Source organism: Hallerella porci (assembly GCF_003148885.1).
Taxonomy (GTDB): Bacteria; Fibrobacterota; Fibrobacteria; order Fibrobacterales; family Fibrobacteraceae; genus Hallerella; species Hallerella porci.
The window spans coordinates 1-57,671 of record NZ_QGHD01000012.1 but is presented as its reverse complement, the minus strand read 5'-3'; the positions used below and the strand labels follow the sequence as shown (position 1 = coordinate 57,671).

The window sequence follows — 57,671 nt, the reverse complement described above, 5'->3', positions numbered from 1 at the left end:
GTTCGGATTGTGGCAAAGAAGAAGTAATCCTTCTGGAGTAAGGCGAAAACTATGATTCAAGAAGAAACAAGACTGGTCGTGGCCGATAACAGCGGTGCGAAGGAAGTCGCCTGCATCCGAGTTTTGGGTGGATCTAACCGGCGCTATGCTAGCATCGGCGATGTCATCAAGGTAGCGGTCAAAGACGCTATCCCCCAGAGCAAGGTGAAGAAAGGCTCTGTCGCAGATGCTGTCGTGGTCCGCACTCGTAAGGAAATCGGTCGTAAGGACGGAACATTTATCCGCTTCTCCGACAACGCAGTCGTCCTCATCACGAAAGATGGCGAACCCCGTGGAACCCGTATCTTTGGACCTGTGGCGCGCGAACTTCGCGACCATAATTTCACAAAGATCATCTCTCTCGCACCCGAGGTGCTCTAATGTCAAACATCAAGAAGAACGATAACGTTAAGGTTATCTCCGGTGCCCACAAGGGCAAGACCGGTGCCGTGCTGAGCGTTGATCCGAAAGCGGGTCGCGTGATTGTTGCTGGCGTGAACGTTCACAAACGTCATGAAAAGCCGAGCCGCACCAATCAGGCTGGTGGTATCGTTGAAAAGGAACTCCCGATTGACATCTCCAACGTGATGCTTCTCGAAGGTTCCACCCCTGTTCGTACTCGTCGCGTCCGTGAAGCCGGCAAGAAGAGCGTTCGCGTGAGCGTCAAGTCCGGAAAGGCTCTGTGAGGTCGTAACTATGAGCACAATGAAGAAAGATGTTTATGAAAAGACCGTAGTTCCGGCTCTCAAGGAAAAGTTCGGTTACAAGAACGTGATGCAGATTCCGCGTCTGCAGAAAATCGTTATCAATATGGGTGTTGGCGAAGCTGCTTCCAACCGTAAGGTTTTGGACGAAGCAACTGATACTCTCGCTGCAATCACTGGTCAGAAGCCGGTGGTGACGAAGGCTCGCAAAGCAATTTCCAACTTTAAGCTCCGCGAAGGTCTTGGAATTGGTGCTAAGGTGACCCTCCACGGCGAAAATATGTGGGATTTCCTCTATCGCTTTATCAACATTTCCCTTCCGCGTGTGCGTGACTTCCGTGGTCTCCCGCGTCGCGGTTTTGATGGCAGCGGCAACTATACGCTCGGCATCAAGGAACAGTCGATCTTTGTGGAAATCGACATCGATAAAATCTCTCAGACTCTCGGTATGGACATTTCCTTTGTCACTTCCGCTACTACGGATGAAGAAGGACGTGCTCTGCTCGAAGGTCTTGGTCTCCCCTTCAGGAAGTAAGGTATACCATGGCAAGCAGAAGAATGATCGAAAAGTGCAAGCGCACCCCGAAATACACCGTTCGTGGTTATCATCGCTGCAAGCGTTGCGGTAGACCGCACGCTTATATGCGTCGCTTCGGTTTGTGCCGTATTTGCTTCCGCGAAATGGCACTCGCCGGTGAAATCCCGGGCATCACCAAATCTTCCTGGTAAGGAGCATTTAAAAATGGCAACAGATACTATCGCCGATATGCTCACCCGCATCCGCAATGCCGTTTCGGCAAAAGCGCCTGTGGTGGACATTCCAGCTAGCAACGAAAAGCGTGAAATCGCTCGCGTGCTGCAGGAAAAAGGTTTTATTAAAAAGTTCGTCGTCGTTGAAGATGGCAAGCAAGGAATTCTCAAAATCCTTCTCCGCTACACTAACGGCGTTCCGGCTATCCAAGGCATCCAGCGAGTTAGCCGCTCGGGTCTTCGTATGTACAGCGATGTAGCGAAGCTTCCGCGCGTTCGTAACGGTCTCGGCTATGCTATTATCTCCACTTCCAAAGGTGTGATGACCGACCACGAAGCCCGCAAGGAAAATGTGGGTGGCGAAGTCATCGCAAAGGTCTGGTGAGGTAAAGATGTCTCGTATCGGAAAAGCTATCATTCATATCCCTGCTGATGTGAAAGTCGCAGTGGATGGTCAGAACATTCAGGTCGAAGGCAAGCTCGGCAAGCTTTCTACCAAGGTTCACGACCTCATCAAGATCAAGCTGGACGGCAATCAACTTTCGTTCGAACGTCCGGATGATTTGAAGTTCTCTCGCTCGATCCACGGCACAACTCGTGCTCTCGTTGCTAATATGGTCGAAGGTGTTTCGAAGGGTTTTGAAAAGAATCTCGAAATCGTCGGCGTTGGCTACCGTGTGGAACAAAAGGGCAAGGATCTGAACCTCGTGCTCGGATTCTCTCACCCGGTCATCTACAAGGCACCGGAAGGCGTTGAACTGAAGGCTGTCGATCCGCTGAAGATTTCCATTAAGGGCATCGATAAGCAGAAAGTCGGTCAAGCTGCAGCAGAAATTCGCAAGTACCGTCGTCCTGAACCGTATAAGGGCAAGGGCGTTAAGTACGCTGGTGAAATCATCCGCCGCAAGCAAGGCAAGAAGACAGGTAAATAAGGTAACGTTATGGCTGTTATTGCAAAGAAAAGACTTGAGTCCAGAATTGCGCGTCATGCACGTGTTCGCAAGACCGTCAACGGTACCGCTGAACGTCCGCGTCTCGCAGTTCGTCGTACGCTCTCTAATATGATCGCTCAGATCATTGACGATGTTTCTAACAAGTCCTTGGTGCAAGTTTCGACTTCTTCCAAGGATTTCCAAGCAAAGTTTGGTGAACTCACTAAGACCGAACAGAGCAAGAAACTCGGAAATCTCATTGCCGACGCTGCGAAGGCCAAGGGCATTTCTGCCGTAGTCTTCGATCGCGGTGGTTACATTTATCACGGTCGCGTTCAGGCTCTCGCTGAGGGAGCTCGTGAAGGCGGACTCCAATTCTAAGAGGTACACTTTGGAACGCGAAGCTCAAGTTTCTGAATTTGAAGACAGAGTTGTGCACATCAATCGCTGCGCCAAGACTGTGAAGGGCGGCCGTCGCATGTCCTTCAGTGCTCTTGTTGTCGTTGGCAACAAGAAAGGCAAGATTGGTGTTGGCCTCGGCAAGGCTAAGGAAGTTTCCGAAGCTATCCGTAAGGGTACCGAAGCGGCTCAGCGCAACCTTATCGAAGTGAACGTTCAAGACGGAACCATTCCGCACGATGTTGAAATCAAGTACGGTGCAACTCGCATCCGCTTGATTCCGGCTGCTCCTGGTACTGGCGTTATCGCTGGTGCTGCTGCTCGTGCAGTTTTGGAACTCGCTGGCGTCCACAACATTCTTACCAAGATCTATGGTTCTTCCAATCCGAGCACCGTGGTGCAAGCTTGCATCGAAGGTCTCACGACTCAGAAGAACAAAAATGACTACGCTGTATTGCGCGGTCAGAACGCCTGAGGTCTCAAATGAAAAAAGTGAGAATTACCCAAGTTAAGGGACTCATCCACTCCCTCCCGAAGCACAGAGCTAACATTGCTGCTCTCGGTCTTCATGGAATCGGAACCTCTAACGAACTGACATTGACGCCGGCGATTCAGGGCATCATCAACGTTGTCCGTCACATGGTCAAGGTCGAGGAGATTTAATCATGGAACTCAATAGTATCAATCCTGCCAAGAGTGCTCTTACGAAAGGTCGTAAGCGCATTGGTCGCGGTCCGGGCTCCGGCTGGGGCACGACTGGCGGTCGTGGTCAGAAAGGTGCTGGTGCTCGTAAGAGTGCTAAGGCCGGACGCGTAGCTTTTGAAGGCGGTCAGATGCCGATGCATCGTCGCATTCCGAAGCGCGGTTTTAAGACCCAGTTCCCGCGCGATACTCAAATCGTGAATCTCAAGGCTATCGAAAAGTCTGGCGTTGTTGAATTCGACGCTAAGGTTCTTTTTGATCAGGGCCTCGTTCGCAGCGTCAAGCAGCCGATTAAGGTTCTTGGCTACGGCACGATTTCTAAGGCAGTTACTCTCAAAGTTAACGCGATCAGCGAAAAGGCCAAGGCGGCTGTTGAAGCTGCTGGCGGCAAAGTAGAGATCGTCTAATAATGGAAGCTCTGAAGAAAGCTATTGACGGTTTCGTCAACGCCTTCAAGATGGAAGACCTAAGGAAAAGAATTCTCTTTACCTTGGGGATTCTTATCGTTTATCGCATCGGTTCGCATATCACCATTCCGGGTGTCGACGCTACAGTACTCGCTGAATACTTCCGCAACAGCAACAATATGTTCGGATTGTATGACTCCTTTACTGGCGGTGCTTTTGCGAAAGCGACGGTTTTTGCCTTGGGCATTATGCCGTACATTAGCGCAAGCATTATCATCCAGTTGATGGGTTCCGTGATCCCTGCGATTCAAATGCTTCAAAAAGAAGGCCAAGAAGGACGCGCAAAACTGAATCAGTACACGCGTTACTTCACGGTGCTCCTCGGCGCTCTTCAGGGCTGGGGTGTGGCCGTTTGGCTTTCGAGCTTGAAAGTTTCCACCGCGACCGGTACAGGTATTTCTGTGCTTACGGACGGTTTTCAGTCCGGGCTTGGGAATGTCGGATTCCGGTTACTTGCTACGCTTACCTTCACCACGGGAACTATCTTTGTAATGTATCTCGGTGAGAGAATCACTGCAAAGGGTGTTGGTAACGGAATCTCCCTGATAATCTTCGCCGGTATTGTAGGCGGACTTCCGAGAGCATTCATTCGCGAATTCGAAATGTTTACCGAAGGCATTCAGCCGCTCGCTATTGAGATTTTCATCTTGGCGATCGTTGTTGCTATCATCGGTTTCATCGTTTTCGTAGAACAAGCTACTCGTCGTATTCCGCTTCAGAGTCCGCGCAGGGTGGTTGGACGCCAAGTTATGGGTGGTCAGGCTAGTTATTTGCCTTTTAAGGTGAATACCGCTGGCGTGATTCCTGTGATCTTTGCTTCTTCCATCATGTTCGTGCCCGCGATTATCGCTTCGTGGATGCCTAATGTGAGCTGGGCGCAATCTTTTGCGAGTGCGTTCGTTCCGGGACATATCACTTATAGCGTGATTTTCGCAGCGCTGATTATCTTTTTTACTTACTTCTACACGGCTATCCAATACAATCCTACAGACATTGCGGATAACCTCAAGAAGTCGGGTGGTTTTATTCCTGGAATTCGTCCGGGCAAAAAGACCGCTGAGTATATTGATCACATTTTGACTCGCATTTCACTTCCGGGATCCATTTTCCTGGCTGTAATTAGCGTTGGTCCGCTCCATTTGAAAGACGCTTTGAATATGTCTTTCTATATTGGGGGAACCTCGGTCTTAATCGTGGTCGGTGTGGCGCTGGATACACTTCGTCAACTCGAAGCCCACCTCCATACTAACAACTACGCAGGTTTCCTCAAACACGGCCGCATTCGCGGCAGGATGGCGTCCTAGTGGCTAAAGAAGAAGGCATTCAAGTAGAAGGCGTTGTGCTGGAAGCACTTCCGAACGCGTTCTTCCGCGTCGGCCTTGAAAATGGTCACGAGATTCTCGCCCATGTTTCTGGAAAAATGCGCCGGCATTTTATCCGCATCTTGCCGGATGACAAAGTGTTGGTCGAAATTTCCCCGTACGATTTAACGCGGGGAAGAATCACCTACCGTTACAAGTAATAGGGAAAAAGGTTAGAACCTATGAAAATCAAAGCCTCCATCAAACCTAGATGTGAAAACTGCAAGATTGTCCGTCGTAAGGGCATTCTTCGCGTCATCTGTTCTAAGAACCCCCGTCACAAGCAGAGACAGGGTTAGGAGATTTTATGGCACGTATTGCTGGTGTCGATTTGCCGAAAAACAAGACTGTTGAATACGGTCTGACGGCTATCTACGGAGTCGGTCTTTTCACCTCTCGTAAGATCTGCGCTCAGTTGGGCATTGATCTAAAGAAGAAGTGCGATGACTTGACTGAAGAAGAACAAGGTAAAATTCGTCACGTTCTTGAAGACGAATATTCTGTGGAAGGTCAACTTCGTGCAGAAACAACCTTGAACATCAAGCGTCTTCAAGATATCGGATGCTATCGCGGTTCCCGCCACTTGAAAAAGTTGCCGGTTCGTGGTCAACGCACCCGTACGAACGCTCGCACTCGCAAGGGTCCGAAGAAGACCGTTGCTAACAAGAAGAAGTAAGGAGACGATCCGTGGCAGACGAAGAAGTTAAAGAAACCGTCCCGGCCGCTGCAGAAGCTGCTGCTCCCGCTGAGGAAAAGGTCAAGAAAGGTAAGAAGCGTGTTGATGTGCAGGGCATTGCCTGCGTAAACGCATCTTTCAACAATACAATCGTGTCGTTCACTGATGCTCATGGTAACGTTGTTGCTTGGGGCTCTCCAGGAAACTCCGGTTTTAAGGGCTCTCGCAAGAGCACTCCGTTCGCAGCTCAGCTTGCCGCCGAAGCCGCAGCCCGCAAGGCTTACGATCTCGGCATTCGCAAGGTCGATGTGCGCGTGAAGGGCGCTGGTGGTGGACGTGAATCCGCTGTTCGCGCTATCAAGAACGCTGGCATCGAAGTGCTGACGATTCGCGATGTGACTGGTGTTCCGCACAACGGATGCCGTCCTAAGAAGAAGAGAAGAGTTTAATCTCAACAGGGGAAAACGCCAATGATGTGGAAATCTCTCCAAATGCCGCGCAGTTTCCAGAAAGTGGAAACCGGCGAAGATGGACGCTACGCAAAGTTTGTCGTAGAAGCCCTGGAACGCGGATGGGGTATTACTATCGGTAATGCTCTGCGCCGTACGCTGCTTTCCTCGCTGCAAGGTGCTGCGATCGTCTCTGTAAAAATCGCTGGAGTCGAAAAGGAATTCTCTTCGATTCCGGGAGTGAAGGAAGATGTCACCGATATCATCCTGAACTTGAAGAGCATCCGTGTAAAGTTGCTCTCCGACCACGACGAAACGCTCCGCTTGGATATGTCTGGCAATGGTGAAATCACTGCTGCGAACATCGAGGAGAATCCCAACGTGGTGATCCTTACCCCGGACGTTCATATCGCAACGCTTGGTGGAGATGCTTCTTTGAGCATGGAGCTCAAGGTATCTTCCGGACGCGGTTATGTGGTTGCGGACGAATTGAAGGATCCGAATGCCCCGATCGGTGAAATTGCCATGGACGCAAACTTCAACCCGGTGTTGAAAGTTGCGATGCACGTGAGCGATACTCGTGTGGGTCAAAAAACGGACTACAACCGTCTAGAATTGGAAATTACGACTGATGGTTCTATTGATCCTGAAGATGCTCTTGCTTATTCGGCAAAGCTTTTGGTGGATCATTTGGAAGCTTTCATCAACTTCGAAGGAGATCTCGAATCTCCGGAAGAAATGGTGCAAGACGAAGAACGTCAGCGTATTGCCTCCCGTCTCCGTATGCGTGTGGACGAACTCGAACTTTCCGTTCGTTCCAGCAACTGCCTCCGTATGGCGAATATTCATACGATTGCAGAACTTGTTCGCAACAAGGAAGCGGATATGCTGAAATACAAGAACTTCGGTCGGAAGTCCTTGGTTGAACTTAACGAGGTATTGACGTCGATGGGCCTTACTTTTGGCATGAACGTCGATGAATACTTGAAGGATTAAGAAAAATGAGACACGGTGTAAAAAACAAAAAACTCGGTGCGAATGCGCAGCATAAGCGTGCCATTCTCCGTAGCCTCGCGACTTCCATCCTCGGAAAAGGCCTGGAAGAGGAACAGATCAACCGCTCTGTGCGTACGACTCTCCTCAAGGCTCGCCTTGTTCGTAGCGTTGTGGATCGCTTGGTGACTTATGCGAAGAAGGGTGACCTTTCTGCTCGCCGCGAAGCTGCACGAATCGTTCGTGATCCGAAGGTTTTGCAGGGACTTTTCGACGTGATTGGTCCGCGTTACAAGAGCCGCAACGGTGGTTACACCCGCGTGCTGAAACTCGGCCCGAACCGTCCTGGCGACGCAGCTGAAATGGCTTTGATCTCTCTCGTTGAAGACGAAATCAAGGCTAAGGAAGCTCCGAAGGCAGAAGCTCCGGCTGCTGATACGAAGCCTGTTGACATGGTCAAGGGTGCTTCTAAGGAAGCGGAAAAGTAATCTGCTAAGATTCTAGAAAAAGCCCAGCTTTCCCAGCTGGGTTTTTTCTATTTTATACCAACTAGCAGATTTTTGTTTGGATAAATTATGCATTTTTTGAAAATTTTGATGCTGAGTCTTTTTCTCTGCGTGCCGACGATTTTGGCTTCGGAAGAAATGGGCGGCGCCTATCCGGCGATGACGGGATTACAGACGACGAATCCTGCGTTTCAGCGGAATTCTGTGACAATGCAGCCGAGTTATAGCGAAGGCGTTGTCGATTCGAATTATCTTTTGGGACCGGGCGATTATCTGGATATTATGCTTGAAAATTCATACCTTTCGGCGAAGGTTTATCCGGATGGAAGCATTATTATTGAAGAATGCGGAATTGTCAATGTCGCAGGAAAAACGATTGCGCAAGCGCGCGAAGAAATTTTAAAAGCGGTTGCAAAGCGTTACGATCCGAAGTATTGTTTTGTGCAGCTCGCGCAAATGAAAAAGATGATTGTAAATGTGATGGGAGCGGTGCCGCATGTGGGGCAGGTTTTTGTTGAACCGCAGACTCGTTTGACTCGGCTTTTGAAATTAGTGGGAGATATTTTACCGCAAGGTCGCGATGATGATGTGCGCATAATTCGTGGAAATGATACGATTCATGTGAATTGCTTTAAGATTTATAATGAAGGCGATTTTGCAAGTGACATTATTATGGAACCGGGCGATCAGATTTTTGTGCCGTTCGCCGATATGAACAATGCGATTACGATTATTTTGCCGAATTATCGCTCGGCGGTTTCGTATGTCGAAGGAAAAACGGTTTCGGATTATTTCGAAAGAGCTGGCGGAAATCGGATTCCTAATTTAGGCTATCAATCAGTTACGATTCGGAAAAAGGATAATTCTTCGGAGTCGATTCCGGTTAGTCTTGCGGATAAAGTGGTGCCGCCTTTAGGTGCAGAAATTGAATATACGATGAAGCCTTTGCTCGTTTATGTCGGCGGGGCAGTCGCGGGAGTTGGAAGACAGCAATATGATCCGTCATGGCATGCGCTCGATTATATTTCGGCAGCTGGTGTGCTAACGACAACAGGTTCCTTTGACCAAGTGAAAGTGATTCGCGGCGACCGAGAAACGATTTATGTGAATGCCACTCGGGATCCGATTCTTCCGGGAGATTACATTGAAATTCCGAAGAGCACTTATGAACGATTCAAAGATTTTACTTTGTTCGTCGCATCTCTTTTAACCGTTGTTTCGTCGGCGTTTATCATCTATGTCAACTACAAATAATATTCCAGAAGCTCCTGGCTTAGTTGAAACTTTTTTGCGGATTCTCAATAACGATTTGAAGCATTTCAAATTGTGTTGTGCGATGGTTTTTATTCCGACTTTAATTGTTTTCGTTTTGGTGATGTGGGTGATTAAGCCGACTTATGCGGCCAAGGCTGTGGTGACTCCGCCTGCGGAATCGTCGGGAATGAGTGCGCTTTCGGGAATGCTCGGTGGAGAATTTTCTTCGTATGCGTCGCTTCTCGGATTTACTTCGGGCTCGGCGGATGCGGATGCGATTTGGACGATTTTCGATTCCAAAGAATTGCAAGATATGGTCATCGATCATTTTGATTTGGCGAAGCGTTATGAGTTTAAAGGAAATTTCCGCGCGGACTTGTTAAAATTATTCCGCAAAAATTTTAAGCTGTCTTTGACGGACGAAAATATGTTAGAGGTTGCGATTGAAGATGAAGATTATCGTGTAGCATCGGAAATGGCGACGTTTATGCTCGAAAAAGCAGACTCGATGTTTAATGCATTTAAAACGAAACAAGCTCGTCAAAGCCGAGAATATTTTGATAAGCGTATGGCGCTTTGCTTGAAAACTTTGGATTCGTTGAAAGATGATTTTGTAAAATTCCAAACGGAAAATAATTTCTACGAACCGGGAATTCAAATGGAAGCGACGATTAAATATTTGAGTTCGCTTCAGACGGAACGTCAGAGTGTCGCCGTGGAAATGAATTACGAAAGCCAGCTTCGCGGAACGGATTCCAAGCGTTACAGCGAACTTTCCAAACGCTACAGCTCGCTGAATACGGCAATCAATCAGACTCTCAACGGCAAGCAACAGTCGATGGGCTTAATCACTTTGAAGAAAAGTCCGCAGCTTGGCGCGGAATATATGCGTAAGCAGGAAGAAATCAAGGTGCAGGCCGCTCTGTACAAGCTGCTCCGTCAGCAGAGCGAACAGATGCAACTTGAAGAAGCGAAAAAGCTCACGAACTTGCACGTGCTTGAAGCTCCTTGGCCGAATGACAAAAAAGTTTCGCCGTTGCGCGGTGTTTCGCTCATGTTCACGGTAATGGTTTGCATGTTATTCGCAACTCTTCTCAGCAATTTCATTGAACTTGTGAAATCGCAGAAAGGAACGGGCTCAAATTTGGAAAAAGAATGGAGCACGTTTACCGGATTTTTTAGAAGGAAACGCAACGCCTAATGTTCGCACAAGTCTGCGAATATCCCGAAACGACAGTCTTGCTTTTCATTGTGGCGGGGCTGTTATTTTATGTGTGGAAAAAAAAGTTAGACTTTTTTTCGCCGGCGACGGTTTACATTTTCTTTCAATGTTTGACTCTCGCTTTTGCGTATTTGCGATTAGATCATGCGATGACGCCGTTTCATGCAAAAACATGGTTTGTTTGGGGTGGCGCTTTATTTTCTTTTGCGTCGGGGTGTTTACTTTTTCAATGGAATCATTCGCCTTGCAAAACGCAGCCGACTGAAAATTTTGCGTATAATTGGAAGTTGCATTTTATTCTTTCGTGTTTCATTTTAGCGCTGTATTTTGTGGGAATTTTTGGGATTATTCAAGTGGCGGGAAATTTGATTTTATTTACGGGAAATGCGGGATATTTTGCATCGCGTAAAGTGGATTACGGATTTTATGCGCAATTCTTTTCAAGTGCTCCGCTCGTGGTAATGCTTTTTGGGGTGGCGTCCTTTAAGTCGTTAAATCCGGTGCGTTGGATTCGCCGAATTTCTTTGCCGATAACTCTTTTTATTTCGGTGTTGAGTGTGTGCGCTTATCCTAGCCGGACGACTTTATTTATGTGCTTGGGCTTTGCGGTAATTCTTTTCAATTTTTTGTGCAAACGCATTTCGGTTTTACTTATCACAGCGCTTTTGATTGCAGGAATTGTCGGATTCATTTTTGTGGCGTCCGCGCGTTCGCAATATGGCGAATCTTCGGTGAAGTCGATGACGATGGAAGCGGCGATGACGATGCCTTATAAATATGTCGCCAACAATTATTGGAATTTAGATTACGCAATCAATTCTCCGACGGATCGAGAAATTCATCCGTTTACATACGGCATTGATTTTTTCTCGGGAATGTTTGAATATTTCCGTGCGCCGGGCGCTTTAAAAACGAGTTTCGGTTGGGATGGAATTTACAACGAAAGTGTGCAAAAAATTCCGGGCTTAAATACGACGGGTTATCTGTGGGAAATTTACAAGGACTTTGGACTTCCCGGATGTTTTTTGGTGCCGTTTTTAGTCGGGCTCGGAATGTCAATTTTATTTGATCGCGTCAAAAGAAGAAAGACGCCGCGGCTCGTAATGTTTTATGTTTTCTTCATTTATTTCGTCGGCTTTTGGTTTTTCTTGGCTGGTTATAAACAAGGAATTTTTTGGGCGTGGGGCGTTATCATTTGGATGATTTCAACCATTTGTTCATTACATCCGAAGGCGCTTGTGAAAAGCGAAATACAAGAAGAGAATTGCGCTGAGCGAAACATCGCCGGTTAAAGTTAAAAGCGGAATTTTTTCGGGAGAAACTCCGAAATGCGGGAGTACGAAAACGGCGAAAGCGTTTAAAAGTCCGCCGATAAAAATGAATGTGACGTATGTCCACAAGCGTTTTTCTTTGAGCATCGTTGCAACAAAACTCATGCGCAGCGCTTGCAGAACGAGGGAAAATGCGAGAACGGAAATGGTGAATGCGGCGAATGTGAGCGCAACTTCATCGTTTCGAATGGGAGCGGCGAAGAAAAGCCAACGCAAACAGAATTTGGGAAAAATCCAAAATGGCGAAGTGCAAATTGCGATGAATAAAGTGAAAATGAAAATGTCTTTAATGTGCAAGTTTTGGTCGTTTGATTCGTGCTTGGTAACGAGAGAAGATGAAATGAAATTCACCATCATTCCGCTCGCTAAAATGATTAGTTTGTGCGCATAATTATAGGCGCCGAGAAGTTCTCTGGGCGCAAAAAAATCCATCGCATAAAGTCCAAGAGGCAAATACAAAAAACTGGCGAGACTCGAAAGCGCAAAAGGAAAAGCTTTGGAAAGCATTAAACGGATGAAGAGAAAACTGCGGCGGGTGAAATGAAAAACGCGCGGGCGAAGCGCTGCTGTTGCGCCGAAACTCCAAGCGGGAAGAGCGGCGATGACCATTGAAAGCGCAATGCCTTCGACGCTTTGAATGCGAAAATAAAAAAGCGAAAGCGCCATAACTGCGGAATAAGAAATCGTGTGCAAAATTTTTGCGGCGAGCAATTTTTTCCAAAATTTTCCGCATACAAAATACCAATCAAAAAAAGCGTGCTGAAATAAAAGTCCGAATGCCATAATGAATTCGCCGCGGAAAGCGGGATGATTTCTGCGGAAGAATAATGCGAAAAGCATCATCAAAATCATGGAGGCGAATGTGAGAACATAGCGGAGCTGAAAAGAGGCAAAAAGAAGCCTTCCGTTAGAAGCCTTTTTCCCGAAGAATGCGAGAAGAAGTGTGGCCGTGCCAAAGTCAGCGAGGGCGGTAAAAATGGTGTAATCGCTTTGGAGAATGCCAAAGTAAGCAAAAGAAACATTGCCGAGATTTTTTGCGATAAAATTCCCGACAAGAAACGCAACCCCTTGAATGAGAAGGTTGACTGCCGAGATGAAAACTCCAATGCGAATGGTTCGGAATGCGTTTAACACGCCATTAAAATAGCTGTTTCATTTTCAAAAAGAATGATTTTTTGTATTTTTGGCATCCGAATACGCGAGAGTGGCGGAATTGGTAGACGCGCCAGACTTAGGATCTGGTACTTCCAGTGTGTGGGTTCAAGTCCCACCCCTCGCATCCTTAATGTTTTATTCATGGAGACACTATGTCCGCAACGATTAAAGAGATCAGCTCTACGGTTCGTAACATTGACATCGCCATTCCGCAGGACGCTTTGAAGAAGCCGTTCGAAAAGAAGGTGACCGAATACCGCAAGGAAATTCAGTTGAAGGGATTCCGCGCAGGTGCAGTTCCTCGCCACGTGATTGAATCTCGCTTTGGCGATTCGATTCGTGCAGAGGCGATTGAAGAAGTGATGAATTCTACTTTGAGCGAAGAACTCAAAGCGGCAAACATTATTCCGGTTTCTCGCGTCAAGGTTGAAAATTTCAAAGACGACAAGACCGCAGACATTACTTTCACCGCAGTCGTGGAAGTGGATCCGGTGATCGACATCAAGGGTTATGACAACTTGGGCATTACCGTTCCGGATGTGGTCATCGACGAAGATGAAGTGAAGGCGGAATATGACCGCGTTCTTCAAATGTATTCGACAGCAGAATCCGTTGACCGCGAAGCGAAGAAGGGCGACGTGGTTGTCGGCAATTACATCGAAGTGAAAATCGACGGCGAAAACAAGGAAATTCCGGAAGACCGCGAATTCCGTTCTCTTCTCGGCGAATCGGCTTCTCCGGGATTTGACGAAGGCCTCACCGGTGCGAAGAAGGGCGACAAGAAAGACATTCATTTTATTTACCCGGCAGATCACAAGGACGAACAATACCGCGGCAAGACCGCAGACTTTAAGGTCGAAGTGACCGATGTCCGCGAAATCCGCGCTCCGAAATTGGACGAAGAATTCTTCAAAAAACTCGGCGTGAAAGATGAAGCCGATTTGAAGGATAATCTCCAACAGAGCATTTTGAACAACAAGAAGGGCGCTGCAAAGGCGAAAGCGGTGAACGAAGCGATTGATAAATTGATCGAAACGAATCCGTTTGACGTCGCACATTCCCGCGTTGTTGATCTCATCAAGTATACTCTCCAGCGCAATTCGGGCTCGAACGAAGAAGTGGAACCGACCGAAGAGCAGTTGAAGTCTTTGGAACCGGAAGCAATTCGCGAAATCAAGAAGCATTTCATCTTGGAATTCGTTGCGAATAAGGAAAAACTCAAACCGTCGCAGGCTTTGGTGGACGAACGCATCGAAGGTATGGCTGCGATGTATGGCGTAGATGCGAAGACTCTCAAAGACCACCTCCGCCAGTCGGGCCGTATCAATTCTTTGCGCGACGAACTTCGAGTCGAACAAGCTTCTGACTTTATCGTCGGAATCAAGCCGGCAGCAGAAGAATCCAAGTAAGTTTTTTTCGGGAGAACTCATGGTCATTCCAACTATCATTGAAAACACCGGCCACGGTGAACGCGCTTACGACATCTATTCTCGTCTTCTCAAAGAACGTATCATTTTCTTGGGAACGCCGATTAACGATGAAGTGGCGAATAACGTCATGGCTCAAATGATCTTCTTGGAATATGAGAATCCCGAGAAGGACATTACATTATACATCAACAGCCCGGGCGGTTATGTCTCGGCGGGTCTTGCCATCTACGACACGATGCAGCACATTCGTCCGAATGTGGCGACGATTTGCGTTGGCGATAGCATTTCGATGGCGGCGATTCTTCTCGCTGCTGGAACGAAAGGAAAACGCTATGCGCTTCCGCATTCTCGCATTATGTTGCATCAGCCGTCGGGAGCAGTGACTGGACAATCGACAGATATTCAAGTGCACGCCAAAGAACTTGTGCGCACACGTGAAATGCTCACGAAAATTATCGCAGAGCATTCTGGTCGTTCGATTGAAGAAGTTCGCGAAAAAACAGAACGCGACTTTTTCCTCACTGCAGAAGAAGCTTTGGAATTCGGCGTTATCGACGAAATTTTCAAGCCGCACAAGGCTGTTCCGGACATTAAAGCTTAAGGGCTGTTTCCATGTATAAGAACGGAAGGAATCATACCCAAATCACCTGTAGTTTTTGCGGAAAGCCGGCAGAACGCGTTGCCAAAATGATTTCGGGCGCAAATGTCCACATTTGCAATGACTGCGTTACGGCTTGCTATAATCTTTTGCTCGATGATTTGGCAAAAGAAGCTTCGAAGACAACAGTCGAAGCGGACAATACACCGCTTCCGACTCCGAAAGAGTTAAAGGCGCATTTGGACGATTTCGTCATCGGACAAGACGATGCAAAAATCGCATTGTCCGTTGCCGTTTACAATCATTATAAGCGTCTTCGTTATAAAGACGCCAATGCGGGCAAAGAAAAAGATGACGTCGAAGTCGAAAAGTCAAATTTGCTTTTGGTCGGACCGACCGGAAGTGGAAAGACTCTTTTGGCGCAGACCCTCGCTCGCTTTTTGAATGTGCCATTTTCTATCGCCGATGCGACTGTGCTTACCGAAGCCGGTTATGTGGGCGAAGATGTTGAAAATATTTTAGTGCGCCTTTTACAGGCTGCTGATTATGACGTTGCGCGTGCAGAACGCGGCATTATCTTTATCGATGAAATTGATAAAATTGCCCGTAAAACTGCCAATCCTTCGATCACACGTGATGTTTCGGGTGAAGGCGTGCAACAAGGTCTTCTTAAAATTTTGGAAGGGACGACTGCGCAAGTTCCGCCCAAAGGTGGACGCAAACATCCTGAACAAAGTTTAGTTCAAATCAACACGCGGAATATTCTTTTTATTTGCGGCGGTGCATTTGAAACATTGGATAAAATTATTGCACATCGCGTGAATCAAGGCGGCATGGGCTTTGGCGCAGACATCCGTTCGGAAAAGGATAACTCGCTTTCGAGTTTGTTTAAACTTTTGGAACCGGACGATTTGATTCATTTCGGTTTAATTCCCGAATTGGTCGGGCGTTTGCCGATTGTCGTATCTCTCGAAGAATTAGACGCCGATGCGCTGAAACGCATTTTAACAGAACCGAAAAACGCAATTACCAAACAGTACACGAAGCTTTTCAAAATGGACGATATCGATTTGTCCTTTACCGATGATGGAATTGCAGAAATTGTTTCGTTTACAATGGAACGCAAAACCGGCGCTCGCGGGCTCCGTTCTGTGGTCGAACGCACCCTTCAAAAGGCGATGTATGAATTGCCGGGATCCAAGACGAAAAAGCTTGTAGTCGATGCTGATTTGGTGAAAAAAGCGCTGTCTCAGGGCGATAAGAAATAAATCGCCTGGGGAAGGGAAAACAGTTTGAAAAAATCAAATTCTGAAACTGAAAATTTACTGGAAACAATTGCATTAGATTTGAGTCACGATTTTCCGCTGCTGGCATTGCGCGATGCGCTTGTCACTCCGGGATCTTCTACTCGCATTCTCGTGGGAAGAGAAGCTTCGCAAAATGCGCTCAAAGCTTCGCATCTTTATCACGATTTGCTTTTACTCGCTTTGCAGAAGGATCCGGATAAAGAATCGGTGGAACCGGAAGATTTGCCGAAAGTCGGCGTGCTCGCTCATGTGCAATCGGTGATGCCGATGCCGAATGGATGTTGGCGCGTTCTTGTCGAAGGCGTTGTCATCGTCGATTTAATCAATACGGAACTTTTAAAAGATCAAAATTATTTGTCGGCAAAAATTTTGCTGCGCTCGTATGATTCGGTGGATCGTTCTCTGTTGAAATTGGTTTCCACAGAAGGCGTTCATCTTTTTGAACAATATGTCAATGCGCAAAATATTTCAGTAGAAATTTTGAGCGAAATTGAATCGAAAAAAGATGTGTTCTCTAAGTATCTTGCGATGTTGCCGTACATCCGCGTCTCGGCGCAACAAAAGCAGCAAGTTTTAGAAGAAAAATCGTTAGACGAATTTTGCAAACGGGTGAATGCTTATTTGCAAGCGGCGCTCGACGTTGAAGGCGTTGTTGAACACGTCCGCGATGATGTGCAACAAAAAATGCAGCAGAATCAAAAGGATTGGTTCATCGGTGAACAAATTCGGATGCTGCAAAATGAACTTTCGGACGGCGATACCGATGAAGTGGAAAAGCTCGTTCAGAAAGTCAAAGCGAAGCATTTCTCGAAAGCGATTCAAGAAAAACTCGACGAAGAATTTGGTCGGATGCGTTTAATGCAGCCGGCGAGTCCCGAATATGCGGTTTCGCGAAATTTCATCGACTGGTTTTTGGCGATGCCTTTCGGCGTTTACACGGATACGGCACTTGACTTGAAAAAAGTCAAAAAGAAATTGGATGCGGATCATTTTGGCTTGGACAAAGTCAAAGATCGCATTTTGGAATACATCGCCGTTTTAAAGCAGACGAATGCCGAAAATAAAGCGCCGATTATTTGTTTAGTCGGTCCTCCGGGAGTTGGCAAGACGACTCTTGTGCGTTCGATCGCAGAATCTCTCGGACGAAATTACGCCCGCGTGACTCTCGGCGGCGTGCGCGATGAAGCGGAAATTCGCGGTCATCGTCGGACTTATATCGGTTCAATGCCCGGACGTTTTATTCAAGCGCTGCGTCATGCGAAATGCATGAATCCCGTGATTCTCTTAGATGAAATCGATAAAATGGGAAATGATTACCGCGGCGATCCGGCGAGTGCGATGCTCGAAATTTTGGATCCGGAACTCAATTCTGATTTTACGGATCACTTTATGGAAGTGGGATTTGATTTCTCGAAAGTGCTGTTTATCGCGACGGCAAATTCCGAAGAAACAATTCCCGCTGCTCTCGAAGACCGCATGGAAGTGGTGCGTCTCCCCGGCTATTATCCGCATGAAAAACTCTCGATTGCGAAAGATTATTTGGTCCCGCGCGTGTTAAAAAATTGCGGCGTTACCGATTCCGAAACAATTGTTTTTAACGACGAATCGATTCAGACGATTTTGAAAGAATATACCCGCGAAGCGGGCGTCCGCGAACTCGAACGTCAAATCGAAACGATTGTCCGCAAAAGGGTCAAAGAAACCTTGATGGGAAAATCGGGCAAGTTGAAATTGACGCCGAAGCTCGTCGAAAAATATCTGGGCGTTCCTCGCTTTATGGGAAACCGCTTGCCGAAACCGGGACATTGCGGTGTCATCACGGGATTGGCGTGGACTTCTGTCGGCGGCGAAATCCTTTTGATTGAAACCAAGCTGCTTTCGGGACGCGGGCATTTGCTGCTCACCGGAAAACTCGGCGATGTGATGAAAGAATCGGCGCAAATTGCGCTCAGCCTTGTCCGCGAAAGATTGCAGCGATTCGGCGTGGATCCGGCGATAGTCCGCAAAACGGATATTCACATTCACGTTCCCGAAGGCGCTGTTCCCAAGGACGGCCCGTCGGCGGGAATTGCTCTCACGCTCTCGCTTCTTTCGGCGTTTACCCGGACTCCGGTTTCGCCGGACATCGCCTTTACCGGTGAAGTCAGTCTTTCGGGCGATTTGCTGCCGATTGGCGGGCTGAACGAAAAAGCACTCGCCGCTCTGGATGCGGGCGTCAAAACGCTCTATCTTCCCACGCAGAACGAGAAAGATGTGGTCGAATTGCCTGCACCGGCAAAGAAAGGATTGAAAATCCACACGAAAGAACACATCGACGAATTGATTGCGATTCTTTTCCCGCAGGCGAAAAAGAAGACGGCGGCGAAAGCGAAAAAGGATTAGCGGCAACGCCGATTTCGGGACGCTTGGGAGTTAAGAGTTGGGAGTTAGAACTGATAACTAATAATTGAACACTCTTCGTCGTCATCGCGAGGAGGACGCAAAGCACCCGACGCGGCGATCTTTGACGAAAAAAAGCCGCCCGAAAATTCGGGCAGCTTTTGAAATTTCGAGGGAAATTCCGTTACAACTCGCTTTCTTTTTTTGTGGCGGTAATCTTGACGATCATGGTGGTGGTTGTCAAGGGGGTTGCCGTAATTGTTACAAGATAAGAGAAACTGTCTTTTACCAGAGCGTAATTAGTAGTAGTTAACTGTTCATAGCCTTTATTTTGCAATGCGTTAGATAAGGATTTTGAAAAAAGCGTTATGCCTTTCGTATCGCTTGATGAGAATTTCGTGTTTGCTGTCCACACGGTGGAGTCGGTGTTAGAAACGTCAGCGTCTTCCGTAAAGGTGGCATGGCTCGCCAAAAAGTCCAGGTTCTCGTCGTTGAAAACAGTCGGCACGGAAGAGCTTGAAGACTCGCTGCTGGAGGATTCCGCCGAAGAGCTGGACTCCGCAGAGCTGCTCGAAGCGACGCTGGAACTGGAAACAGAGGACGAGGACTGCGCGCTGCTGCTCGAAGATTTGGCGCTCGAGCTGCTGACCGCCGAAAGGTCCAGCGGGATTTTGGTAATCCAGTGATTGTCGATATCCTTGCAGTCGGAAGAGATGAGGGATTCCATCATGGAGCGGTTCGAATAACCCGAGACGGTAAATCTGGCGCCGAAACTGCGATCGCTATTGACATAGCTATCTACAGAAGCGATTTTAAGTAAATCCATATAGGGATCCGAGGCCTTGAGCCCGGTCAGTGCGGCTACCTTGGTGAAATCGCCGTCGCTAATGGCGGATTCTATATTGGCCAGAGTGATTTTAAGGGCTGCCGCCGAATCCGTACTGTATTTGGCGGCTCCGTTAAAGCCAAAATCCAGCCGTAACTCGTCTGTGGCTTGGGCATATTCTAAGACAGCATTCACATCGTTGCCGTTTTTTCCCAGACAGCCATACAGATTCACAGAGCCCATCGCGCAAAGCTCCCTGCTTTCTGCGTAAAGTAAAATTTCCTTTTTGTTTTCCGAGGTGTTCAGCATCTTTAGGCGCAGGTTCAACCATGGACCATAGGCCTTGGCGGAGTCGAAGTTTGCAGAAAAATGTCCGCCTTTTCTTGCCATGGGGCACATCAGCGAATCCTCCGTTTCTACGGAGCAAAGCAATGTGGTATTGCCTAGTATGGTATTTGTCATAGAAAGCTCCCCCAAAAAGGATAGATAGTTTGGATCCAATAGGATGGCGTTGCCGATATATGCCGAATAGTCGAATTGTTCATAGCTTTCCAAAACCAGTGAATCGCCGTCAACGTAAATCGAATTTCCTGTGATGGTGTCGGGGCATGCCCCGACGACCTCTCTGGGGTTTGCAGAACTGCTGCTTACTTCAACGCTGGAGCTACTCAAAAGGGAATCCGCAATGGAAGAGCTGGAAAGCGAGTCTGTTGCAGTGGTGTCCGTCGCCGTCGTGTCGCCGACGATTACCCATTCGCCGTCATCGCAAAAGTAGTCCGCGGAATCGCTTTCCACGTAGAGGGTGTCGCCGGCGATTTTCTCGGTGCACTCGGGCAGGTCGTCCTTCGTGCTGAAGATGTCCGGGGTCTTGCTGCTGGAGCTGCTGTCGTCTCCGCAGGCGAAAAGGCTCAAAAGAGCGGCGCCCGCGGCGGCTTTTTTCCAGGTGAAGATTTTCATATTCTCTCCTTTGAAGTTGTTTTGAATTGTGTAAAATATAACGACAATCTGTTTTTTTTTGTTACAATTTGCAATTTTCCCCAAAAAACGAACTTATGTGCAAAATCCCGTCCGATTTGCTTGGTTGGTGCCCTTCGATAAACTCAGGGACCGTCGGTTAGTGAGCTTGTCGAACTAGTCGAACCATGGTCAGGGGGTAGTGATTAGTTGTCAGTTATTAGTTGTTAGAGTTCATAGGAGAAACGGCTGCATCCGACAAGGATTCCTGAAACTTGGAATTTCCGATTCCATAATTGAAGTATCCCTGAAACAAGTTAGCGGTTAGGAGTCGGAACAGAGAACTAAGGACTAAGAACTGATAACTGAGTTCACCTTGCCATGACGCGGAAAAGGTTTCTATTTTCTGCGGTGAGGATTCAAAAATCTAGAGGCAAAAAATGGCTGAATTTTCTTTGGACGAAATGCGTACGGCTCATGAAAAATTGGAAGCGCGCATGGCGAATGCTTGCGCACAAAGTAACCGGCCCAGCGAAGACGTGAAACTCGTCTGGGTTTCGAAATTCCACCCGATGAGCGCCGTCGAAAATGCGCTTGCGCTCGGTGCAACGGATTTTGGCGAAAACCGCGTTCAGGAAGCTGTTGAAAAGTTCTCTGTCAAACGCCCGGGTATCCGCTGTCACATCATTGGGCCCGTGCAGAGCAACAAATTGAAAAAAGCGGCGTTCGTTGCCGATTGCATCCATTCTATCGCCAGCATGGAAGCGGTGGAAAAACTCGAAAAAATTTGCGCAGAAGCGGATAAGACATTGGATATCCTCTTTCAGGTGAACGCCGGCGAAGAGGCGACCAAGAGCGGTTTGGATATCCGTGAAGCGGAACCGTTTTTGCTTTCTCTGGAAAATCATGTTCCTTGTCCGCATTTGCGATTCCGCGGGCTCATGACGATTGGCAAAAATACGGGAGTCGCCGAAGATTCTCGGGAATGCTTTGCTTTTTTGCGTCATTTGCAACAGAAATTTTTGGCGCACGGCGGCGTTTTTGCTTCCTTTGACCAGCTTTCCATGGGAATGACGGGAGATTTAGAAGTCGCGATCGAAGAAGGCGCGACGATGATTCGCGTTGGAACTGCATTATTTGGAATGCGGGACTACGGCGCAGCGTCATCGCATTAAAACTTTTTTATTTTTCTAACGAAAAAGGGGCAAGGACAAACCCTTGCTCTGACCTTTCGTGTTTTCTTTTTCTGAGAAGGACTTATGCCAAATCGAGTTGTTATCGGATCCCAGTGGGGTGACGAAGGTAAAGCAAAGATCGTTGATTTTCTGACATTGGATGCCGATGTAATCGTTCGCTTCCAAGGCGGAGCAAACGCTGGTCATACGGTAGAAGTGGGCGACAAGAAATTTGTTTTCCATTTGATTCCGTCGGGCATTATGCACGAAAACAAGCTTTGCGTCATCGGTAACGGTGTCGTTTTGGATCCGATTCAGACTTTAAATGAAATTGCCGATTTGCATTCGAAAGGCATTACTGATCCGGAAAATCGTTTGGTCATTGCGGATAACGCTCATGTCGTTCTTCCGTATCATTCTGCGCTTGACAAGGCGAAAGAAAAGAAAGCGGGCAAGGCTGCGATTGGAACGACTGGCCGCGGTATCGGTCCGTGCTACAGCGATAAGGTGAACCGCATCGGTGTCCGCGTGGGCGATTTGATGGATGAACGTGAACTGCGTCCGCGCGTTGAAGCGATGGCGAAAGTGCACAACGAAGAATTCCGCGTGATGTATGACGTTCCCGAAATTGATCCGGAAAAAGTCATTCACGATTATTTGGAACTCGGACAAAAAATTAAGCCGTTCGTCCGCGATGTAAGCGATGTACTTTACAAGGCGATGAAAGAAGGCAAGCGCTTGATTTTCGAAGGCGCCCAAGGAACGATTTTGGACGTGGACCAAGGCACTTATCCGTATGTGACTTCGAGCAATACGGTCGCTGGTTACGCAAGTTGTGGCGCTGGTGTTGGCCCGACTGCAATCGATCAGGTTGTGGGCGTCGTGAAAGCTTATACGACTCGCGTTGGTAACGGTCCGTTCCCCACAGAACTTTTGGACGAAATGGGCGACCATCTGCGCAAACTCGGAAACGAATATGGCGCAACGACTGGACGCAATCGTCGCTGCGGTTGGTTCGACGCTCCGGTTGTCCGCAAGGCTGCTCTCGTCAACGGATTAACTCACTTGGCGATTACAAAGCTCGACGTTCTCGATACATTTGACGAAATCAAAATGTGCACGCATTATGAATGCGACGGTGAAAAGTTGGACATCTTCCCGAATCAACTTTCGAAGGTGGGTCGCTGCAAGCCGGTTTACGAAGTTCTTCCGGGTTGGAAGCAAGATACGACGAAGTGCAAAAGCTGGGATGAACTTCCAGAAAATGCGAAGAAGTATTTGCAAAAAATGGCAGAACTCGTCGGCGTTAAAATCGGTATGATTTCGATCGGTGCTCGCCGCGACGAAAGCATTATCATTGACATGAATTAAAAAAGAGGGCTCTATGGCGGAAAAAAATATCGTCGAACTTCTGAAAGGTGTTGATCTTTTTTCGGAATTGACCGAAGAGCAGTTGGCGCAACTAGCGACTCTCGTTATCGCGAACGATTACGCGCGGGATGAAACAATCATCTTGGAAAAGGATGATTCCACCCGGGCGCTTTTCCTCATCGCCGAAGGCGAAGTCAAAGTTTACGTCACCGGAACCGATGGGAAGGAAACGATTCTTTCGCTTCTTTCTCGAGGAGATTCTTTTGGCGAAATGTCGCTTATCGATGGAGAACCGCGTTCGGCTTCGGTCAAAGCGGTGCAACCGACGAAAGTGCTCATCATTCGTCAAGAGCATTTCTTGGAATTGCTCAAAACAACGCCGGAACTTGCTACAGGACTTTTGGTGCAGATGAGTCGTCGTCTGCGTAACGCCAACCGTCAAATCGGATCGCTTGCAACGATGTCGGTCTTCGGTCGCGTCGCCGGAACGATTCTGAGCCTTATCGAAGATCGCGGAGTTCGCATTCACGGACGCAACGGAGAAATGGTTACCGTCATTCGCAATCGCCCAACGCAGCAGCAATTTGCCGAAATGTCGGGAACGACCCGCGAAACGGTGAGCCGCGTTTTTTCGGCGCTTTCGAGCAGCGGCACAATTTCGCTTATGGGCAAAGATTTGGTGATTACCGAAGAAAGCAAATTGCACGAAGCAAATTCCAAAGATTAAAGGATGAATATGGCAGAACAACCGCGCAAAGAAAATTTCATTCATCGGATTCTCAGAACGAAGCCTTGGGTGTATGCGCTTCTTTTGCTCGCTGTTCTGCTCGTCTTTTTTGCGATTTGCTTTGATAAAATTGCGATGCCAATCGTCGCCCGAGAACATGTGCAAGAATTGACGGTACCAAAACTTGAAGGACTCGATAGTTCTGCGGCAATTCAAAAAGCAGAAGGCGCAGGCTTTCATGTTGCCTTTGCGAAAATGCGCGAATACAGCAAAGTTTATGATGTGGATTTAGTGATGCGACAAAATCCGCCCGAAGGACAAAAGTCAAAGCCAGGACGCACCATTCATTTGACACTTTCCGAAGGATTGAATCAGATTACGGTGCCAGATTTGTTGGATAAAACCGATGAAGAAGCGGTTGAAGAAATTCAAAAAGCGGGACTTGTCGTCGGGTTGACTTTTAAAACTCCGCATGTCAATATTTCGAAAGGTAAAGTCGTGCGCACTTACCCGTCGGAAGGTTCTCTCGCACACAAAGGCGATACCGTTGACGTCTTCATTTCGTCGGGCGCAAAAGGCGCTAAAACCGAAGTGCCCAATGTCGTCGGGGAACGCACCGCCATTGCAATTTCAAATTTGCGGACTGCGGGATTTATCGTCGGAAAAACGGAGCGTAAAAAAGAAGGCTCTGCGGGACTTGTGCTTAGTCAAAAGCCCGAAGCCGGATCGCTCATCGCTGCGGGCGCTCGTGTGAATTTGGTCATCTCAGAATAAAGAGGGTGGAAATGCGCCGCTTGTGGATTTCCCTTTTTGCAGTTTGCGTTTTTGCATTCGTCGCTTGTAGCGGTTCACGAAAAGCGGAACCGACTGTGGATGCGCCAACGAAAACGGCTGCAGCTCCGAAGAAAGTTTATGCGCAGCCGCGTTATCCCGTGAAATTGGATAGCGCAGAACTTTTGCGCTTAGAAATTGCGCACGGTTCTTTTTTGCGGGCAATCGCACTCCAAGCGCAAGGGGAAAATGCTATCGCCGAACAATTTATGCAGCACGCATATGCGGCGGATCCCGAAAATCGCTTCCTCGCATTTTCGGTTTTGGAATTGATGGAAGAACGCGGCGCCACGGCAGAAGCCGCTCAGCTTGCTGAAAAAGCGAAAAATTTAAAAGGAAAAAAAACGAGCACGCAGTATGCGCTTCTCGGACGCATTTATGGGGAACAATCCAATTTGGATAGCGCTGTTGTCTATTACAAAAAAGCGGTGGACGCAAGCGATCAGAATTTACACGCTGCGTATGAATATGCTCTGCTTCTCGAAATTACGCGGGATTACGATGAACTTTCTCGCATTTACGGAATTCTTCTTCCGCAAATCGGTTATCCGCAATCGATTTTGGAAAGGCAAATTTCTTTGCTCGCAACTGCGAAAAAAGATTCGGCTCTCGCAGATCTTTTTGGTGAAGTTTACGAAGCCCGCGGCGACCGCAGCTTTTTAGAAAATCGCATTCGTCTGCTTCTTGCGATGAAACATTTTGAAGACGCGCTGAAATCGGTGGAAGAATTTCGCGCGGACTCGGCTTACGCCGACGATTCTCTTTCGGTGCGATTTGTGATGGCGGTTTATTCGGGATTAAAACAAGATTCGGTTGCGCTAGACACTCTTCGCGAAATTTATAAGCGAAATCCCGAACGCGGTGATGTGTTGCTCGATCTTTCTCTTTTTGAAACGAAACTCGGAAAAAAAGAACAAGCGATTATTCATTGGCAGCGCCTTTCGGGAATGGAAACTTATGCTGCCATTTCGTTTGGAATGCTGAGCGCGTACGCATTAGAATCCGGCGATTCGGCGCAGTCGTTAACGTATTTGGAAAAGGCGTATGAAAAAGCGCCGATGGCTTATCGCAACAAACTTTTAGTGCGTTATTCTGCCGATAAAAATTACGCCAAAGCGTATGCGATTTTAGATAAAGCGCTTCTTCCGAATGAAAAATACGATACGATTCGGACGCAACTGATGACGGACGGAAAGCTCGAAGAAATGCGCAAACTCGATCTTGAAATAGCGATGGACAAAGCGAAATTGTATTACGAATACGGCACTTTGTTGCAGATGAATGCAGAAGATTTAGAACGCGCTCCGACGACACAAGCGCGCAAAGATAGCGCGATGACTTTGCGGAAACAAGCGACAGATCAATATGTCAAAGCGGGAAATATCGGCGGCGACTCGCAAAATTTACTGTTTGCTTACGGCTCAAATTTGTTGATGTTCGGCATGGTCGATTCGGCGATAGTCGTTTTCAAACGGATTTTTTCTTTGTACCCGATGGATGTCGTCGCCAAAAATCATTTGGGATATACGCTCGTCGATTTGAATCGAAATGCGGAAGAAGTCAAATGGGGCAGTAAACTCATCGACGATGCGATTCAGCAAGATCCGAAAAATATTGCGTATCGCGATTCTAAAGCGTGGGCACTTTACCGCGTTGGAAAATTTGAAGAAGCTTTGAAAATTATGGAAGGCATCGAAGCGGAAAAAGATTCTTTGTCCGATGAAATGATGCACGATCCGTCCATTTTTTCGCACATGGCAGCAATTTGTGAAGCGCTTGCGCTCAAAAAACGAGCGGTTGAATATTACGAAAAAGTGCTCACCATCGATCCGCAAAATGAAAATGCGAAATCCCGAATTGAAATTTTAAAAAAGAAAGAAGAATAATTTAGGAACCGAGAAATGCGAAAATTCCGAATGGAAAAAATTTTTCTCGGGCTATTTTTTGCGACCATTTTTTGTTTACTCGGATGCGGTCCGCGTTTAGCCAAAGGGCCGGCGACCGCTTCGGAAATTCTTCCGCCCGATAGTTTAAAAGTCAAATTTTCAATCGATGTCGATGATTCGGTGAACGGTTCGCACACATTGTCTGCGGTACTTTTTGCGGTGCCGTATAAACGTTATCGTTTAGAATTTTCGGGGCCGATGGGAATTGGAATTGCATCGGTTTTGTGGACGGATGCCAAGTGGACGCTTTTGCTTTCTCAGCAGAAATCGTATGCGACGGGAATGGGTCAATTTGTCGGCGGCTTTGCAGGAATTCCGCTTTTTGATATGCATCGGATTGCTGCACTTTTTTGGGGCGAAACTTTTCCGCAAAATGCAGTGGTCGATTCGACGCGAGATTCTGCGGGCGTAAAAATTATCGTCGGGAAAAATTCACTCGGCATTCCGTTTCGGGCAGAGCGCAACGCTGACGGGCGTGTGACGAAAATTGTCGAAGGAAAAGAAACTCTCACCTTTGAAGATTACGCAGAATTTAATGACCGCATAGCTCCGGCGGTAACGCGCGCATATCGCGATGGGAAAAATGTGTTGACCGTAAAAATTAAACGGGTGAATACCGATGCGGAATGGGGCGATGCAACATGGCGTTTGCCGATTCCGGATTCCTACGAAAAAATTCGCTATTAGCTGCAGAAGTTGCGCCTGTTTGTGCGCTTGGATTTTGTAATTTTATTCCTATGAAGAAGTGTCTTTTTTTACTAGCTCTGCTCGGGCTTTTTGCGTCTTCCTTTGCGGTTGACACTCTTGAAATTTTTGCGCTCCGCGTGCAATTTAAACAAGAATCTCCCGATAATTCTCTCACGACGGGAACGGGTCGATTTGATTCGGACAGCGACACTTCCAATGCGAATTACAGTTTGGATCCGAGCGGTCACCGCGCAAGTGCTGCTTATTGGCAAAAGCATTTTGAATTTGCGAAAAATTATTACAAGTCGGTGAGCAACGGAAACTTGGTTATTACTGCACGCATCTTTCCGAGCGGAGAACCTTATACCGTCGATCATTACATCATCGATTACAATCGCACAGCCAAGAAGAAAGGCGAAAAAACCGCAGAATTTGATGAAGCTCGCAGTCGCGATTATATGAATTTTATTTGGGATGCTGTGATGAAGGCAAATGAATCGAAAGATACTTTAGATAATCCGTTCAAAGTGCCGCAGCCGAAAACGAAAAATAAAAAGCGCGCTTATATGATTATTCATGCGGGCGCAAGTCGCCTTGTCGATGGCGGAAGCATGGGAACGAATAACGCCGATACGCCGGGCGATTTTATGGATGTTTATGTGGTGCAAGATTATTGGAGTTATTTGGATACCGCAGACACTTCTCGCCATTGCAAAAAAGATACTCGCGGAATGATTATTCCAGGCTCGACTTTGGACACTCTCAAAACGGTAATGGTGACGAGTGAAACGGCATCGCAAGATGGACTCAACTGGGGCATTAACGGCATTTTGATCAATCAAATTGGACGCGAACTCGGCATGCCGAATACTTATGATGTGGTGAAAGGAATTTCGCGCATCGGATATTTTGATGTGATGGATTTCGCAGGGTATAATGCGGGCAATGGATTTTTCCCAGTGCTTCCTTCTGCGTGGGTGCGCTCGTATATGGGTTGGGCAAAAGTGCAAACGGTTTCACCGCCGGCATCGGGAATGATTTCCAAAGAAATTGCAGCAGCAGGTTCGGGCAAAGGAATTGAAATAGTCAAAGTCCCGCTGACATCGAATGAATATTTGCTGATTGAAAATCGTGAACGTTCTGCGGGCGACTCGGCAAAAATTGCGGTTTCGTATGTGCCCGCTTCGGATGTCGCAGCGGAAACCGATTATGAAATTGTGACGAAAGTTTATCCGATTGACAGTCTTTATACCGCGTTCGAAGATAGCATCTGCGATGCAAATGGCAAGTGCGTAAAAAACAAAAAGAAATTGAGCGGCGTCATCGTCGACGTTTCTTCTTTTGATGCGGGACTTCCTTCGAGCGGAATTGCGGTTTGGAAAATCAACGATTGGTATCTGCGCGAAGCGCTTCCGTTTGGCGTGACAAATTTCTGGGGCGGCGATACAGTTCGCGATCATCAATTTGGAATTATGCTCGCCGAAGCCGATGGCATTTTATCCATCGGGAAAACGTTTAAAAATGCGCTCGGCCAAGATACTTATGATTACGGCTCTGGCTCGGATTTGATTCCGCATGTGCGCAAAGGAAAAAATTCGCCGAAGGATACGGTGTGGTCCATTAAGCCCGCAGGTTATGGCAACACGAAGACGACGCAAGGCGGCTACACGGGCATTACGGTTTCGGCAAAGAAAGCAAAAAATTTCCACAGTGAAAAAAATGCAAACGCTTTTGTCGGCGATAGCGTGGTGAACTTTGTCGCGTCTTCCATTCCGGTGACGATTTCGTGGGCGAAAAATGCGCTCATTTCGGGCTCGCAATTCCCGAAGAATGTGGGCTTGAATTCCGCAGTTCGCGGCGCATTGGCGGTGAATTATCCCGAAGGTATGTCGGTTGGCGAAGGCGAAAAATTGCTTGTCTTTGCCGCAGAAGATGGAACGTTACAAGCGATGACCGCATCGGGAAATTCAATTCTCGAAAGCGATACGACAATTTTAAAATCGGTTATTTCGAATGCCGATTCTGTGGAAAAAATTCCGCTCTATCGTTTAGGAAAATCGGCAGGAAAACTCATCGGCTTTGCGTCTTCGAATGATTCCATTTTCAGTTTGCACAAAAATAAACTCGTGCGCACAGTTCTTTCGTCGGCGATTGATCAAATTCAATTTGACCGCGAAGAAGTGTCAATTGCAAAACCGCAAATCGGTCCGATGATTCAAAATGGATTTGTCTTTGTTGCGGATAACGAAAAATTGTATCGCTATAAAACTTCGAATTTATCGAAACGCGAAGAATTTAATTTGCCCGAAAATTTTGCGCCACAAGATATGGCGCTTTGCCCCGATGGAGAATCGGAAAATATCGCGCTCGTCGGAAAAGGTGCAGAACTTGCACTTTATAAAGCGGCAGAAGGACGCATCCAAAAATTGCCTTCGCCAAAAATGCAAAACAAAAATTTAGTCAGCGTGGACAAGCAAAGTTTCCACATTGCGTGCTCGGACTTTGACCGCGATGGAAAAAATGAAATGTTCATTTTAGGCAGTCACGGTTACGCGACAATGGTTCGCGCGAACGATTCGGCGACGGTTGTTTTTGCTCCGCGAAATTTCAAACGCGGCAATGATGGAAGTGTCGAATTGGATGCAGAAATTTCTCCGATTGCAATTGGAGATGTCAACGGCGACGGTTATCCGAATGCGGTTTTCCTCGGATATAATTTGGTTTATGCGGTGGATCAATCCGGCGTTGTCATTTCGGGTTTCCCGGTGAAAGTCACGAAGAATATTCCCGAATCGCAATTCTATTCGGATCCGTTAATCGTCGATGTCACGGGCGATAGTCTCCCCGAAATTTTGGTCGGAACGAACGGCGGCATTTTGCATGCGTTTAATTCGAAAGGCAAAGCGGTGACGGACGGTTTCCCAATTTCTGCAGGAAATTTTGAATACGGCGAAACGGTTTATCCGATGTCGTTCTTTGTCGCGAAAACTTTGGATTCGGTTTCGGGCCCGCAAATTTACGCATTCCAACGCGCTTCGGTCTCGGGATATAATTTGGCAAAAGCAAAAAATTCTGCGGGAAGTGATGCGAAAGCGTGGAGCATTCCGGGCGCAAATAATGAACGGACGAATTTCTTTGACGCTTCGAAATTGAAAGAACCGACGAAAGCGAAAGCGGTTGCGACGATTGATGAATTTTTCATCTATCCGAATCCGGTCCGCGGCGGAATCGCCAATGCGCGCTTTACATTGGGCATGGATGCGAAATCGGCGACGATAGAATTTTATGATATTTCGGGACGCTTAGTTTATACGAAAAAAACGGGCGAAGCAAAACAAGGCTCTAATCAAATTGATCAAATGGACATTTCGCATTTGGGCAGCGACGTTTATACGGTGCGCTTAAAAGTGAAATTTACATCGGGCAAAAAGAAAGAAAAATTCTATCGCGTAGGAGTTGTGCGTTGAAAAATTGGATGAAAATTTTCTGTGCTGTTGCCGTTCTTTTTGTCGGCTGTTCTTCGCCGACGAATGGCGAAACGGGAAGTTACGAAGATCCGAAATGGGATAAATCGTCTTCGTCGAAAGCGAAAGTTTCTTCGTCGTCTGCAGCGATTTCTTCGGAAAGCAAAAGTTCTTCGAGCGGAATTTCTTTGTCGATTTCTTGGATTAAAACAGGAAATTTCCGTACATCGCAAACCGAAGTGATGCAGTCCGATTATCAAAAACTCATGGGAGAACTTCCTCCGCAAATGGCGAAAGCCGTCGGCGATTCTTTCCCCGTTTCTAATGTTTCTTGGTACGATGCGATTCTTTTTGCCAATGAACTTTCCAAAGTGCTCGGGCTCGATACCGCTTATTCTTACACTTCGCGTGGCGCCGGAAATAAACTCGGCGGATTCCGCACAGACGCTTTTGTTTCGGCAGTGCGTTTACCGAGTCGCGAAGAATGGGAATACGCAGCGCGCGCCGGTTCTACGGGGAATTATTATTGGGGAACAAGTCCTGCAAAAAATTATGCGCAGTATAATCGCTTGACAGACAGCTATCAAAAAGTGGCGCAGAAACAGCCGAATGCTTGGGGCATTTACGATGTCTCGGGAAATGTTTCTGAATGGACTGCGGACACAGCGCTTTGCGGCGGTGATTGGACTTCGGTCGCAAAAGATTTAGCATTAAAAAATGAGGAAAAGAAATTGCCAGATTACACTTCGATGACGACGGGATTCCGCGTCATTCGCACGGGAGAATAAATGAAACGGTTAGTGAGTTTGTTTGTAATTTTATTTTGCATTTTTGGCTGCGGACAAAATGAAGAAGAAGTCAAATCAAAAAAAATTGAAGAAGATTTGAAGGCTCTTCCGAAGCTTGCGCCGATTGCTGTTCCCGAAGGAAGCTTCGGCACTTATGTTGGTGCATTACCTTGCGACGAATGTGATATGCGCCGCGTAAAAATGAATTTAGACAGTCTCGGTCGTGCGCAAATTGAAGAAGTCCTCGTTTACGGAAACGAAAAAATGGACACGCTAAAAAATACAGCGACATTTAAAGATAGCGCAGAATTTATTTTGGTGCGATTTGATGATGGAAAACGATTCTTCAGTTTTCAAAAAGACGGCGGCACTTCAATCGTTTATTTGAACGTTGAAGGAAAACCGTATTTAGATGATTCGGAAATGCCTTATCGTCTTTTGCGCATTCTTAAAAAGGTTTCAAAATGATTTTATTTGCCAAAGCGCTTCGCGAAGCGATGCCAAAAGAATTTTCCAGTTTGCCGCTTCTTTCGCTTTCCCTTCTCGATTACAAAGATGAACTTGTCGTAAAGCAAAAAGCGTTTGCGCATTTCTGCAAAGAAAATGGTTTGCAAGAGCCCGAAGAAATTGTCGCAAGTCCGCTTCCGCGCGGATATCGTACGACGACGAAACGCCGCGCCATTTTTGATGACGGCGAATTTTATTTGAGCTTTGGCGAAGACGATGAAAGTTCAGAATATGCAGAACCGTTAGAGCCCGCGGAACATTTAGCGATTTACAAATTCATCGAAGGCTATTTGAAAAAGCCCGCATTTAAGACGCTCGCCGAAGCGATGAATTGGGTCATTATCCGCGGCAATTATAAACGGCGTTCTGTGATTTTTAACGTTTCCGAAATGAATGCGTTTGTCGTGCGCAAACTCAAACTGATGGGCGAACATTTAAACGCTGCAAATCTCGGTGTCTTTTCGGCGCATGTTTATTTTGACCCGACACGTTCGGATTATTATTTGGAAGCGGTGCGCCCTGCCGATGCGTTGGCATTTAAAACTCTTTTTGGCCCGCGGGATTTGACATTAGACATCGGCTCTTGTCGTTTGAAATATCCCGTCACCGGTTTTAGCCAAATCAATGAATCGCAAATTCCGAATTTGCTCAAAAATGCTGCGGAACTTTTGCAGCCGAATTCCGAAACGGAAATGCTCGATCTTTATTGCGGTTATGGGCTCTTTACTTTTGGAATGGGCTCAAATGCAAAATCCACTTTTGGCGTAGAATGGGAAGGTCCGTCAATTGAATTTGCAAAGAACAGCGCACGCTTTTTGAAAAAGCAAAATGCGCGTTTTGTCGCGGGACGAATCGATGCTAACTTTGTGGAAAAAAACATTCCCAAAGCGCGTGATCTCGAAGTGATTCTTTTGGATCCGCCGCGGAAAGGCGTCGAACCAGGAGTGATTGCGGCGTTAGCAAAACGGAAACCCGAACGCGTTCTGCATATTTTCTGCGGAACCGATGAAATTCCGCGCTCGCTGAATCAATGGCGTTTGGCGCATTACCGCGTTGAAAAAATTCTCCCGTTAGATTTATTTCCGGGAACACCGCATTTAGAAACGATGGTGCTTCTCGTCAATTCGTAAATAGAAAAAGCGAAAAATTTATTTCGCTTTTTTATGTTTAATGCCGCGGAAAATAATGTAGCCGACGAAGAGAACGACGATTCCGAGCACGCCCATTGAAAGTTCGGAATTGTATTTCTGAATGAGATCGCTTTGTCCGTGCGCAAAGACGCCGAGAAGCGCTAAGACGATATTCCAAATGAGTGCGCCGAGAGCGGTAAAGGTGACGAACGTTTTTAATTTCATCTCGGCAATGCCCGCGGGAATTGAAATAAGTTGTCGAATCGCTGGAATAAAACGCCCGACGAAAGTAGAAACTGCACCGTGTTTACGGAAGAACGTTTCCGCTTGATCCACTTTTTTTGAATCGAGCAAACACATTTGCCCGAGACGCGAATCCGCAAATTTATAAATGATCGGACGGCCGAGAAATTTCGCTAAATAAAAATTGATGAGCGCTCCGAGAACTGCGCCGAGAGTAGCAAATAAAACGACTAAGACGATGTTCAAACCAGAATTCGGTTGCAGCGCTTTGTATGCGGCAGGCGGCACCACAACTTCGGAAGGAAACGGAATGAAAGAACTTTCCACCGTCATCAAAAGCGTGACCGTTCCGTAATTCAAATTGTTGCTGTACCAATCGGTAATTTTTGTATAAACCGAAGTCGAATCGCCCGCAAAAGCAGCCGTCGCTAAAAATAAAATCAAAATTGGGAAAAACTTTTTCACAAAAACCTCGGCTTTAAAATTAGAAATTTAAAAAGGTCTAGTCTTGAATTCGTGGCGCAAATTGACTAATTCTGAATTTTCCATTTTTGATGGATATAGCTTTTTTTTATAACTAGGAATCAAAAGATAGTATTAGACAATAACGAAAATCGATTCTAATTTATATCGCGTAAACAACAGAGCGAAACCGAAAGGAAATCGCTCGGAGGATTACGAAGATGAAAGATCGAATGTGCAATCCTAAAGGCTCGCGAGCCTAACCGCAATTCGCAAAAGCGCGCTGGAGCTTTGAATCTAGCAAAAAAATTTTCCGCGGAAATTTCCGCAAACCGGGATCATTCCCAAAGAGGTTTAATACTATGACGAATCAGAATCCGAATAAGAAGTACCGTTTTGAAACTCTCCAACTTCATGTGGGCCAAGAAGTCGCAGATCCGACAACGGATAGCCGCGCTGTTCCTATTTATGCGACGACTTCTTACGTTTTCCACAATTCTAAGCACGCTGCAGATCGTTTTGGTTTACGCGATGCGGGAAATATTTACGGTCGTTTGACGAATTCGACGCAAGGAGTTTTTGAACAGAGAATTGCGGCGCTCGAAGGTGGTTCTGCGGCACTTGCTGTCGCGAGCGGAGCTGCTGCGATTACTTATGCAATTGAAGCTCTTGCACAAGCTGGCGATCATGTGGTAGCGCAGAAAACGATTTACGGCGGCACTTATAATTTGTTGAAGCATACGCTCAAACCGTTTGGTGTTGAAACGACTTTTGTCAACACGCATGATTTGAATGAAGTCGAAGGCGCTATTAAACCGAACACAAAAATTCTTTATTTGGAAACTCTCGGAAATCCGAATGCCGACGTTTCGGATATTGACGCTTTGATTGAACTCGGGCACAAATACGGTCTCGCGGTGATTGTGGATAATACGTTTGGAACGCCGTATCTTTTCCGCCCGCTAGAACACGGCGCAGATGTCGTAGTGCACTCGGCGACGAAATTTATCGGCGGTCACGGCACAACTCTCGGCGGCGTCATCATTGAATCTGGAAAGACAAATTGGAAATCAGGAAAATTCCCGACGATTGCAAATCCGAATGAAAGCTATCACGGTGTGAGCTTTGCGGATGCGGTTCCGGGCGCAGCTTACGTGACGTATATCCGCGCAATTCTTCTCCGCGATCAGGGCGCAACGATTTCTCCGTTTGCCGCTTGGGCGCTCATTCAAGGAACCGAAACTCTTTCGCTTCGCATTGAACGGCACGTTGAAAATACGAAGAAAGTCGTCGAATTCCTTTCGAAGCATCCGAAGGTTGCTTCGGTGAGCCATCCGAGTTTGCCTTCGCATCCGGATCACAAAAACTTTGTGAAATATTTCCCGAAGGGCGGTGCTTCCATTTTCACTTTTGAAATCAAAGGCGGAAAAGAAGCTGCTTGGAAATTCATCGATAGCTTGCAGATTTTCAGTTTGCTCGCCAATGTCGCCGACGTAAAAAGCCTCGTTATTCATCCGGCTTCGACGACGCATTCCGAATTGAACGACGCAGAACTTGCGGAACAAAATATTTCGCAGAGCACGATTCGCCTTTCGATTGGAACGGAAAATATCGACGATATCGTGGAAGATTTGAGTCAAGCATTTGACAAAGTTTAAGGAGTTTTTTCCAAGGTGAAGAATGCGGTGCTTGTGCGCCGCATTTTTTAAAACGGAACCAAAAAAAAGAATTTGTTTTCTAAATTGTGTTTGCAAAAAAAAACGGAGAGTTTTATGGCTTACGATTATAAACGCGTTTTGACCATTCAAGATGTGTCCTGCATTGGACAATGTTCTTTGACCGTTGCGCTTCCGATTATTTCGGCTTGCGGCTTAGAAACTGCAGTGCTTCCTTCGGCAGTGCTTTCGACGCATACGGGTGGATTTACAGGTTACACTTTCCGCGATCTCACCGATGATTTGCCAAAAATTTTGGAACATTGGAAAAAAGAAGGCATTACATTTGATGCATTCTACACGGGCTATTTGGGAAGCGCAAAGCAAATTGAATATGTGCGCAATATTTTGCATTCGGTGCGTAAAGATTCTAGCGTGAATGTCGTAGACCCGGCGATGGCTGATAACGGAAAACTTTATCCGGGTTTTGACGCAGCATTTGTTGAAGCGATGAAGCCTCTTATTTCGGACGCAGATTTTGTTCTTCCGAATATTACCGAAGCCGCGATGCTTACGGGAAACGATTATCGTGAAACTTACGACGAAGCCTACGTAAAAAAACTTTCCGAAGATTTGATTAAGCTAGGCGCAAAAGCGGTCGTCTTAACCGGCATCGGTTACACCGCAGAAACGACCGGCGTTTCGGTTTACGAAAACGGAAAAATTTCGTATTATCCGCATCGGAAAATTGCGGGCGGTTGCCACGGCACGGGTGACGTTTACGCTTCGGCATTTGTCGGCGCACTTCTCCGCGGAAATTCTCCGTTTGAATCGGCAAAAATCGCGGCGAATTATACTCTCCAATGCATCGAAAATACAATCGGCGATAAATCGCATTGGTACGGCGTTAAATTTGAAACCGCATTGCCGGATTTGGTAAAACAACTGAACAAGTAAAGAGTTCTTTTTCATAGCAACAAAAAGCTTCTCCATTTTGGGGAAGCTTTTTCATTTTAAACGCTGTCAAATTTTGTCGCCGTAAAAATGGAAAGAGGAAAAATTTTATGAAAGATAATTCAGATAAATGAATTGAAACCGCAGCGGGAATTTCAAATGAAAGAATTCTTTTTTGCTAGGAATTATTTCTATATTTGCATAGCTCAAAAAGAGCATTTTTCGCTGGAAACAAAAAAGGATTTATCATGGCCAATCTTAATGAAGACGCTCTCGCCTACCATGCCAACGGCAAACCCGGAAAGATCGAAGTCGTTCCGACAAAGCCGCACAGTACGCAGACAGATCTCGGCCTCGCTTATACGCCGGGTGTCGCTGTCCCTTGCCTCGAAATTGAAAAGGATAATAATAAAGCCTACGATTACACGACAAAGGGAAATCTCGTCGCTGTGATTTCAAATGGTACTGCAGTTCTCGGACTCGGAGATATTGGTGCAGTTGCCGGTAAACCGGTGATGGAAGGAAAGGGTCTTCTCTTTAAGATTTACGCGGGCGTTGATGTTTTTGACATCGAAGTCAACGAAAAAGATCCGAAGAAATTTATCGAAATTGTGAAAGGCATCGCGCCGACTTTCGGTGGCATCAACTTGGAAGATATCAAGGCTCCAGAATGCTTTGAAATCGAAGAAGGTTTGAAGGCAGCTCTCGATATTCCGGTGATGCACGATGACCAACACGGAACGGCAATTATCAGTAGCGCAGCTCTTGTGAACGCACTTGATATTGCGGGCAAGCAAATTGACAAGGTGAAGTTGGTTGTGAACGGCGCAGGCGCTGCAGCAATCGCTTGCACTTCGCTTTATCTTTCTCTCGGCGTGAAGAAAGAAAATGTCATCATGGTGGACAGCAAGGGCGTGATTAGCAAAGCCCGTAAGAATTTGACTCCGCAGAAAGAATTCTTCGCTACGGATCGCACGGATGTGACGACTCTTGCCGAAGCGATGAAGGGCGCCGATGTGTTCCTCGGACTTTCGAAGCCGAACATTCTCACGAAAGAAATGATTCAGTCGATGGCGAAAAATCCGATTGTCTTTGCCCTTGCAAATCCGGTCCCGGAAGTTTCGTATGAAGTGGCGATGAGCTCTCGCGAAGACATTATCTTTGCTACGGGCCGCAGCGATTATCCGAACCAAGTGAATAATGTCATCGGTTTCCCGTATATTTTTCGCGGTGCTTTGGACGTTCGCGCCAGCGCAATTAACGAACACATGAAGCACGCAGCAGTGCGTGCGATTGCGGATCTCGCTCGCAAGCCGGTTCCAGAAGTGGTGAATATCGCTTATAACTCGGAACGTTTCTCTTACGGCCGCAATTACATTATCCCGAAGCCGATGGATCCGCGTCTTTTGACCGATGTTTCGATTGCTGTGGCAAAGGCTGCTATTGAAAGTGGCGTTGCCCGCAAGACGATTACCGATTGGGATGCTTATGCAGATAGCCTCCGCGATATGATGGGCTACGATAACAAGCTTATCCGCGGATTTGAAAATATGGCGCGCAGCAATCCGAAGCGCGTAGTCTTTGCCGAAGGCGCAAGCGTGAACATGATTCGCGCAGCCATTCAAGCGAAGGCCGAAGGAATTGCTATTCCAATTCTTCTCGGAAATCCGGAACGCATTCAAGAAAATGCAACGAGTGAACAGCTCGATATTTCGGGAATTGAAATTGTGAATCCGCGTGCAGTTGCTGAAGCAGATCGCCGTCTTAAATTCGCCAAAATTTATGCAGCAGAAAATGGCCGCAACGGCGTCACCACCGAAAAGGCGCGCGACGATATGTTTGAACGCAACCATTTCGGCATGATGATGGTCAAGGTCGGCGATGCAGACGCTTTAATTTCGGGCTCGAATTCTCGCTATTCGACGACGATTGAACTTGCGAAGGAACTCATCGGAATCCGCGATGATTACAAGCATTTCGGAGCGCTTCACATTTTGAGTACGAAGAAGGGAACATTCTTCTTGGCAGATACTTTGGTGAACCGCGACCCGGATACCGAAACCCTCGTCGATATTACCAAGCTGACTCATGACGCAGTGAAATTCTTTGCGCATGAACCGGTGATGGCGATGCTCAGTTACGAAAACTTCGGCGCTGATGAAAAAATGCAGAACGGTTCTGCGAACTCTGTCCGCGATGCGGTGAAAATTCTTCACGAACAGTATCCGGATTATGATGTTGATGGCGAAATGCAAGCGTCGGTTGCGCTCAACAAGGAACTGCGCGATGCGAAGTATCCGTTCAACACGCTCAAGGGAAAAGAAGTCAACACTCTCATTTTCCCATGCCTCTCTTCGGCGAACATTACCTGCAAAATGCTTCTCGAAATGGGCGTCGGCGAATCGATCGGACCTGTTCAAATGGGCTTAAAGAAGCCGGTGCATTTCACCGATGCAGACGCTTCTGTGCACGATATCTTTAACTTGACCGTTGCCGCTGTCATCGACGCCATCGTTCAAGAAAAGAAAGACGCTGCGAAGTAATGCAATACAAAAAGCCGTTCTATCGAACGGCTTTTTGCTTTTTTAAAAATGAAAATCGCACGCCATTTGGCGTGCGATTTTTTGTGAAATTATTTTGCGGTAGAATGCGAACAGCTGACGCGATTTTTTCCGAGCGCTTCGGATTCGTGCATCGCTTGTTCTGCAGAAACGATAAGACTTGCTGCATCGTTTGCGTTTTCGGGGAATGTCGAAATGCCGATGCTGAGAGTTGTCCGCAACGTTTCATCGCCGTAAGAAATGAGCAAATTCTCAATTTCGTAGCGGATTTTTTCGGCGCGCGTTTGCGTGCAATGTTTATCAGCTCCGGGGAGAATAATGCAGAGAGTATCTTCGTTAAAACGGCAAGGAATATCTTCGGCGCGAATGTAACGCGGAAGTCTTTGCGCAAGTTCCCAAAGAAGTTGATCTGCAACATGTTTCGCTTTGGTATTTTGATATTCTTCAAAATTATCGGGATGAAGCATAATCATTCCGATCGGAGTGCCGTGGCGACGCGCTTCGCTGACAGCGCGTTTTAATGCATCTTCCATATAACGCTTGTTGACGAGATCGGTTAATTGGTCGCGCAAACTTTGCGATTGGAATCGATGCTGCAAATTTTGATTCGCAACGAAAAGTCCGAAAGTCGTTGCAATCATCGAAACTTTTGTCTTCCACGAATCAACGGTTTCGCCCTGCGGCAATTCATCGACTTGAATCGTGAGAAGTCCAAAGCGTTCTTCTAATCCTTCGATGGGCGCGCAGAAAGAATATCCGATGGGACGCGCGTGCAAGTGCGTGCAACCTTTGCCTTGATTTTTATTCGAGTAATCGGCGACGACAATTTTTGCGTTATCAAAACAAGCGCACGCTGACTGAGAAATTTTCGTGTCGCTAATTTCATGCGGACCGAATGCAAAAATTTGCGCCAAATCCGTTTCCGATGCGCTGTCATACATATAAAGAACGCCGGATGCATTTTTGAAAATTCGCGGAAGAATAGCGCTTAATTTTTTCACCACTTTTGGGAACGGATGATTCTTCAAAATTTCTTGAGTAAAATCAATCCATTCGGCATCGGGAAATTCGGGTGCGATAATTTTTGGCGGAAGAGATTCTTGCATAGTCGGTTCCGCTTCGGGCGCTTCTTTGCCATCGACGATGGGAATCAACTGCGTTGCCGGTTTATTGGCGACTGCGGCGTCAAAATCTTCGGATTCATTTTTGTTTTGCTGCATCCGTGATGTGATGACATTGAAAAGCGCTCCGAGAACAGAGCCCCATACGCCGAGGAAAATGTAGCGCAGAGATGGAGAAAGCGACTCGTCTGGAAGAACATAGACGAAAATCACGCCGGCGAGAAACGTAATCAGCCAAATGATATAGAATTTCCAATTCATGCTCTCAATTTACAAATAAATTAAGAAGCGAAGATGTTTGGGAAAATAGAATGCTGAAATTAGAAGTCAGAAATCAGGAAATAGAAATTTGCGAAACGAAAATATTTTTACAAATTTGTCTTGTTTCGCTTCAAAATTTTCCGATGAAAAAACAATTTCCACGAGGACTTTTGGTCCTTTCTTTTTCTTTGAAAAAAAATAAAATTTTCCCTTTTTTTTGGCGCTAGATATTTCTAAAATTACGCCGATTTAGCTCAATCGAAGGTACTATGCCAAAACGTGAAGACATCAAAAAGATAATGCTCATCGGCTCCGGTCCGATTGTTATCGGTCAGGCTTGCGAATTTGACTATTCAGGCGTTCAAGCTTGTAAGTCGCTTAAGGCCGAAGGCTACGAGGTCGTGCTCGTCAACTCAAACCCGGCAACGATTATGACGGATCCGGATTTTGCAGACCGCACATACATTGAACCTTTAACCGCACAAGCGCTCACGGAAATTATTCGCCGTGAACGTCCGGATGCGCTGCTTCCGACTCTCGGTGGACAGACTGCGCTCAACCTCGCGATGAAGCTTCACAAGAAAGGCGTCCTTTCGCGCTACAATGTCGAGATGATCGGTGCTCGTCCGGATGTGATTAACAAAGCCGAAGACCGCGAACTTTTCAAAGAAGCGATGGAACGCATCGGTCTCGATATGCCGCAGAGCATTTCGGCAAACACATTGGAACAAGCAATTGCTGCCCGCGAAAAACTCGGCGTCTGGCCGGTTGTTATTCGTCCGGGTTTTACACTCGGCGGAACCGGTGGCGGTATCGCTCACAATCAAGAAGAATTTGAAACGATTGTGCAACGCGGACTTTATTATAGTCCGACTTCGGAAGTCCTTATCGAAGAATCGATTGAAGGCTGGAAAGAATTCGAACTCGAAGTCATGCGCGACCACAAAGATAACTGCGTGATCGTTTGCTCCATCGAAAACTTAGATCCGATGGGCGTTCACACGGGCGACTCGATTACGATTGCTCCGGCGTTAACATTGACAGACCGCGAATATCAAAAGTTGCGTGACGCAGCGATTGCGGTGATGCGTGAAATCGGCATTGACACCGGTGGATCGAATGTGCAATTTGCGCTCAATCCGAAGAATGGTCGCATCGTCGTTATCGAAATGAATCCGCGCGTTTCGCGTTCTTCGGCTTTGGCTTCGAAGGCGACGGGCTTCCCGATTGCCAAGTTTGCTGCCAAGCTCGCCGTGGGTTATACTCTCGACGAAATTTTGAACGACATCACCAAGGTAACGCCTGCTTGCTTCGAACCTTCGATCGACTACATCGTTACCAAAGTGCCGCGTTTCGCATTTGAAAAATTCAACGGCGCCGATACAAAACTCGGAACGCAGATGAAGTCTGTCGGCGAAGTGATGGCGATTGGCCGCACTTTCAAACAGTCCTTCCAAAAAGCGATGCGTTCTCTTGAAACGGGTCACGCAGGCTACGGCGCAGACGGTAAAGATGCGCGTTACGAATCCGTTTCGGACGAAGAATTAGCCGCAGAAATTGCGCGTCCTTCTGCAGAACGCATTTTCTTTGTGCGGGCAGGTTTCCGCCGCGGTTGGAGCGTGGATAAAATTCACGACATTTGCAAAATTGACAAATGGTTCCTTCGCGAATTGCAAGAAATCGCTCTCTTCGAAGACGAAATTCGCGCTGCAAAAACACTTGAAAATCTCGCCAAAGATAAAGCGCTTTTCCGCCAAGCAAAAGATCTCGGATTCTCGGATCGTCAAATCGCATGGATTTTGAAATCGAAAGAAATTCAAGTCCGCGAAGCCCGCGAAAAAATCGGCGTTGTGCCGAGCTTTGCCCAAGTCGATACTTGCGCAGCCGAATTCCAATCTTATACGCCGTATCTCTATTCGACTTACCGCTTCGACGACAATCATTTCGAAAATCCGACCGCAGGACAACTCGGCGATGGCACAGGTCTTCGCCCCGATGAAAAGCCGTCGGGCAAAAAGAAAATTATGATTCTCGGCGGTGGCCCGAACCGTATCGGTCAAGGTATCGAATTTGACTATTGCTGCGTTCACGCTTCCTTCGCTTTGCGCAAAGCGGGCTTTGAAACGGTGATGGTGAACTCGAACCCCGAAACGGTTTCAACGGACTACGATACTTCGGATAAGTTGTATTTTGAACCGCTCACTCTCGAAGATGTTTTGAATGTTTACCGCCACGAAAAATGCGATGGCGCAATCGTTCAATTCGGCGGACAAACTCCGTTAAATCTTGCGAATCAGTTGGAAGAAAACGGCGTGCACATTATCGGTACGTCGCCCGCGATGATCGACGCTGCCGAAGACCGCAAACTCTTTGGCGACATCGTGAACAAATTGCAGGTTTTGCAGCCGCCTTCGGGAATGGCGCAAACCGCTGACGAAGCCGTCGCCATTGCGCATAAAATCGGTTTCCCTGTTCTCGCTCGTCCGAGTTTCGTTTTGGGTGGACGCGCCATGTGCATCGTTCACGACGAAGCCGCTCTTCGCAAATACATGGAAGAAGAAGCGTTGGAAGTTTCTCCGGATCGTCCAATTCTCGTGGACCATTTCTTGGAACAAGCGACCGAATGCGATGTGGACTGCATTTCCGATGGTGAAACCGCAGAAATTTGCGGCATCATGGAACACATCGAACTTGCGGGCATTCACTCTGGCGACTCGGCTTGCACGATTCCGCCTCCGACATTCTCCAAAGAAATTCAAGCGCGTCTGCGTAAACTCGCCATTGACTTTGCACGAGAATTGCATGTTGTCGGTTTGATGAATGTGCAATTTGCTGTGCACGGCGATGATATTTACGTGATCGAAGTGAACCCGCGCGCATCGCGCACAGTTCCGTTTGTTTCGAAGGCGACGGGCATTCCGTTTGCAAAACTTGCCGCTCTCGTGATGGCAGGGAAGAAGCTCAAAGATCTCGGTTATACGAAACTCTTTACGCCGAAATATTATGCGGTGAAAGAAGCCGTGTTCCCGTTCGCCCGCTTCCCGGGTGTCGATGTGATTCTTTCTCCGGAAATGAAATCGACTGGCGAAGTCATGGGCCTCGATTACAGACATTCGATGGCTTACATTAAGAGCCAAGTGGGTGCAGGCAACTATGTGCCGATGAAGGGAAATATTTTCCTCAGCGTCAAGGATGCAGACCAAGAAACGGTCGTTCCTTATGCTCAGCGCCTTGTGAAACTCGGCTTCGAAATTTACTCCACCCGCGGAACAAGTACAGTTCTCCGCAATCATGGCATCAAAACTCACGGCGTTTTCCGCATCTCGGATGGTCGCCCGAATGTTTTGGATTTGATTGACGAAAAAGATCTCGCATGGATTGTGAACACGCCGACGCCGGGCGCAAAAGCCGCCAAGGACGAAGCGAAAATTCGCTCCACTTGCATTCTCCGCGGCATTCCAATCACGACGACCATCGACGCGCTTCGCGCAACAGTCGAAGGCTTGGAAGATATGAAGGGTGAATCGGGCGACGGAAAATTTGGCGTGGAAGTTTGCTCCATCCAAGAATATCAACGTCACGCTCCGAAGGTAAACGTTTAAGAAGGACCGCACAAAATGACATTACAAGAAAAATGGAAAATTCAGCGCGAACGCAAGGCATTCCTCGCTCTCGCAGACGGTAGCGTCTTTTACGGTTACTCGATGGGCGCTCCTGTCGATTCCTTTGGTGAAGTTGTGTTCAACACATCGCTTTCGGGCTACGAAGAAATCCTTTCGGATCCTTCTTACGCGGGCCAGTTTGTGACTCTCACCGAAACAGAAATCGGAAACGTCGGCATTAACCAAGCCGACATGGAAAGCGAAAAATTCCAAGCGGCGGGACTTCTCGTGCAGCAAATTAACGCGGATTCGAACTGGCGTTCCGAAGAATCTTTAACGGATGCTTTGAAACGCTACGGCATCCCGGCTCTCGCTGGAATTGATACGCGTGCGCTCACACTTCTTCTCCGTGAAAAAGGAACTCTCAAAGGTTTCATTTGCACATCGGGAAGCGTCTCTGCCGAAGAAGGCGTCGCCAAAGCAAAAGCTTGGGCGGGCTTGGATGGAATCGATATGGTCGAAACGGTCACTTGCAAAACGAAGTACGAATTCTCGGACAGTTTTGTAAATGATTTCGGCATGCCGAAAGAACTTCCGCCGGCTGATTTGAAACTCGTCGCTTACGATTTCGGCATCAAGCGGAATATTTTGCGCAACTTGCGGATGCAAGGTTTTAAAGTCACCGTTGTGCCGGCTTACACTCCCGCCGAAGAAGTGCTTGCGATGAAACCGGATGCAGTTTTCTTCTCCAATGGGCCGGGCGATCCTGCGGGCGTCAAGGATGCGGTGAAGAATGCAAAAGCAATCCTTGGAAAAGTTCCGGTGATGGGAATTTGCTTGGGCCATCAGATTTTAGGACTTGCAAACGGTGCGCAAACCGGTCGTCTTAAATTCGGTCACCACGGCGGAAACCATCCGGTGAAATTTATGGATACAGGTCGTGTGATGGTAACGTCGCAAAACCATAACTTCGCCGTCTTGGAAAATTCCATTGACCCCGAATCTTTGGAAGTGACGCATATCAATTTGAACGATCAATCCATCGAAGGATTCCGCTCGAAAAAATTCCCGATGATCGCAGTGCAATTCCACCCCGAAGCTGCTCCAGGTCCGCATGATTCGAACCCATTCTTCGAAGATTGCCGCAAACTGGTCACTGGAAAATAATCGGAAAAGTCAATTCAAAAGCCCGGCTAACGCCGGGCTTTTTGCGTGAAAAATCGCCGAAATTTTTGTAAATTTCCCGTTATGAAAAAGTTTATCGTTCCCGCAGTCCTTTTGGTGCTTGCTATTGCGCTTTTCGCTTTTTTAAAAGCGGATCCGTTTGAGCCTAAGCTGGATGGAGGACGCTACTTAGCCATTCGTGAAGAAATTGACGAAGCCGATATGGCTGTATTTGCTGCCGCCGAAGATCCTGCGGCAAAAGAAATTGCGATTAAAACGCGAGATTCTTTGTGGGGAGTTTTAATTGCGATGCGCAATTTAGAACCCGAAGGAAAGGCAACCAAAAGTGAGGTCACCGAAAATGCAAAAAGCGAAAAAGAAAATTCTAGTTCGAATGCCTTTTTGTTTATCATCGGCGGACTCATTTTACTCATCGTCATTCTCGGCGGCGTTTTCCTCTTCTTAAGAAATCGTCAAGAAGCGATAACGCGTCAGCTCGAAAAAATCCGCGAAGAAAATCGTTTCAAAACGCCGAAAGGCGGCCTCGATGATCCGACATTCGTCGATCGCACAAGAGTCCATCGCCGTTCGATTATCGATGATGTTACGAATCCGGAATCGGGAAATGCCAATTCGCAGCAAGAAGCAAAAGATGCGACAGTCCCCGCGGACGATGTCGAATTTGAAAATGCGAAAGGCGAAATTGAACGCCCCGTGCTTCGTCCCACGGCAAAAGAACGCATTACAAAAGCATTCCAATCTCTTTCGGATACATTAACCGGACTCACTGTCCCGAAAGGCGTTCACCGCGATCCGGATAAAACGATTAAGTATAAAGCGCAAAGTCACAATACGATTTATACGACTGCGGTTCCGAAACCGAATCCGCTCGAAATGACGCGCTTTGACCGCGAACGCCAAGACAAAGAAAAAGTTTTGCAGTTAAATCGCCGCGGACTTACGCCGTCCGAAATTGCGCGGAGAACGCAGCTTTCCGAAGAACAAGTGGAAACGGTGATTCGCATTAAACGCGAAACCGGAGAATAAAATGCGTTACCGCTTTCGCTGCGAATATTTAGGCAGCGCATACTTTGGCTGGCAAGAACAAAACGAACACGGCAAAACAAAATTTGTAACCGTTCAGTCGGCGTTAGAAGAAGCGTTCCGCATCGCTTTGCGGACTCCAATTGATTTAGTCGCCGCGGGACGCACAGACACAGGCGTTCACGCCCGCGGACAAATGGTGCACTTCGATTACGATGGCGAAATCGATTGTCAAAAATTGATGCGCTCGATCAACGGACTCGGAAAACGCACCGTAAAAATTCGCGAATTAGAAATTTGCGCTCCCGATTTTCATTCGCGTTATGACGCTGTTTCGCGCTATTACGTTTACACTCTTTTCACAAGACCCGTTGCTCTTCTCCGCGATTTTGGTTGGGAAATCGGGCATTTGCCTGTCGATTATGAGCTGATGGAACGCGAAGCAAAATCTTTTTTAGGCGAACACGATTTTATCCGATTTTGCATTCCGCGAAATGATGGGAAAAGTACAGTTTGCAATCTCACCCGATTTGAACTCAAAAAAGTCAACGATTACATTTCGGAATGGCACATTCAAGGAAATCGTTTTTTGCATCGACAAGTCCGCGCTATGGTCGGGACGCTTTTTGATGTCGGGCGCAAGCGTTATCCCGCGGGAACGGTGAACGAAATTTTCGCCGATAAATTTAAGGGCGAACGCACAATGGCGCCGCCCCAAGGTTTAGTTCTCGAAGACGTTTTGTATTAACTACTTCACGCTCTTCGCATATTCTGCGGTATCGAGAGCAATCAGCAATTCTTCATTGGTCGGAACTACCATCGCGAGCGGCTTTGAACCTTCGACGGTGATAATGTGATTTGAATTTTCGCCGTTATCTTCGTTGCGCTTTGCGTCCATCTTGAATCCTAAAATGGCCAAATTTTCAAGAGTGATTTCGCGGACAACGCGGCTGTTTTCGCCGATGCCACCGGTAAAGACGAGAGCGTCTAAACGCGGAAGCGCCATCGTGAGACCGCCGATTTCGCGGGCGAGTTTATAGCAGAAAACTTCAAGTGCAATTTGTGCGCCTTGATGACCTTCGGCAGCTTTCTGCGTAATCGTGCGCATATCATTGCTTAATCCCGAAAGTCCGAGAAGTCCGCTTTCTTTGTTCACGAGTTGATTCAAACGATCGATATCAAATCCGAGTTTTTTGTTCAAGAAGAAAAGAATCGCCGGATCAACAGAACCCGAACGAGTTCCCATGACAAGGCCATCGAGCGGAGTAAATCCCATCGTCGTGTCAACGCATTTGCCCGCATGAATTGCGGCACAAGAACTTCCGTTGCCGAGATGCGCAGTAATCAAATTCAATTCTTCGGGCTTCTTTCCTAAAATGCGAGCGGCTTCGGCGCTGACATAACGGTGCGAAGTTCCGTGGAATCCGTAACGGCGAATTTGATATTTCTCGTAATAGGAATACGGAATGCCGTAGAGGAAAGCTTTGCGCGGCATCGTCTGATGGAATGCGGTATCGAAAACAGCGAGCTGCGGAAGAGTCGGGAAAATTTCTTTGGCGACTTCCATTCCTGTCGCGTGAGCGCCTTCGTGTTGCGGCGCAAACAAAATAATGCTGCGGATGTAATCGATGAGTTCTTGCGTCACCGGTTCCGACTTAATGTATTTTCCGCCATGAACGACGCGGTGACCGACCGCTTCGATGGTGTTGATGAGTTTCTGCGAAGTGAGAAATTTTTGCACTTCGATCACAGCTTCTTTGTGAGTCGGGCAATCGAAATGAAATTCCGCTTTGCCTTCGGGGCCTTTTGCTTTAAAGTGTCCGTTGACACCGATATTTTCAACAAGACCATTCGAAAGAGATTCTTTCTTTTCCGTATCAATGACGGCAAATTTGACGGAAGAACTTCCGCAGTTTAACACGAGAATGCGCATAGTTTTACCTTTGAAAAAGTTTTGATTAAAAAGTAAAAAAAGAAAGGTCCAGAAAATTTTTTGATTTTCCATTTTCGTTTTAAGAATCCAAAAAATGGAATTTCTAATTTAATGCGGTGAAATTTTTCCCGTTAAAATTTGCGTTTGCGTGTTTATATCGCACAGGCTATCTGCTTTTGCGCAAAACGATTTACCGCCCGAAAGAAGCGCTGAAAAGTCCCGTGATAATTCTCGGGTCATTTCTTGCGGGCGGCGCTGGAAAAACGCCACTTACCATTGAACTTGCGAAGCGTTTTTCCGCGGAGGGACTCCGCGTGGCAATTCTTTGCCACAGCGCCGCTTGGGACGAATGCAAGCTCATCGCAAAAAAAGTTCCCGCAGTTTCTCTTTTCAAAACGCAGAACCGTTATGCAGTCGCCCAAAAAATCGACGGAAAATTCGACGTCATTCTTTCGGACGGCGGTTTAGAAGATTCGCGATTTGTCGGCGCAAATATTTTCATTTTACGCTGGAATGAATGCGCCAAAAAAATCAGCGATTTAATTCCCGCGGGCAAATGCGTGAGCCTTGAAAAAGATCATCCGCTAGGAAAATTGACGAAGCAAATTATTTGTTCTGAAAAAATTTCTGCCGCAGAAAAATCAAAAATTACCGAAGACGAATGCGTGCAATTTTTCATCGAAAAAATTCAGAACGCAAAGGGCGAAAGTTTGCCGCAAAATGCGGAATGTGCTGTCGTTGTGGGAATTGGAAATCCCGAACGTTTTGTGCGCGATGTTAAAAATTTTGGAGCTCGCGTTTCGCATTTTCGTTTTCTTCCCGATCATGCGAAAAATTACGAAGCGAACATTTTACAAGAAATTTCTCGCGGGCAAATCATCGTCATCACCGAAAAAGATTTTGTGCGCTTGCGCCCCGAAATACAAAAAAGCCCGCTCCTCTACATCGCAGAAGAACGGGTGAAAATCGGAACAAAAATTTTTTCTTACTTAAATGCAGCCGCTGGCGGCGCTGCTAAAAATCCGCCGTCGACATTATAAATTTTCGTGTAACCTTGCGCCGTTAAAAATTCCGAAGCCGCTTGGCTGCGTTTTCCGCTGCGGCAAAAAACGAGAAGGATTTTATCTTTGGGAAGTTCGCCGAAGCGTTCTTGAATTTGTTGAAGAGGAATGTTAATCGAACCCGCAACAGTTCCTTGCGAAACTTCGCCCGGTGTCCGCACATCTACAAATAATGCGGTTTTATTTTTCTTTTTCATTTCGATTGCTTTATCCCACGAAATGGTTTCGTAAGCGGGTGACGCAGCAAAAGCGTTAACGCAGAAAAGAGCGAGTAATGCGAGAAGAATTTTTTTCATCGGATCTCCAATTTTTAAGTTCTCTTCAATTTTAAAAAAGAAAAATCGAATTGGAAAAATGCATTTCAAAAGAGAATGAATTTTAGGAACATTTTCATTTGTTCGCAAAGAATTGTCTAAATTAAAAACGGAATTCAAATGGAAAAATTTTTTGGCATCGCACGCGTTTTAAATAAACGCGGATATTGTTCCCGCTCGCAAGCCGAAGCACTTGTGCGAAATGGTCGCGTTTCACTCAACGGAAAAATTGTTAGGAATCCCGAAACGCCGACCGCAAAAAATGCAAAAATCGCAGTCGATGGAAAACTCGTTTTAGAAACGGCATTCGTTTATTTTGCGATGAATAAACCGCGAGGAATTGTGACGACGGCGTCCGATGAAAAAGGCCGCAAAACGGTGATGGATTTACTCGAAGGAAAAATGCAGCAGCATGTTTTTCCGATTGGACGATTGGACAAAGCGAGCGAAGGCTTGCTGCTTTTTACAAACGATACCGCATTCGCCGACAAAATTCTTGCGCCCGAAACGCATTTCGAAAAAGAATATCACGTTTGCATTTCTCGTGAGCCGACCGAAGAAGAATTGACGCAAATGCAAAAAGGCGTTCTTGTGCCACCGCGAATTTTTGGAAATTCTCCCGAAAAAATGCGCATGGAAAAAGTTCGCATTTTACGACGCGGAGAAAAAAATTGTTGGATTGCAGTCATTTTACACGAAGGAAAAAATCGCGAAATTCGTCGCATCTTGCAAACATTTGAAATCGAAGTTTTGCGCCTTATCCGCGTTCGCATTGGAAATTGGACTTTGGGCGATTTGCGCCCCGGCGAAATTCGGAAAATGGATAAAATTTAAAATTGGAAATGGCACAAAGTGTCGCGTAGTCTATAGACAACTCTTTCCTCGAACAGCTCTCGTCAAAAGAAAAAACGCAAAGTAGATTTATTCCAAAAAGGATTGGTTATGCGTTTTTGTTTGAAAAATTTATCGGCTGTACTTTGTTTTTCCATTTTGGGCTTGACGAATGCGGGCGCAGAACCGCTCGCTTTTCCCGAGGCGTTGGGCTTTGGTGCAAATGTTACCGGAGGACGCAATGGAAAAGTTTATCATGTGACCAATTTAAATGATTCGGGCGCGGGCTCTTTTCGCGATGCGGTTTCGCAAAGTAATCGCATCGTCGTCTTTGATGTCTCGGGAATTATCAATTTGAAAACGGCGGTTTCCATTAAAAGCAATATCACCATTGCGGGACAAACCGCTCCGGGCGAAGGCATTGCGATTCACGGCGGAAAACTTTCAACGGGAAAACAATCCAACATTATCATTCGTTATTTGCGCATTCGCCCCGGAGAAAATACAGCGTCCACAAAAGATGATGCGTTGAATCTTTACGATTCTAAAAATGTAATCATCGATCACTGTTCCGTAGAACTTGCGCCGTGGAATAATTTCGGCGGTTCATCGGATAACGCCAATTACAGAATCACAGGAATCACGGTTCAAAATTCTTTAATTGCAAATCCAATCGGTCAGCAATTCGGCGCGCATATCGAATCGGTCGATGGCACTTGGGCGTGGTATTATAACGCTTTCATCAATACGCACAACCGAAATCCGCTCGATAAAATCAACGATATTTTTGTGAACAACGTGCATTACAATTACGAAGCGGGCTACACGACGCACACGAGCACAAAATTCAAACACGATATTATCAACAATTATTTTGTCTACGGTCCGAAAGGTTCAAACACTTGGTTTCAAGTCGATAAAAATCAGAGCATTTACGAAAGCGGAAACATGGTCGACAACAACCGCGACGGAAAATTAAACGGCTCGGGCACAAAAGTTTCGTGGTATCAAGGAGTCGGAAATCTCTTAAATGAACCTTGGAGCGATGTGACGAAAAATTGTCCGATTTTAAATGCGCAAACGGCGTGGCGCTATGTGAATTCGCAAAGCGGCGTGCTTCCTTACGACGATATCGATTCGTTAATTTGGTATCAAGCGAGCACATTAGGGAAAGCGGGCGCTCTTGTTAAAAGCGTTTCTGCAATGGGAATCAAAACGAATAACGGTTGGGGAGAAGTGATTACGGGAAAAGCAGAAACCGATTCCGATAAAGATGGCATTCCTGATTATTTTGAAAAAGCGATGGGGTATAATGCAAACAAAGATGATGCGACGACAAAAGAATCGGACGGCTATTTAAGAATTGAAAAATATATCAACTGGCTTGGCGCCATGCACACGCGCGTGCTTCAAAATTCCGAAGTGAAATTTGATTTGAAAAAAATCACAAAAGGATTCCAAGATGCAGCGCCGACTTATCAAGTGAGCGATGCGAAGAGTGGAACTGTGACATTAGAAAATGGAAGCGTTGCAAAATTCAAACCGGCGGCAAATTTTACAGGACTCGCTTCGTTTAAGTATAACGTCAAAGGAAACGACGGCTCGGATTATACGGGACGCATCGAAGTCTTAGTCGAACCTTCGAATATTACGCCGGTTTCGTCAAGTTCAACGGCAAAAAGTTCATCGTCAGCGGCGCCGACTTCGTCGAGCTCAAATGTTCAAGCGTCGATTGTGAAAAATGGCGCAGGCTCGCAATATCAAACGATTACTTTGGGCGAATCGATTGTGCCTTTTGCGTATGCATTTAGCGGATGCTCGGGCGTAAAAATTTCGGGAATGCCCGCGGGCATTGATACGCTTACCAAAGTGAGCGAATCGAAAATTTACATTTCGGGAACGCCAACGCAAGCGGGAACTTTTACCTATAAAGTGAAAACGGTCGGAGCGATAGAAAACATCAGCCGTGAAGCCATTTTAGTGGTGAACGATTCATCTAAAATCGATACAGCGATTATTGATACCGCAACGATTGATACGACTGAAGTGGATACGACGACAGGAATTTTTGTGCGCAATTTACATTTTGAAAATCAAGCGCAATTCAATTTAAGAACTGGCGAATTATTTAGCCCGCGCGCAGGCTTTGCCAAAGTCTATGTGCTCGATTTGCAAGGTCGCATCGTGAAAAAATTTACGGGCAATGTCCACGCAGGAATTACGAATTTAGATATGAAAATCGGAGAAATGGCAAAAGGAAAATACATCGCGAAAGTGGAAGTGAAATCCATTCAGAATTGATAAAGCATCATTCCTTTCTCCATTCAATTTCTTCTGTTGTATCAGCTCCGTTTATTTGGGCGACTGGATTTTTGCTCAAGTAGCCTAAAAATATGGTTTTACTTCTATACACGCAGGGCATTGCGAAGGGATGACAAACTCTAAGTCATTCTGAGTGAAGCCGTAGGCACAACCGCCGTGTCATCCTGAACGGAGCCGAAGGTGAAGTGAACGGATCTAGCAGTTCACATTAAGCCAAAAAGTTTTAAAAATGAGTTCCCGCGGTAATGCAAGATCTTAGAGCTTAGAGTTTTCTAAGATCAAAGCTCTCAGCTCTAAGTTCTCAAAACCCCGGCGCGCCATCATCTACATTTCTCATTTAAAAAGCCTTCCCGCAGCGTTGCAAGAACGAATTTGACATGTTAAAAGCCTTGCCGCAGCGAAGTCGCCTTAACATTCCTAACTCGCCGAAGGCGAAGCCGTGCGCACTCACCCCTCATTTCTAATTTTCTAAATTTATTTCACACGGGAGCTGGTGTAACCGGCTGAGAGGAAGTTGAAAACTTCGACCGAACCTGATTTGGATAATGCCAACGGAGGTAACGTGATAAAGGTAAATGGTGTTGATATTGAAGCCGACGGAAAGTCTTTTGCAGGCAAGTCCGTCGCAGAATATCTGAAGACTACGGATTACGATTGCAAACGGATTGCTGTCGAACGCAATTACGAAATCGTACCAAAATAAAAATACGCGGAAACGCTTCTTTCGGATGGGGATAATCTTGAAATTGTGAGCTTTATGGGAGGCGGCTAATGTCTTCTTGTAAAATCTCGCGAGAACAGATGCTTGCAGCTCTTGTCGAGCGGCAAGGGAAAGAAAACGTGGCGAAACTTCAAGCGGCGACGGTCGCCGTTTGCGGGCTCGGCGGGCTTGGTTCGAACATTGCGATTTCTCTTGCACGAGCGGGAGTGGGCAAATTGATTCTCATCGATTTCGATACGGTCGATGTGACGAATTTGCACCGCCAACAATATAAAGTTTCTCAAGTCGGCGAGGAAAAGTCGATTGCCCTTGCCGAAAACTTAAAAGAAATTGCGCCTTACTTAGAAATTGAATCGCATACGGAACGGATGATTCCCGAAAATGTGGAAACGCTCATCGGGCAGGCAAATGTTGTCTGCGAAGCTTTTGATAATCCCGAAGCCAAAGCAATGCTTGTGAACGCAATCCTCGAGCGCAACGCAGAACTTGCCAGTCAAGGAAATTTGGACAAGCAACAGTTTTTGGTGGCAGCTTCTGGAATGGCGGGCTTTGGCGAAGCAAATGAAATTACGACGCGACGCATTTCAAAAAAATTTTTTTTATGCGGAGACGGAAAAAGCGATGTAAATGCAGGCATTGGACTCATTGCCCCGCGAGTCATGCTTTGCGCAGCGCATCAGGCGATCACCACCATCCGAATCATTTGTGGATTTGAAACAGAAACGCTGTCGAGTGGCCCTATGATGTCATCCAGACAGCTCAAGGAGTCGTCTAGACAGCTCAACGTGTCATCCTGAGCGTAGCGATATATGAAACTTGGAACTTTAGTTCCTTAGTTGAATTAAGCCCTTTGGGGTAGGATCTAGCATTTAATAAAAAAGGACATTAAAAATGGAAAATGAAAACTTGAAAAACGACCCGCTTTTTATCGGCGGACACGAACTTCATTCCCGCTTTATTTTGGGCTCGGGCAAGTATTCGCTCAAGCTCATTGAAGCTGCGGTGCAGTACGCTGGCGCTGAAATCATCACTTGCGCCGTTCGCCGCGCAAATACCAAGGAACACGAAAATATTCTCGATTACATTCCGAAAAGTGCGACGCTCCTTCCGAATACTTCGGGCGCTCGCAACGCCGACGAAGCCGTTCGCATTGCGCGCCTCGCCCGTGAACTTGGCTGCGGCGACTTTGTGAAAATTGAAATTATGCGCGATACAAAGTATCTGCTTCCCGATAATTACGAAACGGTAAAAGCGACCGAGATCTTAGCGAAAGAAGGATTTGTCGTGATGCCGTATATGTATCCGGATTTGAACATCGCCCGCGATTTGGTGAACGCCGGAGCGGCTGCGGTGATGCCGCTTGCGTCGCCAATCGGTTCGAATCGCGGACTTTCGACGAAGGATTTTATCCAAATTCTCATCGACGAAATTGAGCTCCCGATTATCGTGGACGCGGGTATCGGTAAACCGTCCGAAGCTTGCGCCGCGATGGAAATGGGTGCGGCTGCGGTCATGGCGAATACAGCGCTTGCGACCGCGGGCGATTTGACGCGGATGGCGACGGCTTTCAAAAAGGCAATTGAATCGGGCCGAGAAGCTTACTTAGCAGGCCTTGGCCGCGTACTTGTGCGCGGTGCGAGTGCAAGCGATCCGCTTACCGGATTTTTGAGAGATTAAAATCGTAAAACTGAAAAATTTTAATTCATTCAAATCATTATGAAAGATTATCACGACGAACGCTATTTTATTGATTCCGAAACGCTTTCCCCAGCGGCACTCGAACGCAAACACCGTCTAGAAAATGACCCGAGTTCACGAACAAATTTCATGGAATACATGAAGGGAATGGAAGTCATCAAATCCGATGTTTATAATCGGGTGATGGCTCAGGTCGATAATTACGATTATTCAAAATATTCCGCAGCCGATGTGAAGCGTGCATTAGAACATAATACGTGTAGCGTCGAAGATTTTAAGGCGTTGCTTTCGCCCGCGGCGGCTCCATTCCTCGAAGAAATGGCGCAAAAGGCGAAAATCGAAACGGGCAAACATTTTGGCAACAGCGTCTATTTCTTTACGCCGATTTACATTGCGAATTACTGCGAAAATTACTGCATCTATTGCGGTTTCAACTGTTACAATCATATCAAGCGGATGCAGCTTTCGATGGAACAAGTGGAACACGAGATGAAAGTCATCGCAGATAGCGGCATGGAAGAAATCCTTTTGCTAACGGGTGAAAGCCGCGCGAAAAGCAGCGTCGAATATATCGGAGAAGCTTGTAAATTAGCCCATAAATATTTCCGCATGGTGGGCGTCGAAGTTTACCCGATGAACACGGACGAATACAAATATCTTCATGAATGCGGCGTGGATTATGTGACCGTCTTCCAAGAAACCTATGACAAAATCCGCTACGAACAACTTCACCTGCTCGGTCACAAGCGAATTTATCCGTATCGTTTTGATTCGCAGGAACGCGCCCTCATGGGCGGCATGCGTGGCTGCGGTTTCTCGGCTTTGCTCGGCCTCTCGGATTTTCGTAAGGATGCTCTCGCGAGTGCGTTGCACGTATATTATTTGCAAAAGAAATATCCGCACGCCGAAATGAGTCTTTCGTGTCCGCGCCTTCGCCCGATTGTGAATAACGATAAAATTAATCCGCTCGATGTTCACGAAAAAGAACTTTGCCAAGTGCTTTGCGCTTACCGAATTTTCATGCCGTTTGTGGGGATTACCGTTTCGAGTCGCGAAACCAAAGAATTCCGCAACGGTATCGTAAAAATTTGCGCCACCAAAATTTCGGCAGGAGTTTCTACCGGAATTGGTGATCACGAAAGCAAATACAAAGAGGAAGATTGTAAACCGCGCACAGCTGAAGAAAATGCTGCGATGGCAAAGGGAAACGCGAGCAAAGTTTCTTCCTCGGCGAATGCTTCGACACCTGCCGAAGCGCAAGCTGCTGACACCGCAAACGAAGGCGATGAGCAATTTGAAATCAGCGATTCGCGCAGCTTTAACACGATGTACAAAGACATTAGCGGCGAGGGATTACAGCCCGTGCTCAACGATTACTTGTATGTTTAAACCGAGAAAAATTGCCATTCTTTTTGAGACGAAAAATGTTAGACACGACTCTTTACTTTATTACGGATAGTTCTTCGGTGAGTGCAGAAAAATTTCTGCCTTCGGTAGAAGCCGCGTGCAAGGGCGGGGCAACGATAATCCAGCTCCGCGAAAAGAATAAATCGACGAGAGAATATTTGGAACTAGCCGCAAACGTGCACGAGATTACTGCGCGTTACAAGGTGCCTTTGATTATCGACGACCGTGTCGATGTTGCGCTTGCCATTGGAGCCGAAGGCGTTCATGTAGGGCAAACCGATATGCCCGTCGCGATGGCGAGAAAACTCATGGGTCCGAATAAAATTGTGGGCGCAACCACAAAGACGGTGCCGCAGGCGCTTGAAGCGTACAAGCAGGGTGCGGATTATCTCGGCGTGGGGGCAATTTATCCGACGACGACTAAGGTGGTGACAATTCTTACGAGCGTCGAAACGCTCAAAGAAATTGTGAAGGCAGTTCCCATTCCCGTGAACGCTATCGGCGGCCTCAACAAGGAGAACATCGGCGTCCTTCGCGGAACAGGAATCGCAGGCATTTGCGCCGTTTCGGCTATTCAGAAATCGTCGGACCCGGAAGCCGCTGCCCGCGAACTCAAAGCCGCGTTTCTCGCGTTGTAAAAGAGTTTTGAACTTTCGCATTTAAACCGCAGCGAAGCCGCAAAACTATTCCGCAGAAAGTCTTTTATAATTAGAAATGAGATTCCCTTTTGCGTTCGCAAAAGAGAAAGCCCGCTTGGATTCAATTTATAATGGATAATTAACAATTAACAATTATAAAGTTAGGCAGCTTCGCTGCAGTTTATAACAAGCGCACCAAAGGCGCGCCTAATTCTCAATTGTGCATTGGCTAATAGTGCATTGAAACTAGCGCTTCGCGCGGTAATGCAAGATCTTAGAACTTAGATTTTAGAGCTTAGAATTTTCTAAGATCAAAGTTCTAAGCTCTAAGTTCTCAAACTCTGCCATGGGCAAGGTGTACAACTTGTGAACAACCGGCGAAAAATCGGAAAACACCACGCAAATACATCGGAAATAGCCGTTACAAGCAAAAAATAAGCGTAAAAAGGAAAAAAAATTGAAAACAGCCCTTGCCAAACGGATTTAGATTTCTATAATTGGCGCCACTCAACGAGAAGTTGAGTAACACTCCGAACGAGATTCGGACTGGCTTATTGAAGGATTTGGAGATGTGCTTGAGTGATGCTCTAGTCAATAGAATTGATTAAGAAAGCGTGAC

56 protein-coding genes, 1 tRNA gene and 1 riboswitch (1 of these 58 running past the window's edge) are annotated in these 57,671 nt (G+C 46.8%); of the genes, 51 read left to right on the top strand and 6 right to left on the bottom strand.

The annotated features are described in order from the left end of the window. The 21 genes from rpsQ to B0H50_RS07215 all read left to right on the top strand — a co-directional run. Positions 1–27, top strand: the final stretch of a protein-coding gene (gene rpsQ, locus B0H50_RS07315; protein ID WP_106198834.1) for a 30S ribosomal protein S17. Its footprint begins 228 nt before the window's first position; the window shows 27 of its 255 coding nt (coding positions 229–255); its start codon lies beyond the left edge, outside the window; the stop codon is at positions 25–27. 24 nt (positions 28–51) lie between these two features. Continuing rightward, positions 52–420 (top strand): 50S ribosomal protein L14, encoded by a 369-nt coding sequence (gene rplN / locus B0H50_RS07310; protein ID WP_106198835.1) that lies wholly within the window; start codon positions 52–54, stop codon positions 418–420. Then, the gene (rplX, locus tag B0H50_RS07305; RefSeq protein ID WP_106198836.1) at positions 420–725 is read left to right on the top strand and encodes a 50S ribosomal protein L24; all 306 of its coding nucleotides are present in this window, start codon (positions 420–422) and stop codon (positions 723–725) included. Before rplN ends, rplX begins: the two co-directional genes overlap by 1 nt. 10 nt (positions 726–735) lie before the next feature. After that, positions 736–1,278 (top strand): 50S ribosomal protein L5, encoded by a 543-nt coding sequence (gene rplE / locus B0H50_RS07300; RefSeq protein ID WP_106198837.1) that lies wholly within the window; start codon positions 736–738, stop codon positions 1,276–1,278. 8 nt (positions 1,279–1,286) lie between these two features. Beyond that, a complete protein-coding gene (locus tag B0H50_RS07295) occupies positions 1,287–1,472 on the top strand; it encodes a type Z 30S ribosomal protein S14 (RefSeq protein WP_073305497.1) in 186 nt (61 codons plus the stop codon). Positions 1,473–1,485: 13 nt separating this feature from the next. Continuing rightward, a complete protein-coding gene (gene rpsH, locus B0H50_RS07290) occupies positions 1,486–1,878 on the top strand; it encodes a 30S ribosomal protein S8 (RefSeq protein ID WP_106198838.1) in 393 nt (130 codons plus the stop codon). Between the two features lie 7 nt (positions 1,879–1,885). Next, complete coding sequence (gene rplF / locus B0H50_RS07285; RefSeq protein ID WP_106198839.1) at positions 1,886–2,425, top strand: 50S ribosomal protein L6; 540 nt, start codon at positions 1,886–1,888, stop codon at positions 2,423–2,425. Positions 2,426–2,434: 9 nt separating this feature from the next. Next, a complete protein-coding gene (gene rplR, locus B0H50_RS07280; protein WP_106198840.1) occupies positions 2,435–2,806 on the top strand; it encodes a 50S ribosomal protein L18 in 372 nt (123 codons plus the stop codon). 10 nt (positions 2,807–2,816) lie between these two features. Next, positions 2,817–3,299, top strand: coding sequence for a 30S ribosomal protein S5 (gene rpsE, locus B0H50_RS07275; RefSeq protein ID WP_106198841.1), 483 nt, complete (start codon positions 2,817–2,819; stop codon positions 3,297–3,299). An 8-nt stretch (positions 3,300–3,307) separates the two neighbouring features. Next, the gene (gene rpmD, locus B0H50_RS07270) at positions 3,308–3,487 is read left to right on the top strand and encodes a 50S ribosomal protein L30 (protein ID WP_106198842.1); all 180 of its coding nucleotides are present in this window, start codon (positions 3,308–3,310) and stop codon (positions 3,485–3,487) included. A gap of 2 nt (positions 3,488–3,489) precedes the next feature. Beyond that, positions 3,490–3,933, top strand: coding sequence for a 50S ribosomal protein L15 (gene rplO / locus B0H50_RS07265; protein ID WP_106198843.1), 444 nt, complete (start codon positions 3,490–3,492; stop codon positions 3,931–3,933). A 2-nt stretch (positions 3,934–3,935) separates the two neighbouring features. Further along, positions 3,936–5,297, top strand: a complete 1,362-nt coding sequence (gene secY / locus B0H50_RS07260) for a preprotein translocase subunit SecY (RefSeq protein ID WP_106198844.1) — start codon at positions 3,936–3,938, stop codon at positions 5,295–5,297. After that, positions 5,297–5,515, top strand: a complete 219-nt coding sequence (gene infA, locus B0H50_RS07255; RefSeq protein ID WP_106198845.1) for a translation initiation factor IF-1 — start codon at positions 5,297–5,299, stop codon at positions 5,513–5,515. The genes secY and infA overlap by 1 nt, the downstream gene beginning before the upstream one ends. 21 nt (positions 5,516–5,536) lie before the next feature. Beyond that, positions 5,537–5,653 carry a 50S ribosomal protein L36 gene (rpmJ, locus tag B0H50_RS07250; RefSeq protein WP_073305487.1) on the top strand — a complete coding sequence of 39 codons (117 nt, stop codon included), beginning with the start codon at positions 5,537–5,539 and terminating at the stop codon, positions 5,651–5,653. An 8-nt stretch (positions 5,654–5,661) separates the two neighbouring features. Further along, positions 5,662–6,030: a 30S ribosomal protein S13 gene (gene rpsM, locus B0H50_RS07245; RefSeq protein ID WP_106198846.1), complete on the top strand. Its 369-nt coding sequence runs from the start codon at positions 5,662–5,664 to the stop codon at positions 6,028–6,030. A gap of 11 nt (positions 6,031–6,041) precedes the next feature. Continuing rightward, entirely contained in the window at positions 6,042–6,479 is a 438-nt protein-coding gene (gene rpsK, locus B0H50_RS07240; RefSeq protein ID WP_109587488.1) for a 30S ribosomal protein S11, read from the top strand. Between the two features lie 21 nt (positions 6,480–6,500). Continuing rightward, positions 6,501–7,475 carry a DNA-directed RNA polymerase subunit alpha gene (locus B0H50_RS07235; RefSeq protein WP_106198848.1) on the top strand — a complete coding sequence of 325 codons (975 nt, stop codon included), beginning with the start codon at positions 6,501–6,503 and terminating at the stop codon, positions 7,473–7,475. Between the two features lie 5 nt (positions 7,476–7,480). Next, positions 7,481–7,960: a 50S ribosomal protein L17 gene (gene rplQ, locus B0H50_RS07230; protein ID WP_106198849.1), complete on the top strand. Its 480-nt coding sequence runs from the start codon at positions 7,481–7,483 to the stop codon at positions 7,958–7,960. A gap of 87 nt (positions 7,961–8,047) precedes the next feature. Further along, a complete protein-coding gene (locus B0H50_RS07225; protein WP_109587487.1) occupies positions 8,048–9,232 on the top strand; it encodes a polysaccharide biosynthesis/export family protein in 1,185 nt (394 codons plus the stop codon). After that, positions 9,216–10,433: a GumC domain-containing protein gene (locus tag B0H50_RS07220; RefSeq protein ID WP_109587486.1), complete on the top strand. Its 1,218-nt coding sequence runs from the start codon at positions 9,216–9,218 to the stop codon at positions 10,431–10,433. The genes B0H50_RS07225 and B0H50_RS07220 overlap by 17 nt, the downstream gene beginning before the upstream one ends. After that, a complete protein-coding gene (locus B0H50_RS07215) occupies positions 10,433–11,746 on the top strand; it encodes an O-antigen polymerase (RefSeq protein WP_106198852.1) in 1,314 nt (437 codons plus the stop codon). Before B0H50_RS07220 ends, B0H50_RS07215 begins: the two co-directional genes overlap by 1 nt. Here B0H50_RS07215 and B0H50_RS07210 read toward each other — a convergent pair. Then, entirely contained in the window at positions 11,675–12,919 is a 1,245-nt protein-coding gene (locus B0H50_RS07210; protein ID WP_109587485.1) for an oligosaccharide flippase family protein, read from the bottom strand. The two genes, B0H50_RS07215 and B0H50_RS07210, sit on opposite strands and share 72 nt — an antisense overlap. Positions 12,920–12,983: 64 nt before the next feature. On the opposite strand from B0H50_RS07210, the gene B0H50_RS07205 reads away from it, so the two are divergent. The 5 genes from B0H50_RS07205 to lon all read left to right on the top strand — a co-directional run bounded on the left by B0H50_RS07205 (position 12,984) and on the right by lon (position 18,657). Beyond that, positions 12,984–13,064, top strand: a tRNA-Leu gene (locus B0H50_RS07205). Between the two features lie 28 nt (positions 13,065–13,092). Beyond that, a complete protein-coding gene (gene tig, locus B0H50_RS07200; RefSeq protein ID WP_109587484.1) occupies positions 13,093–14,349 on the top strand; it encodes a trigger factor in 1,257 nt (418 codons plus the stop codon). Between the two features lie 19 nt (positions 14,350–14,368). Beyond that, positions 14,369–14,971, top strand: a complete 603-nt coding sequence (locus B0H50_RS07195) for an ATP-dependent Clp protease proteolytic subunit (RefSeq protein WP_106198855.1) — start codon at positions 14,369–14,371, stop codon at positions 14,969–14,971. Between the two features lie 11 nt (positions 14,972–14,982). Continuing rightward, positions 14,983–16,236, top strand: coding sequence for an ATP-dependent Clp protease ATP-binding subunit ClpX (clpX, locus tag B0H50_RS07190; protein WP_106198856.1), 1,254 nt, complete (start codon positions 14,983–14,985; stop codon positions 16,234–16,236). 24 nt (positions 16,237–16,260) lie between these two features. Continuing rightward, positions 16,261–18,657 carry an endopeptidase La gene (gene lon, locus B0H50_RS07185; protein ID WP_233244606.1) on the top strand — a complete coding sequence of 799 codons (2,397 nt, stop codon included), beginning with the start codon at positions 16,261–16,263 and terminating at the stop codon, positions 18,655–18,657. Between the two features lie 181 nt (positions 18,658–18,838). On the opposite strand, the gene B0H50_RS07180 is transcribed toward lon, so the two are convergent. After that, positions 18,839–20,437, bottom strand: coding sequence for a hypothetical protein (locus B0H50_RS07180; protein WP_146193705.1), 1,599 nt, complete (start codon positions 20,435–20,437; stop codon positions 18,839–18,841). Positions 20,438–20,874: 437 nt separating this feature from the next. Here B0H50_RS07180 and B0H50_RS07175 point away from each other — a divergent pair, with 437 nt between their 5' ends. From B0H50_RS07175 to B0H50_RS07130, 10 genes are all read left to right on the top strand, one after another. Next, positions 20,875–21,609: a YggS family pyridoxal phosphate-dependent enzyme gene (locus B0H50_RS07175; RefSeq protein WP_109587482.1), complete on the top strand. Its 735-nt coding sequence runs from the start codon at positions 20,875–20,877 to the stop codon at positions 21,607–21,609. A gap of 84 nt (positions 21,610–21,693) precedes the next feature. Next, positions 21,694–22,980: an adenylosuccinate synthase gene (locus B0H50_RS07170; RefSeq protein WP_106198860.1), complete on the top strand. Its 1,287-nt coding sequence runs from the start codon at positions 21,694–21,696 to the stop codon at positions 22,978–22,980. A gap of 13 nt (positions 22,981–22,993) precedes the next feature. After that, a complete protein-coding gene (locus tag B0H50_RS07165; RefSeq protein WP_106198861.1) occupies positions 22,994–23,707 on the top strand; it encodes a Crp/Fnr family transcriptional regulator in 714 nt (237 codons plus the stop codon). Between the two features lie 9 nt (positions 23,708–23,716). Continuing rightward, positions 23,717–24,481 (top strand): PASTA domain-containing protein, encoded by a 765-nt coding sequence (locus B0H50_RS07160; RefSeq protein ID WP_158256492.1) that lies wholly within the window; start codon positions 23,717–23,719, stop codon positions 24,479–24,481. 11 nt (positions 24,482–24,492) lie between these two features. After that, complete coding sequence (locus B0H50_RS07155) at positions 24,493–26,424, top strand: tetratricopeptide repeat protein (protein WP_109587481.1); 1,932 nt, start codon at positions 24,493–24,495, stop codon at positions 26,422–26,424. 30 nt (positions 26,425–26,454) lie between these two features. Beyond that, the gene (locus B0H50_RS07150; protein ID WP_158256493.1) at positions 26,455–27,171 is read left to right on the top strand and encodes a DUF4292 domain-containing protein; all 717 of its coding nucleotides are present in this window, start codon (positions 26,455–26,457) and stop codon (positions 27,169–27,171) included. A 50-nt stretch (positions 27,172–27,221) separates the two neighbouring features. Next, positions 27,222–30,638, top strand: coding sequence for a T9SS type A sorting domain-containing protein (locus tag B0H50_RS07145; protein WP_106198865.1), 3,417 nt, complete (start codon positions 27,222–27,224; stop codon positions 30,636–30,638). Beyond that, a complete protein-coding gene (locus B0H50_RS07140; protein WP_106198866.1) occupies positions 30,635–31,423 on the top strand; it encodes a formylglycine-generating enzyme family protein in 789 nt (262 codons plus the stop codon). The genes B0H50_RS07145 and B0H50_RS07140 overlap by 4 nt, the downstream gene beginning before the upstream one ends. Next, positions 31,424–31,891 carry a hypothetical protein gene (locus B0H50_RS07135; protein WP_106198867.1) on the top strand — a complete coding sequence of 156 codons (468 nt, stop codon included), beginning with the start codon at positions 31,424–31,426 and terminating at the stop codon, positions 31,889–31,891. Next, positions 31,888–33,060 (top strand): class I SAM-dependent RNA methyltransferase, encoded by a 1,173-nt coding sequence (locus tag B0H50_RS07130; protein ID WP_109587480.1) that lies wholly within the window; start codon positions 31,888–31,890, stop codon positions 33,058–33,060. The genes B0H50_RS07135 and B0H50_RS07130 overlap by 4 nt, the downstream gene beginning before the upstream one ends. Before the next feature lie 18 nt (positions 33,061–33,078). Here the strand turns inward: B0H50_RS07130 and B0H50_RS07125 are convergent, their stop codons facing one another. Then, complete coding sequence (locus B0H50_RS07125) at positions 33,079–33,687, bottom strand: DedA family protein (protein WP_353846921.1); 609 nt, start codon at positions 33,685–33,687, stop codon at positions 33,079–33,081. 440 nt (positions 33,688–34,127) lie between these two features. Between B0H50_RS07125 and B0H50_RS07120 the strand changes: the two genes are divergently transcribed. The 3 genes from B0H50_RS07120 (at position 34,128) to B0H50_RS07110 (ending at position 38,917) form a co-directional block, all read left to right on the top strand. Then, positions 34,128–35,423 carry an O-acetylhomoserine aminocarboxypropyltransferase/cysteine synthase family protein gene (locus tag B0H50_RS07120; RefSeq protein WP_109587479.1) on the top strand — a complete coding sequence of 432 codons (1,296 nt, stop codon included), beginning with the start codon at positions 34,128–34,130 and terminating at the stop codon, positions 35,421–35,423. 114 nt (positions 35,424–35,537) lie between these two features. Continuing rightward, on the top strand, positions 35,538–36,377 hold the full coding sequence (locus B0H50_RS07115; RefSeq protein WP_106198884.1) for a pyridoxamine kinase: 840 nt from the start codon (positions 35,538–35,540) through the stop codon (positions 36,375–36,377). A gap of 245 nt (positions 36,378–36,622) precedes the next feature. Then, positions 36,623–38,917: an NADP-dependent malic enzyme gene (locus B0H50_RS07110; protein ID WP_106198870.1), complete on the top strand. Its 2,295-nt coding sequence runs from the start codon at positions 36,623–36,625 to the stop codon at positions 38,915–38,917. A gap of 89 nt (positions 38,918–39,006) precedes the next feature. Here B0H50_RS07110 and B0H50_RS07105 read toward each other — a convergent pair whose 3' ends face one another. Continuing rightward, positions 39,007–40,317, bottom strand: a complete 1,311-nt coding sequence (locus tag B0H50_RS07105; protein ID WP_106198871.1) for a GGDEF domain-containing protein — start codon at positions 40,315–40,317, stop codon at positions 39,007–39,009. 269 nt (positions 40,318–40,586) lie between these two features. Here B0H50_RS07105 and carB point away from each other — a divergent pair, with 269 nt between their 5' ends. The 4 genes from carB to truA all read left to right on the top strand — a co-directional run bounded on the left by carB (position 40,587) and on the right by truA (position 46,875). After that, on the top strand, positions 40,587–43,919 hold the full coding sequence (carB, locus tag B0H50_RS07100; protein WP_106198872.1) for a carbamoyl-phosphate synthase large subunit: 3,333 nt from the start codon (positions 40,587–40,589) through the stop codon (positions 43,917–43,919). Between the two features lie 15 nt (positions 43,920–43,934). Next, on the top strand, positions 43,935–45,086 hold the full coding sequence (gene carA, locus B0H50_RS07095) for a glutamine-hydrolyzing carbamoyl-phosphate synthase small subunit (RefSeq protein ID WP_109587478.1): 1,152 nt from the start codon (positions 43,935–43,937) through the stop codon (positions 45,084–45,086). Between the two features lie 81 nt (positions 45,087–45,167). After that, positions 45,168–46,130 carry a hypothetical protein gene (locus tag B0H50_RS07090; RefSeq protein WP_106198874.1) on the top strand — a complete coding sequence of 321 codons (963 nt, stop codon included), beginning with the start codon at positions 45,168–45,170 and terminating at the stop codon, positions 46,128–46,130. A 1-nt stretch (position 46,131) separates the two neighbouring features. Continuing rightward, positions 46,132–46,875 (top strand): tRNA pseudouridine(38-40) synthase TruA, encoded by a 744-nt coding sequence (gene truA / locus B0H50_RS07085; RefSeq protein WP_106198875.1) that lies wholly within the window; start codon positions 46,132–46,134, stop codon positions 46,873–46,875. On the opposite strand, the gene B0H50_RS07080 is transcribed toward truA, so the two are convergent. Continuing rightward, positions 46,876–48,060 carry an acetate/propionate family kinase gene (locus B0H50_RS07080; RefSeq protein ID WP_106198885.1) on the bottom strand — a complete coding sequence of 395 codons (1,185 nt, stop codon included), beginning with the start codon at positions 48,058–48,060 and terminating at the stop codon, positions 46,876–46,878. Between the two features lie 116 nt (positions 48,061–48,176). Here B0H50_RS07080 and B0H50_RS07075 point away from each other — a divergent pair, with 116 nt between their 5' ends. Then, a complete protein-coding gene (locus B0H50_RS07075) occupies positions 48,177–49,100 on the top strand; it encodes a tetraacyldisaccharide 4'-kinase (protein WP_106198876.1) in 924 nt (307 codons plus the stop codon). Here B0H50_RS07075 and B0H50_RS07070 read toward each other — a convergent pair. Continuing rightward, complete coding sequence (locus tag B0H50_RS07070; RefSeq protein WP_146129190.1) at positions 49,046–49,417, bottom strand: rhodanese-like domain-containing protein; 372 nt, start codon at positions 49,415–49,417, stop codon at positions 49,046–49,048. The genes B0H50_RS07075 and B0H50_RS07070 overlap by 55 nt on opposite strands. A gap of 138 nt (positions 49,418–49,555) precedes the next feature. Here B0H50_RS07070 and B0H50_RS07065 point away from each other — a divergent pair, with 138 nt between their 5' ends. The 7 genes from B0H50_RS07065 to thiE all read left to right on the top strand — a co-directional run bounded on the left by B0H50_RS07065 (position 49,556) and on the right by thiE (position 57,052). Continuing rightward, positions 49,556–50,269 (top strand): pseudouridine synthase, encoded by a 714-nt coding sequence (locus tag B0H50_RS07065; RefSeq protein WP_199191887.1) that lies wholly within the window; start codon positions 49,556–49,558, stop codon positions 50,267–50,269. 108 nt (positions 50,270–50,377) lie between these two features. Then, the gene (locus tag B0H50_RS07060; protein WP_233244601.1) at positions 50,378–52,567 is read left to right on the top strand and encodes an Ig-like domain-containing protein; all 2,190 of its coding nucleotides are present in this window, start codon (positions 50,378–50,380) and stop codon (positions 52,565–52,567) included. Between the two features lie 495 nt (positions 52,568–53,062). Beyond that, positions 53,063–53,166, top strand: a riboswitch (TPP riboswitch). Beyond that, positions 53,151–53,291, top strand: a complete 141-nt coding sequence (gene thiS, locus B0H50_RS13625; protein WP_233244598.1) for a sulfur carrier protein ThiS — start codon at positions 53,151–53,153, stop codon at positions 53,289–53,291. Its footprint overlaps the riboswitch before it by 16 nt. 68 nt (positions 53,292–53,359) lie before the next feature. Next, complete coding sequence (gene thiF / locus B0H50_RS07050) at positions 53,360–54,106, top strand: thiamine biosynthesis protein ThiF (RefSeq protein ID WP_109587477.1); 747 nt, start codon at positions 53,360–53,362, stop codon at positions 54,104–54,106. A 94-nt stretch (positions 54,107–54,200) separates the two neighbouring features. Beyond that, complete coding sequence (locus tag B0H50_RS07045; RefSeq protein WP_199191889.1) at positions 54,201–54,986, top strand: thiazole synthase; 786 nt, start codon at positions 54,201–54,203, stop codon at positions 54,984–54,986. A gap of 39 nt (positions 54,987–55,025) precedes the next feature. Further along, positions 55,026–56,396: a 2-iminoacetate synthase ThiH gene (gene thiH, locus B0H50_RS07040; protein WP_109587476.1), complete on the top strand. Its 1,371-nt coding sequence runs from the start codon at positions 55,026–55,028 to the stop codon at positions 56,394–56,396. Positions 56,397–56,431: 35 nt separating this feature from the next. Then, entirely contained in the window at positions 56,432–57,052 is a 621-nt protein-coding gene (gene thiE, locus B0H50_RS07035) for a thiamine phosphate synthase (RefSeq protein WP_106198881.1), read from the top strand. The last annotated feature ends 619 nt before the right edge of the window (positions 57,053–57,671 follow it).

Bases quoted from the DNA above. Each gene is read 5' to 3' on its own strand.
- B0H50_RS07105 (WP_106198871.1), bottom strand. From the start codon at position 40,317: ATGAATTGGAAATTCTATATCATTTGGCTGATTACGTTTCTCGCCGGC.
- tig (WP_109587484.1), top strand. From the start codon at position 13,093: ATGTCCGCAACGATTAAAGAGATCAGCTCTACGGTTCGTAACATTGAC.
- rplQ (WP_106198849.1), top strand. From the start codon at position 7,481: ATGAGACACGGTGTAAAAAACAAAAAACTCGGTGCGAATGCGCAGCAT.
- B0H50_RS07045 (WP_199191889.1), top strand. From the start codon at position 54,201: ATGGAAAATGAAAACTTGAAAAACGACCCGCTTTTTATCGGCGGACAC.
- B0H50_RS07110 (WP_106198870.1), top strand. From the start codon at position 36,623: ATGGCCAATCTTAATGAAGACGCTCTCGCCTACCATGCCAACGGCAAA.
- B0H50_RS07065 (WP_199191887.1), top strand. From the start codon at position 49,556: ATGGAAAAATTTTTTGGCATCGCACGCGTTTTAAATAAACGCGGATAT.
- B0H50_RS07155 (WP_109587481.1), top strand. From the start codon at position 24,493: ATGCGCCGCTTGTGGATTTCCCTTTTTGCAGTTTGCGTTTTTGCATTC.
- rpmJ (WP_073305487.1), top strand. From the start codon at position 5,537: ATGAAAATCAAAGCCTCCATCAAACCTAGATGTGAAAACTGCAAGATT.
- B0H50_RS07120 (WP_109587479.1), top strand. From the start codon at position 34,128: ATGACGAATCAGAATCCGAATAAGAAGTACCGTTTTGAAACTCTCCAA.
- B0H50_RS07175 (WP_109587482.1), top strand. From the start codon at position 20,875: ATGGCTGAATTTTCTTTGGACGAAATGCGTACGGCTCATGAAAAATTG.
- B0H50_RS07115 (WP_106198884.1), top strand. From the start codon at position 35,538: ATGGCTTACGATTATAAACGCGTTTTGACCATTCAAGATGTGTCCTGC.
- B0H50_RS07080 (WP_106198885.1), bottom strand. From the start codon at position 48,060: ATGCGCATTCTCGTGTTAAACTGCGGAAGTTCTTCCGTCAAATTTGCC.
- B0H50_RS07195 (WP_106198855.1), top strand. From the start codon at position 14,369: ATGGTCATTCCAACTATCATTGAAAACACCGGCCACGGTGAACGCGCT.
- B0H50_RS07215 (WP_106198852.1), top strand. From the start codon at position 10,433: ATGTTCGCACAAGTCTGCGAATATCCCGAAACGACAGTCTTGCTTTTC.
- B0H50_RS07295 (WP_073305497.1), top strand. From the start codon at position 1,287: ATGGCAAGCAGAAGAATGATCGAAAAGTGCAAGCGCACCCCGAAATAC.
- B0H50_RS07070 (WP_146129190.1), bottom strand. From the start codon at position 49,417: ATGAAAAAAATTCTTCTCGCATTACTCGCTCTTTTCTGCGTTAACGCT.
- rpmD (WP_106198842.1), top strand. From the start codon at position 3,308: ATGAAAAAAGTGAGAATTACCCAAGTTAAGGGACTCATCCACTCCCTC.
- rplN (WP_106198835.1), top strand. From the start codon at position 52: ATGATTCAAGAAGAAACAAGACTGGTCGTGGCCGATAACAGCGGTGCG.
- B0H50_RS07225 (WP_109587487.1), top strand. From the start codon at position 8,048: ATGCATTTTTTGAAAATTTTGATGCTGAGTCTTTTTCTCTGCGTGCCG.
- B0H50_RS07090 (WP_106198874.1), top strand. From the start codon at position 45,168: ATGAAAAAGTTTATCGTTCCCGCAGTCCTTTTGGTGCTTGCTATTGCG.
- B0H50_RS07160 (WP_158256492.1), top strand. From the start codon at position 23,717: ATGGCAGAACAACCGCGCAAAGAAAATTTCATTCATCGGATTCTCAGA.
- carA (WP_109587478.1), top strand. From the start codon at position 43,935: ATGACATTACAAGAAAAATGGAAAATTCAGCGCGAACGCAAGGCATTC.
- clpX (WP_106198856.1), top strand. From the start codon at position 14,983: ATGTATAAGAACGGAAGGAATCATACCCAAATCACCTGTAGTTTTTGC.
- secY (WP_106198844.1), top strand. From the start codon at position 3,936: ATGGAAGCTCTGAAGAAAGCTATTGACGGTTTCGTCAACGCCTTCAAG.
- truA (WP_106198875.1), top strand. From the start codon at position 46,132: ATGCGTTACCGCTTTCGCTGCGAATATTTAGGCAGCGCATACTTTGGC.
- B0H50_RS07180 (WP_146193705.1), bottom strand. From the start codon at position 20,437: ATGAAAATCTTCACCTGGAAAAAAGCCGCCGCGGGCGCCGCTCTTTTG.
- rplE (WP_106198837.1), top strand. From the start codon at position 736: ATGAGCACAATGAAGAAAGATGTTTATGAAAAGACCGTAGTTCCGGCT.
- B0H50_RS07235 (WP_106198848.1), top strand. From the start codon at position 6,501: ATGATGTGGAAATCTCTCCAAATGCCGCGCAGTTTCCAGAAAGTGGAA.
- thiE (WP_106198881.1), top strand. From the start codon at position 56,432: ATGTTAGACACGACTCTTTACTTTATTACGGATAGTTCTTCGGTGAGT.
- carB (WP_106198872.1), top strand. From the start codon at position 40,587: ATGCCAAAACGTGAAGACATCAAAAAGATAATGCTCATCGGCTCCGGT.
- rplO (WP_106198843.1), top strand. From the start codon at position 3,490: ATGGAACTCAATAGTATCAATCCTGCCAAGAGTGCTCTTACGAAAGGT.
- B0H50_RS07170 (WP_106198860.1), top strand. From the start codon at position 21,694: ATGCCAAATCGAGTTGTTATCGGATCCCAGTGGGGTGACGAAGGTAAA.
- thiH (WP_109587476.1), top strand. From the start codon at position 55,026: ATGAAAGATTATCACGACGAACGCTATTTTATTGATTCCGAAACGCTT.
- B0H50_RS07165 (WP_106198861.1), top strand. From the start codon at position 22,994: ATGGCGGAAAAAAATATCGTCGAACTTCTGAAAGGTGTTGATCTTTTT.
- rplX (WP_106198836.1), top strand. From the start codon at position 420: ATGTCAAACATCAAGAAGAACGATAACGTTAAGGTTATCTCCGGTGCC.
- B0H50_RS07130 (WP_109587480.1), top strand. From the start codon at position 31,888: ATGATTTTATTTGCCAAAGCGCTTCGCGAAGCGATGCCAAAAGAATTT.
- B0H50_RS07150 (WP_158256493.1), top strand. From the start codon at position 26,455: ATGGAAAAAATTTTTCTCGGGCTATTTTTTGCGACCATTTTTTGTTTA.
- rplR (WP_106198840.1), top strand. From the start codon at position 2,435: ATGGCTGTTATTGCAAAGAAAAGACTTGAGTCCAGAATTGCGCGTCAT.
- B0H50_RS07060 (WP_233244601.1), top strand. From the start codon at position 50,378: ATGCGTTTTTGTTTGAAAAATTTATCGGCTGTACTTTGTTTTTCCATT.
- thiF (WP_109587477.1), top strand. From the start codon at position 53,360: ATGTCTTCTTGTAAAATCTCGCGAGAACAGATGCTTGCAGCTCTTGTC.
- rplF (WP_106198839.1), top strand. From the start codon at position 1,886: ATGTCTCGTATCGGAAAAGCTATCATTCATATCCCTGCTGATGTGAAA.
- rpsM (WP_106198846.1), top strand. From the start codon at position 5,662: ATGGCACGTATTGCTGGTGTCGATTTGCCGAAAAACAAGACTGTTGAA.
- B0H50_RS07220 (WP_109587486.1), top strand. From the start codon at position 9,216: ATGTCAACTACAAATAATATTCCAGAAGCTCCTGGCTTAGTTGAAACT.
- rpsH (WP_106198838.1), top strand. From the start codon at position 1,486: ATGGCAACAGATACTATCGCCGATATGCTCACCCGCATCCGCAATGCC.
- B0H50_RS07135 (WP_106198867.1), top strand. From the start codon at position 31,424: ATGAAACGGTTAGTGAGTTTGTTTGTAATTTTATTTTGCATTTTTGGC.
- B0H50_RS07145 (WP_106198865.1), top strand. From the start codon at position 27,222: ATGAAGAAGTGTCTTTTTTTACTAGCTCTGCTCGGGCTTTTTGCGTCT.